Here is a 50,143-nt window from a genome sequence, read left to right as displayed (position 1 = left end):
TTACAAACTAATTCGTCGACTATGACACACTGTTGAGTTCTCAAGAATCAGACGCACACCGTGCTGGCCCTCTCGGACCCGCTGCGGGGCAACCTGCAGAAACTTACCGGTTTCGCTTCCCCCGGTCAACTTGGCGCTGATCCGGCTTCTTGCTCCGCCGTGACGCGACAAGTTGACCCCCATCCAGAGTGGCCTCTCGGCCGGGAGTGGGAGCCGCTTGCCGCGGCGAGAAGGAACATTACACGTGGTCGGCGGGCACGCCAAACCGGGGTCGATCTGAGCGTGATCTCAGCGCGATCCACGCCTGAGAGGCGCCGCCGGACGGTACGCCGACACCGTCGGATCATCGGTGATCCAGAAGCGCCACGGCCGATCCGGGGCAGCACGAAGACCGACCCGGGGGCCGGTGGAGACATCGGCCGGGGACTCCCCCGGCTCGAGGGTGACCGGCCCGGCGACCAGGTCGGTGCCGTCGTGCCCGAGCTCGATGCCGAGTGCTCGGCAGAGCCGGGCCGGGCCGCGCGCCAGGTCGCGGTCCTTCGCGCCCGGTCGACGTTCTCGGGCGATCTCGATGCCGTCGACCACCTCGCCGGCACGGACCAGGACCGCGCTGGCGGTCCCGACCGGGCCGCAGACGACGTTGCAGCAGACGTGCATCCCGTAGGTGAAGTAGCAGTAGAGGTGGCCCGGCGGTCCGAACATCACCGCGTTGCGGCGGGTCATGCCGCGGAAGGCGTGCGAGCCCGGGTCGTTCGCGCCGTCGTACGCCTCGACCTCCGTGAGGCGTACGGCGACGTCGCCGTGCCGCAGCACGGCGTTGAGCAGACCAGGTGCCGTCTCCAGCACCGGCCCGGAGAGATCAGGTGAGGCGACCACGGAACTCGCGGGCGAGCGCCGTCAGCTCACCGAGCTGCTCGCGCACCCGGACGGGGGCGGTGCCGCCGCGCCCGGTGCGCGAGGCGACCGAGCCCTCGATCGTCAGCACCTCGCGGACGCCGGGCGTCAAGGACGGCGAGATCTCGGCGAACTGCTCGTCGCTGAGGTCGGCGAGCTCGATGCCGAGCTCCTCGCAGCGGCGTACGCACGCACCGGCGACCTCGTGGGCGATGCGGAACGGCACTCCCTCGCGCACCAGCCACTCCGCGATGTCGGTCGCGAGGGAGAAGCCCTGCGGGGCGAGCTCGGTCATCCGCTCGCCGTTGTAGGTGAGCGTCGCGACCATCCCAGTGAACGCCGGGAGCAGCACCTCGAGGGTGTCGACGGAGTCGAAGACCGGCTCCTTGTCCTCCTGGAGGTCGCGGTTGTAGGCGAGCGGCAGCGCCTTGAGCGTGGCGAGCAGACCGGAGAGGTTGCCGAGGAGGCGGCCGGCCTTGCCACGCGCGAGCTCGGCGATGTCGGGGTTCTTCTTCTGCGGCATGATGCTCGACCCCGTCGACCAGGAGTCGTGCAGCGTCACGAAGTCGAACTCGCGGGTCGACCAGAGGATGACCTCCTCGGCGATCCGGCTGACGTCCACCCCGATCTGCGCGGCGACGTAGGCGAACTCGGCGACGAAGTCACGGGAGGCCGTGCCGTCGATGGAGTTCGGCGAGGAGCCGGCGAAGCCCAGCTCGGAGGCGACCAGCACCGGGTCCAGGCCGAGGCTCGAGCCGGCCAGCGCTCCCCCGCCGTACGGCGACTCGGCGGAGGTACGACGACGCCAGTCGGCGAGCCGATCCACGTCGCGGAGCAGGGCCCAGGCGTGGGCGAGCAGGTGGTGGGACAGCAGCACCGGCTGGGCGTGCTGCAGGTGGGTGCGGCCCGGCATGATCACGTCGAGGTGCGCGCCGGCCTGGGTCGAGAGCGCGTCGACGAGGTCGAGCACCTGGCGCGTGATCGTCTCGGCGTGGTCGAGCAGGAACGACCGGAACAGCGTCGCGATCTGGTCGTTGCGGCTGCGACCGGCGCGGAGCCGGCCGCCGATGTCGGCGCCGATCTCCTCGAGCAGCAGCCGCTCGAGCGCGCCGTGCACGTCCTCGTCGGACGGGTCCGGCTGCAGCGTGCCGTCGGACCAGGCCTGGGCCAGCACGTCGAGGCCGCGGTGGATCTCGGCCTCGTGCTCGGGCGTCAGGTAGCCGGCGGCACCCAGGGCCTTGGCGTGGGCGTGCGAGCCGGCGATGTCGTACAGCGCCAGGCGCCAGTCGAAGTGCGTCGAGCGCGAGAGCGCGTCGAGCTCCGGCGACGGGCCGCCCTCGAAGCGTCCGCCCCACAGCTTGCCGGTGTTCGTGCTGCTCATGCACGTACTCGCTTCGCTCCGAGCGCGCACGAGGCTCCGCATGCACTGCCTTGAATGATTCGCTCGCTCATGCTTCTCCCAGGATCCGCCGCACTGCGGCTCTCATCATCGTGGTCAGCTGCTCGTTCGCCGCGGACCCGTCCTCGTCCAGCGCGTCCGGTGTCCACCAGGCCGCCTGGTCGATCGTCCCGCGCTCCAGCGGCTCGAGCCCGTCGAAGTGCAGCCCGGCGGTGTCGTCGAGACGGACGGCGAAGTAGGTCTGGTCCTGCACCAGGTGCCAGAAGCCCCAGTCGAACTCGGCGAGCTCGTGGCCGACCGGCTCGCTCAGCTCGTCGACCGAGATCTCGAGCCCGGTCTCCTCGCGCATCTCCCGCGCCGCGGCGGCCGCGAGCGACTCGTCGTGGTCGGCGGCGCCGCCGATGCTGAACCAGTACGGCGCCTCCGGGCGGACCGGGTCCCAGCCGTGCAGGAGCAGCACCTCTCCCCTGCCGTTGACCGGGAGCACCCGGCCGGTGGTGCGGTGTCGTACGGGACGACTCATCAGTCGGTGCCGAGCTCCATCGCGGCCTGGTCGAGCGCGACCTCGTCGGGCTCCTCGGCGGCCTCCGGGTTGCGCGCGATCCGCTCGGCGCCGCCGGCCTCGAGCGAGCCGTACAGCGTGCCGTTCTCGACGAGGACCTGGCCCTGGTCGAGCGGCTGGGCGGCGTACTGCTCGAGCTTGGCGCGCGAGTCGGCGATGTCGAGGTTGCGCATCGTGAGCTGGCCGATGCGGTCGGTGGGACCGAACGCGGCGTTCTCGGTGCGCTCCATCGAGAGCTTGTCCGGGTGGTACGAGAACGCCGGGCCCTCGGTGCGCAGCACCGTGTAGTCCTCGCCGCGGCGCAGCCGCAGCGTCACCTCGCCGGTCACGAGCGAGGCGATCCAGCGCTGGATCGACTCCCGCAGCATCAGCGCCTGCGGGTCCAGCCAGCGGCCTTCGTAGAGCAGCCGGCCGAGGCGGCGTCCCTCGCCGTGGTAGGTCGCGATCGTGTCCTCGTTGTGGATCGCGTTGAGCAGCCGCTCGTAGGCGATCCAGAGCAGCGCCATGCCCGGCGCCTCGTAGATGCCGCGCGACTTGGCCTCAATGATCCGGTTCTCGATCTGGTCGGACATGCCGAGGCCGTGCCTGCCGCCGACCGCGTTGGCCTCCAGCACGAGTGCGACCGGGTCGTCGTACGACGTGCCGTTGATCGCGACCGGGCGGCCCTGGTCGAAGCGGATCGTGACGTCCTCGGTCTCGATCTGGACCGACGGGTCCCAGAACTTCACGCCCATGATCGGCTCGACGATCTCGAGCGACACGTCGAGGTGCTCGAGGGTCTTGGCCTCGTGGGTGGCACCCCAGATGTTGGCGTCGGTGGAGTACGCCTTCTCCTTGGAGTCGCGGTACGGCAGCTCGCGCTCGGTCAGCCACTGGCTCATCTCGGCGCGACCGCCCAGCTCGGTGACGAAGTCAGCGTCCAGCCAGGGCTTGTAGATCTGCAGCGACGGGTTCGCGAGCAGGCCGTAGCGGTAGAACCGCTCGATGTCGTTGCCCTTGAACGTCGAGCCGTCGCCCCAGATGTCGACGTCGTCCTCGTGCATCGCACGGACCAGCATGGTGCCGGTGACGGCGCGGCCGAGCGGCGTGGTGTTGAAGTACGCACGGCCGCCGGAGCGGATGTGGAACGCCCCGCACGCGAGCGCGGCCAGGCCCTCCTCGACGAGCTGGCGACGGCAGTCGACGGCGCGGGCGAGCTCGGCGCCGTACTGGTACGCGCGTCCGGGCACACCGCTGATGTCCGGCTCGTCGTACTGGCCGATGTCGGCGGTGTAGGTGCACGGGATCGCGCCCTTCGCGCGCATCCAGGCCACCGCGACCGACGTGTCCAAGCCTCCCGAGAACGCGATGCCGACACGCTTGCCGACGGGGAGGGACGTCAGGACCTTGCTCACTGTTGTCTTCCTTCTGCTACTGGTGGCTGGAGGCGAGGCTGAGGAACCGCTGCGCGAGGTCCGCACCGCCCGCGGGGTCGCGCGAGATGACGAGGACCGTGTCGTCGCCGGCGATCGAGCCCAGGATCTCGGGGATCTCGGCCTTGTCGATGGCGGAGCCCAGGAAGTTCGCGGCACCCGGCGGGGTCCGCAGCACGACCAGGTTGGCGCTGGCGTCGGCCCCGACGAGGAGCTCGCTGCACAGACGGGCCAGACGCGTCGCGGCGGCCGCGGTCTCCACGGGAGCGGTCGGACGCCGGTCGCCGCCCTCGCTGGGGACGGCGTACACGAGCGACCCGGACGGCGCGCGGACCTTGATCGCGTCGAGCTCGACGAGGTCGCGCGACAGCGTCGCCTGGGTGACGTGCACGCCGCGCTCCGCGAGCCGGCCGGCGAGCTCGGCCTGCGAGCGCACCTCACCGTGCGTGACCAGCTCGATGATCAGGTGGTGTCGCGAGCTCTTGGTCGTCGGACGCAGCGTGGAGTCGTTCACGAGGTGGCCTCCTCCATGAGGAACGTCAGGATCGCCTTCTGGGCGTGCCGGCGGTTCTCGGCCTCGTCCCAGACGACGCTCTGCGGTCCGTCGAGGACCTCGGCGTCGATCTCCTTGCCGCGGTACGCCGGCAGGCAGTGCATGGCGATGGCGTCGGGCTTCGCGCGGTCGAACAGCTCGGTCGTCAGGGAGTACGGCGCGAAGACAGCGGCGCGGGCCTCGGCCTCCTCCTCCTTGCCCATCGAGATCCAGGTGTCGGTGACGACGACGTCGGCCCCGGTCACGGCCGCGATCGCGTCGGTGCCGGTGGTGGCGGAGCCGCCGGTGGTCGCCGCGATCTTCGCGGCCCGCTCGACGATCTCGGCGTCGGGCAGGTACCCCTCGGGCGAGGCGATCCGCACGTGCATGCCCGCGGTGGCCCCGGCCAGCAGCCAGGAGTTGCCCATGTTCGAGGCGCCGTCGCCGACGAACGCCACCGTCAGCCCGGCGAGCTGCTGCTTGTGCTCGCGAACCGTCAGCAGGTCGGCGAGCAGCTGGCACGGGTGGAACTCGTCGGTCAGCGCGTTGACGACCGGGACACCGGCGTACCGGGCCATCTCCTCGAGACGCGTCTGCGCGAAGGTGCGCCACACGATCACCGAGGCCTGGCGGCCGAGCACCTGCGCGACGTCGGAGACCGACTCTCGCACGCCGATGCCGGCGAGCGCGCCGTCGACGAGCATCGGGTAGCCACCCAGCTCGGCGATGCCGGCCGCGAAGGAGGCCTGCGTGCGCAGCGTCTGCTTGTCGAAGATCATCGCGACGGTGCGCGGGCCAGCCAGCGGCTTCGCGTCGTACGGCGCCTGCTTGAGCTCGAACGCGAGGTCGAGGACGCGCGCCTGCTCCTCGGGCGTCAGGTCGTCGTCGGCGAGGAAGTGCCTGATGCCGGGGGCGCTCATGCCTTGGCCTCGTCGAGGATCGCGGGCCAGGCGGCCAGGAACGCGTTCGCGTCGTCCTCGCTGAGGATCAGCGGCGGGGCGAGCCGGATCCGGCGCGGGGTCGCGTTGTTGACGATGAAGCCGGCCCTGCGGGCCGCGAGCAGCACGTCGGCGGACGACTCGCTGACCAGGTCGAGCCCGATCAGGAGGCCCTCACCGCGCACCTCGGTGACCCGCGGGTCGGCGGCAAGGCCGTCGCGGATCTTCTGGCCGAGAACGGTGACGTGCTCCAGCAGGTTGTCGTCCTCGATCGTGCGGATGACGGCGAGGGCTGCGGCGCAGGCGACCGGGTTGCCGCCGAACGTCGTGCCGTGGTTGCCGGGCTGGAGCAGCTCACCCGCGGCACCGATGCCGATGCACGCACCGATCGGGAAGCCGCCACCGAGTCCCTTGGCGACGGTGACGATGTCGGGGCGCACGCCGGACGGCAGGTGCGCGAACCACTCGCCGGTGCGGCCCATGCCCGACTGGATCTCGTCCAGCCAGAGCAACGCGCCGTGCTCGTCGGCGATCGCGCGGGCGGCGGCGAGGTAGCCCTCGGGGGCGACGTTCACGCCGGCCTCGCCCTGGAGCGGCTCGAGCAGGATCGCGGCGGTCTCCCCCGTCACCGCGGCGGCCAGCGCGTCGACGTCGCCGAACGGGACGAACGTGACGTCACCGGGCAGCGGCTCGAAGGGCGCGCGGTACGCCTCCTTGGAGGTCAGCGCGAGCGCGCCCATCGTGCGGCCGTGGAACGAGTCCTGGGCGACGACCACCTGGGTGCGGCCGGTACGACGGGTCAGCTTGAACGCGGCCTCGTTGGCCTCGGTGCCGGAGTTGGTGAAGAACACCTTGCCGCCGCCGACTCCGACGCCGACGAGCTCGAGCAGTTTCTCGGCCAGCTCGACCTGCGGCTCGGACGTGAAGAAGTTCGAGACGTGGCCGAGCGTCTGCAGCTGGGTGGTGACGGCCTCGACGAGCGCCGGGTGGCCGTGGCCGAGCGCGTTGACGGCGATGCCGCCGAGCAGGTCGACGTACTCGTTGCCGTCGGCGTCCCAGACGTGCGCGCCCTCGCCGCGGGTGAGCACGAGCGCCGGCGGCCCGAACGTGTTCATGACCGAGGCGGCGTACCGGTCCTGGTAGCTGGTCACTGGGCGTCCCTCGCCTTCCGGGTCTTGGTCTCGACGCCGGGCAGCACCTGGGTGCCGACGCCCTCACTGGTGAACAGCTCGAGCAGCACCGCGTGCTGCTCGCGGCCGTCGACGACGGTCGCGCGGGGCACTCCGCCGCGGACCGCCTGGAGGCACGCGCCCATCTTCGGGATCATGCCGGACGCGAGCGTCGGGAGGATCTCCTCGAGCGCCTCGGGGCTGATCTCGCCGATGACGTCGTCGGACTGTCCCCAGTCGAGGTACAGGCCCTCGACGTCGGTCAGCACGAGCAGCTTCTCGGCCTCGAGCGCGACGGCCAGGGCGGCGGCCGCGGTGTCGGCGTTGACGTTGTGGACGACACCGGTGACATCGGGCGCGACGCTGGAGACGACCGGGATCCGGCCGGCCTCGATCAGGTCGAGCACCGACTCCGGGCGCACCTGGGTGACCTCGCCGACCAGGCCGAGGTCGATCTCCTCGCCGTCGATGACGGTGCCGGTCGTGGTCGCGGTGAACAGGCCGGCGTCCTCGCCCGAGCAGCCGACCGCGAGCGGGCCGTGCTCGTTGATCAGGCCGACCAGCTCGCGCTGCACCTGCCCGACCAGGACCATCCGGACGACGTCCATCGCCTCGGGCGTGGTGACCCGGAGGCCGCCGCGGAACTCCGACTGGATGCCGAGCCTGTCGAGCATCTGCGAGATCTGCGGGCCGCCGCCGTGGACGACGACCGGCTTGAAGCCGGCGAACCGCAGGAACGCGATGTCCTCGGCGAACGCGCGCTTCAGCGTCTCGTCGGTCATGGCGTTGCCGCCGTACTTCACCACCACGATCTTGCCGTGGTACTGCTTCAGCCACGGCAGCGCGGCGGCAAGCGTGCGGGCCTTGGCCGGGTCCGGCTTGCTGGGGTCGTGGTGCACGTGATCGATGCTCATGAGCTGTACGCGCTGTTCTCGTGGACGTAGGCGTGCGTCAGGTCGTTGGTCCAGATGGTGGCCCGCTCGGAGCCTGCCTTCAGGTCGATGGTCACGCTCACCTCGCGCGGCTTCAGGTCGATCTCCGACGGGTCGGCGTAGGGCGTCGACTGCTTGCAGACCCAGACGCCGTTCATCGCGACGTCGAGGTCGGCGGGGTCGAACTGCGCGCTGGTCGTGCCGACGCTCGCGAGCACCCGGCCCCAGTTGGGGTCGTTGCCGAAGACGGCCGCCTTGAACAGGTTCGAGCGGGCGACGCTGCGGCCGACCTCGACCGCCTCGTCCTCGGTCGCGGCGTTGAGCACGGTGATCGTGATCTCGTGGTCGGCGCCCTCGGCGTCCTTGAGCAGCTGCATCGCGAGGTCGGAGCAGACCTGCGTGAGCGCGGCGGTGAAGTCGTCGAGGCTCGGCGTGATGCCGCTCGCGCCGGACGCCATCAGCGTGACGGTGTCGTTGGTGGACATGCAGCCGTCGGAGTCGAGCCGGTCGAAGCTGACCCGGGTGGCGGCGCGCAGCGCGGTGTCCAGGTCGGCTGCGGGGACGACGGCGTCGGTGGTGATCACGACCAGCATCGTGGCGAGCGCGGGCGCGAGCATGCCGGCGCCCTTGGCCATCCCGCCGATCGTCCAGCCGGCGCCCTCGACGACGACCTGCTTGCTGACCGTGTCGGTGGTCATGATCGCGTGCGCGGCGTCGTCTCCCCCGTCGGTCGACAGGGCGTCGTACGCCGCCTGCGCTCCGGCGAGCACCTGGGAGCGGTCGTTGGTGAGACCGATCAGGCCGGTCGAGCAGACGACCACGTCGATGGCGCCGAACCCGAGCTTGTCCGCGACGGTCTCCGCGACCGCGTGCGTGGTCTGGAAGCCCTCCGGGCCGGTGTAGCAGTTGGCGCCACCGGAGTTCAGGAACACCGCGCGGACGGTGCCGTCCTTGACGGCCTCCTGGCTCCAGAGGACCGGGTTGGCCTTGCAGCGGTTGGCCGTGAAGACGCTGGCGGAGTCGAACGTCGGTCCGTCGTTGACGACGAGCGCGACGTCCTTGGCGCCGGTGGACTTGAGGCCGGCGGCGACGCCGGCGGCCCGGAAGCCCTTCGGGATGGTGATGCTCATGGGGCTACTCCTACGGTCGAGAGGCCCAGCCCTTCATCGAGGCCGAGCGCGAGGTTCATGCACTGGACGGCAGCGCCGGCGGTGCCCTTGGACAAGTTGTCCACGGCACCGACGGCGATCATTCGTCGTGCGGCCTCGTCGACCGTCACCTGCAGGTGAACGGCGTTGGATCCGGTGACCGACTTCGTCTGCGGCCACTGCCCCTGCGGGAGCAGGTGGACGAACGGCTCGTCGGCGTACGCCTTCGCGTAGACCGCGTAGACGTCCTCGGCTGTCGCGTCGGTGGTCAGCTTCGCCGAGCAGGTGGCGAGGATGCCGCGCGGCATCGGCACCAGCAGCGGCGTGAAGCTCACGCTGACGGTGCCCTGGGTGAGCTTCGAGAGGTTCTGGATGATCTCGGGGGTGTGCCGGTGCACGCCGCCGACGCCGTACGCGCTGGCGTTGCCCATGATCTCGCTGCCGAGCAGGTGCGGCTTCGCGGCCTTGCCGGCGCCGCTGGTGCCGGAGGCGGCGACCACGGTGACGTCGGGCTCGACGATGCCGGCGGCGATGGCCGGGGCCAGGCTCAGCGTCGACACCGTCGGGTAGCAGCCGGGTACGGCGATCCGGGTCGCCCCGGTGAGCTGGGCGCGCTGGCCGGGCAGCTCGGGCAGGCCGTAGGGCCAGGTACCGGCGTGGTTGCCGCCGTAGAACTTGTCCCAGGCGGCGGGGTCGGCGAGCCGGAAGTCCGCGCCGCAGTCGATGACGACCGTCGTCGGGTCGGCCGCGCCGAGCAGCTCGGCGATGTCGCCGGACTGGCCGTGCGGGAGCGCCAGGAAGACCACGTCGTGGCCGCGCAGGGTGTCGAGGCTGGTCTCGACGAGCACCCGGTCGGCGAGCGGCACGAGGTGCGGTTGCAGCGCCCCGAGCGGCTGGCCGGCGTTCGACGCGCCGGTGAGCGCGCCGATCTCGACCTCGGGGTGGGCGAGCAGCAGGCGCAGGAGCTCACCGCCGGCGTACCCGCTGGCTCCGGCGACCGCGATCCTGATCGACATGCGCATGACTATACACACCATCGTATGGTCATGAATTGCGAATGCGGCGTGTCGGTCGTCGCACCTAGGTTCGACGTCATGGCCAGACTCTCGTACGAAGACTACCTCCGGCACCTCCGCTCCGACTCCGCTCGACTCCGCGAGGTCCTGACCACCTGCGACCCGGAGGCGCGCGTACCCGGCTGCCCCGACTGGTCGGCCGCCGACCTGCTCGGCCACCACGCCGGCGTGCTGATGTTCTGGTCGACGATCGTCGAGCAGCGCCCCGAGAGGTCGGGCGAGGACTGGACCGAGCCCGAGCTGCCGACGGCGTACGACGAGCTGTTGGCGCTGCACGCGGAGCAGGACGCGCGGCTCGGCGCGGCGCTTGCCGCCGCCGACCCGGCCGAGGCGGCGTGGACCTGGTCGGCCGAGCAGACCGTCGGCTTCACGTTCCGCCGGCAGGCGCACGAGGCGCTGATCCACCGCCTCGACGCGGAACAGACCACGGGGCAGGTCACTCCCCTGGACCCGGAGCTCGCTGCGGACGGCGTCGACGAGGCGCTGGACATCATGTTCGGCGGCACGCCGGCATGGGGCAGCTTCGCCGGGAACGGCGGCACCGTGCGTGTCGACATCATCGACCGGGACGAGTCGGTGTGGGTGGAGACCGGGCGGTTCACGGGCACCGATCCCGACGGCGGCACGAGCTACGACGAGGACGACATCGCGAAGGTCGAGCCGCGCGAGGACGAGCCCGACGTCGTGGTCAGCGGCACCGCGGCCGACCTCGACGCCTGGCTGTGGCGGCGTGGGGACGAAGCCGCGGTCACGGTCGTCGGCGACGCCGGCGTACGCGACCACTTCCGGGGGTGCGTGAACCAGGCGATCAACTGACCCATGGTCGTCCGCCGACCGGCCTGACAGAGTGGGAGGCACCTTTCGGGAGGTGACGATGACTCGATCTCGTGTGTCGTTCTGGACGGCGGCAGCGGTTCTCGCTGTCGGCCTGGCCGTGCCGCCGGCGGGTCCCGCGACGTCGGGCGTGCCGACCACGGCGGCCGCGGCAGGACGCCCCAACATCGTGCTGATCACCACCGACGACCAATCGACCTCGGACCTGAGGTGGATGCCACAGACCCGCCACCTCCTGGGCGACAGCGGCGTTCGGTTCTCGAACTTCATCTCGCCGAACCCGCTCTGCTGCCCGGCGCGGGCGTCGATCCTGACCGGGCAGTACAGCCAGAACAACCACGTGCGGGACAACAGCGGGCCCTTCGGCGGCTACGGCGCACTCGACAACACCCGGACCGTGGCGACATGGCTCCACGACAGCGGCTACCACACGGGTTTCATCGGGAAGTACCTCAACCTGTACCGCGGCGACCCGCCGACGCAACCGGGCTGGGACGTCTTCAACGCCATCGTCGCCGGGATCTACCGCTACTTCGACTTCCAGATGACCGGGAGGGGCGCTCCGGTCACCGTCGAGGGCGTCCACAGCAACGACACCATCGCGGCGCTCACCAGGGAGCTGATCGAGGAGTTCAGCACCGACTCGTCGCCGTTCTTCATCTGGGCGTCGTACGTCGCGCCGCACGGCACGTGTCGCACGGCGACCGAGGGCGGCGGCTGCACGCACCGCCCCCGTCCGGCGGTCCGCCACGAGACGATCCTCGCGGACGAGATCGCTCCTCAGCTCTCGAAGCCGTCGTTCAACGAGGACGTGAGTGACAAGCCGGGGATGCTCAGCAGCCGCCCGGAGGTCGACCCGGCCGACGTCCAGGCGATCTTCACCGAGCGCATCCGTTCGCTGGCGTCGGTCGACGACGCGGTCGCGGACACGGTCGCCGCGCTCGAGGAGGCAGGCGAGATCGACGACACGGTGGTCGTGTTCACCAGCGACAACGGCTACCTGCTCGGCGAGCACCGCCACATCGGGAAGGTCGTGCCCTACCAGGAGTCGGTCTCGATCCCGCTGCTGATCCGGGGTCCAGGTATCCCTGCCGGACAGGTGCGCCGCCAGGCGACGTCCCTGATCGACCTCGCGCCGACGTTCGCAGCGCTCGCCGGCGCCGACCCGGACCTGGTGGTCGACGGGCGCGATCTCATGCCCTTCGCGACCGAGAACCGCGAGCTGCGCCGCGCCACCCAGCTGATCCAGACCGCGCGGCACGGGCACGCCGTGACGTATGTCGGCGTACGGACCGGTCGCTACACCTACGTGCGCTGGAGGTCCGGCTTCATCGAGCTCTACGACCGACGTCTGGACCCGGGCGAGCTGCACAATCGGGCCGGGACGGCGCGGTACCGCCCGGTCGAGGCCGCCCTCGCGGGGAGGCTGCGTGCGCTGCGGAACTGCAGCGGCCCGGAGTGCCGGACGCCCTTCCCCGTGCTGCCAGCGCCGAGGACGCCACCGGGTGCGTGAAACCGGGGTGAAGGCGGGCTGAAACCGGGGCGGGTCAACCTGCTCCCATGACACGACTCCCTGACACCGACCTGGCCGTCGCCGCCGCCGGCCTGGTCAAGACGTTCGGCGAGCACCGCGCGGTCGACCAGGTCGACCTCGAGGTCCGCCGCGGCGAGGTCTTCGGCGTGCTCGGCCCGAACGGCGCCGGCAAGACCACCACCCTCAAGATGCTCGCCACCCTGTTGCCGATGGATGGCGGCGAGGCCCGCATCTTCGGCGTCGACGTACGCCGCGAGCCGCACATGATCCGCCAGCTCGTCGGCGTGACCGGGCAGTACGCCTCCGTCGACGAGAACCTCACCGGCTTCGAGAACCTCTGGCTGTTCGGGCGCCTGCAGGGCCTGTCCTCCGCGAGGTCGAGGGCGACCGCCTCCGACCTGCTCGAGCGGTTCGGCCTGACCGAGGCGCGCGACAAGCAGATCAAGGCGTTCTCCGGCGGCATGCGGCGCCGGCTCGACCTCGCGGCCAGCCTGATCTCGCAGCCACCGCTGATCTTCCTCGACGAGCCGACGACGGGTCTCGACCCGCGCACCCGGGGCCAGATGTGGGACACGATCCGGGAGCTCATCCGGGGCGGGAGCACCGTGCTGCTCACGACCCAGTACCTCGACGAGGCCGACCAGCTGGCCGGCCGGATCGCGGTGATCGACCGCGGCCGCAAGGTCGCCGAGGGCACACCCGACGAGCTCAAGACCTCCGTGGGCAGCTCGACGCTGCAGCTGCGGATGTCCGAGGCCGCCGACACCGCCGACGCGGCCTCCGTCGTACGACGCGTCCTCGGCGAGGAGCCGGTGCTGACGCCGGAGGCCGGCGGCATGAACGCCGCGCTCGCCGACGCCAACCGGGCCGCCGACGTCCTGATCGCACTGCGCCAGTCCGGGCTGTCGATCGCGAGCGCGACGGTCCAGAAGCCCACCCTCGACGAGGTGTTCATGGCCATCACCGGCCACGCCGCCGAGGACGAGACCGACCCCCAGATGGAGGTGGCCCGATGAGCACCACCCTGCTCCCCGATCACGAGACGGCCGAGGTGCTCGACCGCACCATCGTCGCCCGCCCGTCGCTGCGCGACACGATCGACCAGAGCCTCGCGATGGCGTGGCGCGCGCTGAAGAAGATGCGCCGCAACCCCGAGCAGTGGTTCGACGTCACGCTGCAGCCGCTGCTGTTCACCGCGATGTTCGCCTACATCTTCGGCGGCGCGATCTCCGGCAGCGTCGAGGACTACCTGCCGATCGTGATCACCGGCATCCTCGCCCAGACCGCACTGACGGCCTGCATGGCGACCGGCATCCAACTGCGCGAGGACATGGACAAGGGCGTCTTCGATCGCTTCAAGTCGCTGCCGATCGCACGGATCGCTCCGCTGGTCGGACCGGCGTTGGCGGACCTCATCCGCTACGGCACCGCCGCGACGCTGACCATCCTCACCGGCGTGCTGATGGGCTACCGGCCCGGCGGCGGCGTACCCGGTGTACTCGCGGGGTGGGTGCTGACGGTCGTCGCCGGCTGGTCGCTGGCGTGGATCTTCACGTACTTCGGCACCCGAGCGCGCAGCGCGCAGGCCGTGCAGGGGATCTCGATGATGGTGATGTTCCCGCTGACGTTCCTGTCGAACGCGTTCGTCCCGGCGGAGACGCTGCCGAGCTGGCTCGAGGCGTTCGTGAACGTCAACCCCGTGTCGCTGGTGATCTCGGCCCTCCGCGACCTGATGAACGAGGGCGCGGTCACCGCGAACGTCGGCTGGGCGCTGCTCGGCTGCGGGATCGTGGTCGCGATCTTCCTGCCGCTCGCGGTGCGCAGCTACAAGAAGAAGGTCTGAGCCGGAGGGACGGTCCCTGACGATCGGGCCCGTGCCACCACCGAAACGGGACCCATCCGTCAGGGACTGTCCGTGATCCTCAACCGAGCTCCGCCAGCAGGTCGCCGACCTCCTGGCGGAGCTCGGGCGCGTTGCGTTCCCCGAGGGTTGCGCGGAACCGCGCCTCCTCGCCCGGCATCACCGCCTCGGCCAGGGCCAGCGCGGGCGCCCAGGCCAGGCTCGGGAGCTGCCGGTTGTAGCCGAACCGGTCGGCGTAGACGAGCAGGTGTACGGCGCGCTCGGCGCGTACAGGCGTCGGGTCGTCGGCGAGCTCCCACCGAGCGAGTGCGAACAGGATCGAGCCGAAGACCGGGTAGTCGAGGAAGCCGATGGCGCCGGCCAGGATGTTCGGCGCCTTCACCAGGAGGTCGCGGCGCAGGTCCTCGACCTCGGCCTGACGACCGTGGGCCAGGTGTGCCGCAACGGCGGCCGACTCCGCGTACAGCGTCCACGGCTCGAAGCCGCGCATCATGTCGAGAGCCGGGAAGCCCCGCTCGGACAGCGTGACCACCGCCTGCCGGTAGGCCCGCAGGCCCCGGTCGACCCGACCCGAGGCGAGGTCGAGCTCGGCGCGCCCGCAGAGCAGGATGATGGCGGCCCCGAAGACACCGGTGCCCGCGTCCTCGGCCTCGATCTCCTCGAAGATCCGCTCTGCCTCGTCGAGCCGGCCGTCCACCATCGCGCCGACCGCGAGGACCGCCTTGAGCTGCGCGACGTCCTCCCCGGCGCCGAGCGCCCCGAGGACCGGGATCGCGTCGTGGGCGTACCCCATCGCCTCTCCCATGTCGCCCACCTGCATGGTGAGACCGGCGAGCTGGGCGCGGATGAGCGCAGCGCCCCACGGTCCGTCCTCGGGGCGGGTGAGCGACAGGGCGTCGAGCCCGAGCTGCTGCGCGAGTCGCACCGCCCCGAGGTTCTCCTGGATCTGGCTCGACCACTGCAGGGCCAGCTGGGCGACCCGGCGGTCGGGGTCGGCGCAGAGATCCGCGAGAGCGTCGGCGCGATCGTCGCCGAACGCCACGAGGAGGACGCCGGCCGCGATGCCACCGCGGGTGCCGGGATCACCCGGTCCGACCAGCTTCAACTGCTCGTAGGCGCGGCTCGCGGTCGCGTCGGAGAAGATCATCGAGTTGAACGCGATCGCCGTCAGGGTGGTGCGGTACGCGTCCTCGTGCGTCGCGGCGATCGAGGCGCCGACGATGACCTCCTCGACCTCGGGCGAGACGTTGACGACCTTGAGGTGGTTGCCCTCGATCGTCCAGAAGTCCGACAGGCAGGCCATGAGGACCACCACCGCGTCGGGGTCGCGGTCGCGCAGGCAGCGACGGAGCAGGTCGACGAGGTTGCCCTCCTCAGTCCGGATGTCGGCCATCGCCTCGACCTGCTCCGGACCGAAGAGCCGGCCCATGCAGTCCTCTGCGTACCCGAGACCCCAGTTGCGCAGGCGGCCGCTGGTCTCGACGTCGTCGCCCGCGCCGACCAGCTGCATCTGGCCGAACTCACGCACCGTCTCCAGCAGCCGGTAGCGCACCTCGCCCGCACCTTCGACCACCGTCACCAGCGACTGGTCGACGAGATTCGCGAGCGAGCTCAGGGCGTCGCCGTCCACGACCGCCTCGGCACCGCCGAGCGAGAAGCCGTCGCGGAAGATCGAGAGCCGGCGCAGGGCGACGCGCTCCTCGTCGCGCAGCAGGTACCAGCTCCAGTCGATCACCGCCAGCAGCGTCTGGTGCCGCTCGGGGGCGTCGCGGGAGCCGCCACGCAGCAGCGTGAAGCGGTCCCCGATGCGGCGCTCGATCTCGGCGACCGACATGACCCGCACCTTCGCAGCAGCCAGCTCCACCGCCAGCGGCAGCCCGTCGAGCCGGGCGACCAGCGAGCGCACCTCCCCCGCGACGAGGCGTACGCCGGGACGCGCAGCGGTGGCTCGCTCCCCGAACAGCTCCACGGCGTCGTCGAGCCCGAGCTGCGGCAGCTGGTAGACGCGCTCGGCCGCGAGGCCGAGGGGCGCTCGGGTCGTCGTGAGGATCCGGAGCGACGGGGTCCGCTGCACCAGCACGGAGACGAGGTCGGCGACCGCCTCGACCAGGTGCTCGCAGTTGTCGAGGATCAGCAGCGCGGGCGCGCTACCGACCTGGTCGACGATCCGGCCGACCAGGTCGGTACGGCGGGCCGCGGCGGACGTGAGGCGGCCGGCGACCGACTCACGCACGCCGAGCACGTCGCCGACCTCGACCGCGACGCCCTCGGGCGAGGTGACGCCGGCGAGCTCGACGAAGTAGACTGTCGGCTGCTCGGCGAGCCGGCCCATCAGGTGCGCGAGCCGCGTCTTGCCGAGTCCACCCGGCCCGACGATCGACGTCACCCGGGCCGTGCGGATCATCTCCTCGAGCGCGATGACGTCACCTTCGCGGCCGATCAGCCGGGAAGCCTCGTAGAGCAGCCCCTCGCGGACCGGGTGGTCACGGGCCAGCAGCTCGGCGTGCAGCGCCTGGAGCTCGGGGCTCGGGTCGACGCCGAGGCGGTCGGCCAGCCGCTCGCGGTAGGACTCGTAGCGCTCCAGCGCCGCGGGCACGCCGTGCACGCCGGCGACCGAGCGCAGCAGCGCGGCCACCACGTCGTCGTCGGCGTCGGCGCGCTCGAGCAGCGGGAGCGCAGCGGCGTACTCCCCCGCGGCGGCGAGCCGCAGACCCTCGGGCCGCAGCGCCCACGCGTCGACCTCGGCGGTCGCGAGCGCGAGCCGGTAGCCGCGCGCGGTCCGCTCGATCGCGTCCGCGCTGGTGGCCGAGCGGGCGCGGGAGACGACGACCTGCAGCGCCTTCGTGGGGTTGGCCGGGACGTCGTCGCCCCAGACCTCGTCCACCAGCGCGGTCTCGGATAGTCCTCGGGAACCGGCCTCGGCGAGCGCGCGCAGCAAGGCGTGCGTCCGCTCACCCGGGACGGGCGAGCCGTCCCAGGTGACCTCGTCGAGGACCGTCAGCCGCGGTCCGTCAGCTGCGCTGGACGGCACCGGTCCGCTCGGCGGCGAGCGCGACGGCCGCGTCGCGCGCGCCCGCCGTCTCCTCCTCGGTGAGCGTCCGGTCCGGGGCGCGGAATCGCAGTGCGAACGCGAGCGACTTCTTGTCCGCGCCGAGCTGCTCGCTGGTGTAGACGTCGAACAGCCGGATCGACTCCAGCAGGTCGCCGGCACCCTCGCGCAGGGCCGCCTCGACGTCGGCCGCAGTCACGTCGGCGGCCACCACGAGGGCGACGTCCTCCTTGGCCTGCGGGTACGTCGAGAAGTCCGGCCCCGGGGTGACGTCGCGGGTGTGCCGCATCAGGAAGTCGAGGTCGATCTCGACCGCCGCGCTGCGGGCCGGGAGCCCGAACGCCGCGCAGACCTTCGGGTGCAGCTCGCCCGCGTGGCCGAACTCGACACCGGCCAGGCGCACCTGGGCGCAGCGGCCCGGGTGCCACGGGGCGCGGCTCGTGGAGACGACCTCGATCTCGACACCGAGCTCGGTGCCGAGGCGGCGGACCAGCCCGATCGCGTCCGCCCAGCCGGCCTCGCGACCCTCGCCCCACCACCCGGCGCGCTCACGCTCGCCGGCGAGGACGACCGCGAGGTGCAGCGGCTGCTCGGGCAGCGCCTCGAGCAGCTTGGCGAGCTCGTCCTCGCTCGGGCGCCAGTCGACGCCGTAGATCGGCGCGGGCCCCCGGTCGACCGGGAAGGCGACCGTGCCGGTCTCGAACAGCGACACTCCACTCGCGCCGCGACCGAGGTTGCGGGCCGCCGCCTTGAGCAGGCCGGGCAGCAACGTCGTGGTGTACGACGGCTCCTCGCTCGACAGCGGGTTCGCGAGCCGGACCGTCGTCCGCAGCGGGTCGTCGGCCGGCAGGCCGAGCGCGTCGAACGCCGCGTCGCCGACGAACGGGAAGCTGATCACCTCGACGCAGCCGGCGCCGGCCAGGGTCCGGCCGACGCGACGGCGCAGCCGCTGCTCGCGGGTGAGCCCGCGGCCGGCGGCCTCGCGCGGCAGCACCGACGGGACGTTGTCGTACCCGACGATCCGCGCGACCTCCTCGACCAGGTCGAACGGGTCGTTGAGGTCGGGGCGCCACGGCGGCGGGGTCGCGGTCAGCGTGGTGTCCTCCTTCACCAACGCGCAGCCGACGGCCTCGAGGTTCGTGACCGTGGTCGCCGCGTCGATGTCCATGCCGGACACCCGGGCGGGCAGGTCGTAGGAGATCGTGATCTCCGGCCGCTCCGGCGCGGTGCCGACCACCGTGACGCCCGGGTCGGCCGTGCCGCCGCCGTACGTCGTCAGCAGCTCGACGACCCGGTCGGCCGCGGCCGGCGTGATCACCGGGTCGACGCCACGCTCGTTGCGCTTGCCGGCCTCGGAGCTGATCCTGTGGCGCTTGCCGGTCCGGAACATCGAGGTCGCGTCCCAGTGGGCCGCCTCGACCAGCACGTTGGTCGTGGTCTCCGACATCTCGGTGGTCTCGCCGCCCATCACGCCGCCGAGGCCGATGATCCCGGAGTCGTCGGTGACGACCAGGTCCTCGGTCGAGAGCGTGCGCAGCGCGCCGTCCAGCGTCGTGAGGGTCTCGCCCTCCGTCGCCCGGCGGACCCGGATCGGGCCCTGGAGCTTGTCGGCGTCGTAGCCGTGGATCGGCCGGCCGGTCTCGAGCATCACGTAGTTGGTGACGTCGACGGCCAGCGAGATCGGGCGCATCCCGGCCTGCTGGAGGCGCGTGGCCATCCAGTCCGGCGTCGGCGCGGCCGGGTCGAAGCCGGTGACCTTGCGGGCCACGAACATCGGGCAGCCGACCGGGTCGTCGATGACGACGGGGTAGCCGGCGTCGTTCGGCGACGGGACGTCGCGGTCGGCGGGGTCGCGGTACGGCGCGTCGTAGGCCAGGGCCGCCTCACGGGCGATGCCGCGCAGCGACAGCGCGTAGGCACGGTCCGGGTTGATCTCGAACTCGATGACCTCCTCGCGCAGGCCGAGCACGTCGAACGCGTCGGTCCCGGGCGCGCCCGCGTCGGCGGGCAGCACGATGATGCCGTCGTGGTCCTCGCCGAGGCCGAGCTCGCGGGCCGAGCAGATCATCCCGGCCGACAGGTGGCCGTAGGTCTTGCGCGCGGAGATCTGGAAGTTCCCGGGCAGCACGCCGCCGGGCAGGATCACCACGACCAGGTCGCCGGGCGCGAAGTTGTGCGCGCCGCAGACGATGCCCTGGGGCTCGCCGGTGCCGTTGGCGTCGCCGACGTCGACGGTGCACCAGTTGATCGTCTTGCCGTTCTTCTGCGGCTCGGGCTCCATCGTGAGCACCTTGCCGACGACCAGCGGGCCGGTGATGCCGGCGCTGGCGCTCTCGATCGCCTCCAGCTTGAGGCCGAGCGCGGTGAGCCGCGCGGTGAGGTCCTCGGTGGTGACGTCGGCCGGGAGGTCGACGTACTCACGGATCCAGCTGGCAGGCGCCTTCACAGCTCACTCCCGAACGCAGTGGTGAAACGGATGTCGCCCTCGAAGAGCTCGCGCAGGTCCTCGATGCCCTGGCGGAACATCAGGGTGCGGTCGATGCCCATGCCGAACGCGAAGCCGGTGTAGCGCTCCGCGTCCACGCCGCAGGCAGCCAGGACGCGCGGGTTCACGACGCCGCAGCCGCCCCACTCGATCCACCCCTCGCCGCGGCAGGTGCGGCAGGAAGCGCCGTCGAGCGTCCCGGAGCCGCGGCACACGAAGCAGACCAGGTCGACCTCGGCGCTGGGCTCGGTGAACGGGAAGTACGACGGGCGGAACCGGGTGCTGATGCCCTCGCCGAACATCTGCGCGGCGAAGTGGTCGAGCGTGCCCTTGAGGTTCGCCATCGTGATGCCCTCGTCGATGGCCAGGCCCTCGACCTGGTGGAAGACCGGGCTGTGCGTGGCGTCGTACTCGTCGGTGCGGAAGACCCGCCCCGGGCAGACGACGTAGATCGGGGGCTGGCGCGTGAGCATGGTCCGCGCCTGGACCGGCGAGGTGTGCGTGCGAAGCACCAGGTGGTTCTCGGCCGGCTCGGTCCAGAACGTGTCCTGCATCGTGCGGGCCGGGTGGTCCGGGCCCAGGTTGAGCGCGTCGAAGTTGAGCCACTCGGCCTCGATGACCGGGCCCTCGGCGACCTCCCAGCCCATCGCGACGAAGATGTCGGCGATCAGCTCGGAGCCGGTGGTGATCGGGTGCCGGGCGCCGGCGGGCACCCGGTCGGTCGGGAGCGTCACGTCGACGGTCTCCTCGACCAGCATCCGCTCCTCGTGCTCGGCCTCGAGCACCTCCTGCCGCGCGGCCAGGGCCTGGTTGACGGCGCCGCGCGCCTGACCGATCCGCTGGCCGGCCTCCTTGCGGGCCTGGGGCGGCAGCGCGCCGATCTCCCGGTTGGCCAGCGCGAGCGGCGAGCGGTCGCCCGCGTGGTCGATCCGCACCTGCTTGAGGTCGGCGAGGTCTGCGGCTGCGGCGATCGCGGCGACTGCGGCGTCGCGGGCGGCCTCCACCTCTTCCGGCTTCAACGGGGTGACCTCCACGGGGTCGTAGTCGGTGTTGGGTCCTGACACGAGGACGAGTCTAGGAAGCCGGACCGGTGCTACGCGAACCGGTTCACGATCGCGGACCCACGGGCAGGTCGACGGTGATCCGTGCCCCGCCCCCGGGGGCGTCGTCGATCGTCGTGGTGCCGCCGTGCGCCTTCACGAGTCCGTGGACCAGGTAGAGCCCGAGACCGGACCCGCCGCCCGTGCCCGCGGTCCAGAACTTCGTGAACACCCGGCGGCGCAGCTCGGGTGCGATCCCGTCGCCCTCGTCCCGGACGACGAGGCGGACGTCGTCGCCGTGCTGGTCGACGTCCACCCGAACGGTGCCCTCGCCGTGGCGGACCGCGTTCTCCACGAGGTTGGTGACCACCTGGGTGAACTTGTCCGGGTCGACGGTCACCTGCGGCAGCCCGTCGGCCGTCGTCAGCTCGATGGTGCGGCTGGTGCCCGCGGCCACCGAGTCGACCACCCGACCGGTGAGCACCGTGACGTCCGAGGGCCGCGGGTAGAGCTGCAACCGGCCGGTGTCGAGCCGGGCCACGTCGAGGAGCTCGGCGATCAGCCGGCTCAGCCGGTCCGAGTCGACGCTGACGGTGGTCAGCATCAGCTTCTTCTGGTCGTCGCTGAGCTTGTCCCAGCGGTTCAGCAGCGCGTGCACGAACCCCTTCACGCCGGTGAGCGGCGATCGCAGCTCGTGGGCGACCGTCGCCACCAGGTCCGAGCGCTCGCGGTCGAGGCGGGCCCGGCCACGGCCGGAGCGGATGCTGACCGCGACCTGCTCGACCGGCGCGTCGAGGGACGGGCGCAGGATCCGCGCGACCGTCAGCACCTCGGTGCCGTCGGGGAGCAGCCACGCCTGCTCCGGGATCGCGGTCCGCGTCGGCAGGCCCTCGTACGGCGTGTTGGTGGCGACCCACGCACACCCCGCGTGGTCCTGGAGGGCGAGCACCTCGTCGAGCGGCTTCCCGAGGGCGTCATCGGGGGCGCCGAGCAGCCGGGCGGCGACGGTGTTGATCGCCGTGACGCGACCGTCCGGTCCGGCGAGCACGGCGCCGTCGGCCAGGGCGTCGAGGTCGGTGTGGGTCACGTCCGACAGGCTACTGACGCCGCTGCGCACCCGCCGACGCGTAGAGGCACACCGCCGCGGCGGTGGACAGGTTGAGGCTCTCGGCGCGGCCGTAGATCGGGATCCGCACGCGGTGGTCGGCGAGCTCGGCGAGCTCGGTGGGCAGGCCCCACGCCTCGTTGCCGAAGAGCCAGGCCGTGGGTGCGGCGAGCAGGTCGGAGGCGGGGTCGAGCTCGACCTCGCCGGTGCCGTCGGCGGCGAGCACCTGCAGGCCGGCGGCCTGGGCGGCGCGGACCGCGACGACCGGGTCCGGCTCGATCGCGAGCGGGAGGTGGAAGAGGCTGCCGACGCTGGCACGGGCCGTCTTCGGGTTGTACGCGTCGACCGAGTTGCCGGCCAGGATCACGCCGTCGGCGCCGGCAGCGTCGGCACAGCGGATCACGGTGCCGGCGTTCCCGGGATCGCGTACGTCGGCGCAGATGGCCAGCAGTCGCGTCGCGTCGGCGACGTGCTCGACCGGGCGGTCGAGGAAGCGGCAGACCGCGACCACCCCGGCGGGGGTGACGCTGTCGCTGAGCGACGCGAGGGCGCGGTCGTCGACGAGGGTCCAGCGCGGCGCGGCCGCGGCGAGGGCGGCGTACTGCTCGGTGGCGGCGGGGGTGGCGAAGACCTCGACCACGCAGCCCGGCACTGCGAGAGCGCCTTCGACGGCCTTCGGGCCGTCGGCGAGGAAGAGCCGCCGCTCGGAGCGTTCCGAGCGGCGGCTCAGCTTCCTGGTCTCCTTGACGCGGGTGTTGCCCGCCGTCAGCGGGAGGCTCAGGCGGAGACCTTGGGCGCGTTGACGTCCTCGGGCAGTGCGGCCTTGGCGGTCTCGACGAGCGCGTTGAACGCGGCGATGTCGTTGACGGCCAGGTCGGCGAGGATCTTGCGGTCGACCTCGACACCGGCGAGGTTCAGGCCCTGGATGAACCGGTTGTAGGTGATGCCCTGGGCGCGAGCCGCAGCGTTGATCCGCTGGATCCACAGCTTGCGGAAGTTGCCCTTGTTCTTGCGCCGGTCGTTGTAGCTGTAGACCAGCGAGTGGGTGACCTGCTCCTTCGCCTTGCGGTAGAGGCGCGAGCGCTGGCCGCGGTAACCGCTGGCCCGCTCGAGGACGACCCGGCGCTTCTTCTGGGCATTCACTGCCCGCTTGACGCGTGCCACTTTTTACTCCTTGGTGCTTGGTAAGTCTGGGTGCGAGCGCTGGTCAGAGACCGAGCATCTTCTTCGCACGGGGAACGTCGGCCTTGGCAACCTCGACGGTGCCCGTCATGCGACGGGTGACCTTGGAGGGCTTCTTCTCGAGGTTGTGTCGCTTGCCGGCCTTCTCGCGAAGGATCTTGCCGGAACCGGTCACCCGGAAGCGCTTGCTCGCACCGGAGTGCGTCTTGTTCTTCGGCATCTCTGCTCTCTCTTCTCGTCCTGCTGGGGGCTCCGGTGGGCGCGACCTGCTCGCGCCCTCCCGGATCCGTGGTTCGGTCTCAGGCCTCGATCTCGGGATCGAGGTTCTCGGAGCGACGGCGCTCCTTCTTCTGCGCCACCGGCCCGGCGGCGTGGGCGGCGTCGCGCTCAGCCTGCTCGGCGGCCTCGTTGGCGGCCCGCTCGGCGGCGCGCGTCTCCTTCTCCGCCTGGATGTCGACCTTGGCGTCGGCCTTCTTCTTGTGCGGGCCGAGCACCATGATCATGTTGCGGCCGTCCTGCTTCGGCGAGGACTCGACGAAGCCGAGCTCGCTGACGTCCTCGGCCAGCTTCTGCAGCAGCCGGAACCCGAGCTCGGGGCGGTGCTGCTCGCGACCGCGGAACATGATCGTGATCTTGACCTTGTCCCCGGCGCGCAGGAACCGCACGACGTGACCCTTCTTGGTCTCGTAGTCGTGCGCGTCGATCTTGGGACGAAGCTTCATCTCCTTGATGATCACGTTCGTCTGGTTCCGACGGGCCTCGCGAGCCTTCTGGGCGTTCTCGTACTTGAACTTGCCGTAGTCCATGAGCTTGCAGACAGGCGGCTTCCCCATCGGGGCGATCTCGACCAGGTCGAGGTCCGCCTCCTGGGCAAGCTTCAGGGCCTGATCGGTCGGCACGATGCCCACCGTCTCCCCGTTGGGTCCGACGAGTCGGACCTCGGGAACCCGGATCCGATCGTTGATACGCAGCTCGGTGCTGATGTGTCCTCCTGGTGGCAATTCGGCCGGAGGCCAGTCGCGGATCGGCACGCCCGAGAAGGTGGTCCGAAACAACAAAAGGCTTCCGCTAGCTGCAAGCGGAAGCCAGTCCGACGCCCCCCACGCGGGGTTTGCCACCAAGTGCCGGGCCACGGAACGTACGTCGTACGCGCCGAGGGCCGAGGCCTTCGGGACCGGACCCGACGACCTGTTGAGCAGGGCGGTCGATGCGGGTGGGAGGCGATCGTGCGAGCCTCCGCTTGCGGATCTGCCCGTCGTGGGTACGGCGGACAGATCGGTCAACACGGAATGCTAGCCGACGATTCCCTGCGGCGCCGAATCGTTGGTCCGGACCCAGGCGACGTCGCTCCCCACGCGGGCCAGCGTCCAGCCCCGGGCGAGGCCGCGGAGGTCGTCGCCCTCGACGACGAAGCGGACCGGGCCGGTGAGGTCCACGATCAGTGCCTCGGCACCGTCCTGGAGCGCGGCCTGGGCCGCGAGCGGGGTGGCCGTCGGCACCGGGCGCGCCTCGGGGTTCCATGCCTGCAGCGCCGGGCTGCCGGTGAACGCCAGCAGCGCCATCCGCCCGTCGGCGCCCTGGAGGAGCACGGTCGCCATGTCACTGGTCTTGTCGTGGGCCAGCCCGTTCTCGTCGTACTCGACCTCGCCGAGCACGGCGACGACCGGCACGAGCAGGCGGGACTGCTGGAGCGCCGCGATGACGTCCGCGCGGGTCGCGACGCCGGCCGCCCAGGCGGCGAGCGCCGCGCTCAGCGCCGGGTCGGCCGAGCCGTCGTCGCCCGAGAACCCGGGGTCCGGGATCTGTCGCATGTCGAAGGGCTCGGTCATGGCGCCCATTGTCCCCGACCCGGTCGTCCAGTCCAATCGGTCAAATCTAGTCCGAATTATGGTCGGAGCTCGTCCGATGTGGGAGTCTGGAGCAGTGGACGATGCCGCCTGGGCCGCGCTGACGCTGAGCCTCACCGTGGCCGGATCGATCTGGACGTGGACCGCCTTCCGGCGCCGCGGCCTGGCGTCCGGCCTGCGCGCGCTCGCGTTCACGCTGCTGCCGGTGGCGGCGTACCTCACCAAGACCCTGCAGCTGGTCACCGGCATCGCCTCGGAGATCGGCACCTGGGTGGGCAACCTCGTGTGGAACCCGCTCGTGTGGAGCGGCGTGCTGCTGGGCGGCGCGTCCCTGGTGCTGTTCGTGGTCTCGGGGATGCTGCGCTCCCGCCAGGCCGGGTCGGACCCGGCGCCGGCGAAGCCGCTGAAGCAGGGCAGGAAGACGACGTCGCAGCCGGTGCTCGCCGACGACGACGACATGGCAGAGATCGAGGCGCTTCTGCGCAAGAGGGGCATCTCATGAGCGAGCGGAGCGAGCGAATCATTCAATACAGCGTGCCCAGTGCCTCATGCGCGCACGGAGCGAAGCGAGTACGCGTATGAGTGGGCACGACTTCGTGGAGCGCAACCGGCTGTGGTCGCGGTTGGGTGACGCGGTCGCCAAGCACGGGGCGCCGCTGTCGACGCCGGTGTTCGTCGTCGACCTGGACGCGTTCGACGCGAACGCCGCCGACCTCGTCCGCCGGGCCGGCGGCAAGCCGATCCGAGTGGCGTCGAAGTCGCTGCGGGTCCCGGCACTGATCAGCCGGGCGCTCGCGCACCCGGGTATGCAGGGCGTCCTCGGCTTCACGCTGCGCGAGGCCCTGTGGCTGCACGAGCAGGGCATCAGCGACGACATCGTGGTCGCCTACCCGACCGTCGACCGCGGCGCGCTGGCCGAGCTGGTGGCGTCGCCGTCCGCGGCGGCCGCGATCACGCTGATGGTCGACAGCGTCACGCACCTCGACGTCATCGACTCGGTCCGCTTCTCCCCCACCGTGCCGGTGCGGATCGCGATCGACGTCGACGCCGGCCTGCAGATCGCCGGCCAGCACGTCGGCCCGAAGCGCTCCCCGCTGCAGGACACCCGCGCGATCGTCGAGCTCGCGCGCACCATCGTCGAGCGCGACGGCTTCACGCTGGTCGGCGCGATGACCTACGAGGGCCAGGTCGCCGGCCTGCAGGACCAGGTGCCGACGGCGCGGGCCAAGTCGCTGGTCCTGCGACAGGTCAAGTCGCTGTCGATGGCCCAGCTCGTCGTACGCCGCCGCGAGATCGCGGACGCGATCGCGGAGCTGGCCGACCTCGAGTTCTGGAACGCCGGTGGCTCCGGCTCGGTCGAGGACTCCGCCGCCGACCCCGTGGTGACCGAGGTCGCCGCCGGCTCCGGGCTGCTGGTGCCCCGGCTGTTCGACCACTACCGCTCCTTCCAGCCGCGGGCGGCGTCGTTCTACGGGCTGCCGGTCACCCGCAAGCCGTCGCCCGAGATGGCGACCGTGCACGGTGGCGGCCTGGTGGCGTCCGGACCGATCGGTCCGGACCGGCTGCCGACCCCGTGGGCACCGGCCGGCCTGCAGCTGACCGGGCTCGAGGGCGCCGGTGAGGTGCAGACCCCGCTGACCGGGAAGACCGCCGCGCTGCTGGAGATCGGCGACCTGGTGTGGTTCCGCCACGCGAAGTCCGGTGAGCTCTTCGAGCACGGGAACACCGTCCACCTGCTGTCCGGTGACGAGTTCGTCGACACCGTCCCGAGCTACCGCGGGTGTGGACAGGCCTTCTGACGCGGCGCGCGTCCTCGACCTGACGCGCTCGCGGCCCCCCACGCTCGGCGCCGGCCGGCTGATCTGCGTCGACGGCCCCGCCGGGTCCGGCAAGACGACGCTCGCGGCCGGGCTCGGCGCGCCCGTGATCCACATGGACGAGCTGATCGAGGGCTGGACCGGGCTGCGCACGGTCGACGCCCAGCTCGACGGGCTGCTGCGCCCGCACACGACCGGGCAGCCGGGGTCGTACCGGCGCTACGACTGGCACGCGGGTGCGTACGCCGAGACCGTGGCCGTGCCGCCCGTTCCCCTGCTGGTGCTCGAAGGCGTCGGCGCCGGATCGCTCGTCGTCGCCGACCTGGTGACGGTGCTGGTGTGGATCGAGGCGCCGCGCGACGTGCGGATGGCGCGCGGGATCGAGCGTGACGGCGACGCGTTCGCGCCGTACTGGGAGACCTGGGCGGCCGAGGAGGCCGAGGAGTTCGTCCGAAACCGGACCCGGGAGCGAGCGGACCTCCGCTTCCGGACCTAGGGTCGTCCCATGCTGTCCGGAGAGCAGTTCGAGATCGAGTGCGGCGGCTACCGCGCGGTCGTCACCGAGAGCGGTGGCGCGCTGCGCCTGCTCGAGCACGACGGTCGCCCCCTCCTCGACGGGTTCGGCGAGGACGAGATCGCGCCGGCCGGCCGCGGGCAGCTGCTGATGCCGTGGCCGAACCGGATCCGCGACGGGGCCTACTCGTTCGGCGGCCGCGACCTCCAGCTCCCGATCTCGGAGCCGAAGCTGAACAACGCCTCGCACGGGCTGGTGCGGTGGGTGGCCTGGTCGCTCGAGGAGCACACCGACAACTCGCTGTCGCTGACCTACCGGCTGATGGCGCAGAGCGGCTACCCGTGGACGCTCGACCTGCGCGTGGTCTACGACCTGTCCGCCGACGGCCTGACCGTCACCCAGTCCGCGACCAACATCGGCGGTACGCCGGCGCCGTACGCGAGCGGCGCGCACCCGTACCTCGCGGTCGGCGACGGGCCGGTCGACGGGTGGGAGCTCACCCTGCCGGCGTCCACGCGCTCGCTGGTCGACGATCGGCTGCTGCCGGTGGGGCGCGAGGACGTGGAGGGGACGGAGTACGACTTCCGGATCGCGCGGCCGATCAAGGACCTGGCGTTCAACGACGCGTTCACCGACCTCGACCGCGACGCCGAGGGCGTGGCGACGGTGGTGCTCACCGACCCGGCGTCCGGCCGGGGCGTGGCGCTGTGGGTCGACGGCGCGCACCCGTGGCTGCAGGTGTTCAGCGCCGACGGCGCCGGCGACAAGGCCCGGCGGTCTCTGGCCGTGGAGCCGATGACGGCGCAGGCCGACGCGTTCCGCAGCGGCGAGGACCTCGTGACCCTGGCGCCCGGCGAGGACGTCACCACCGCCTGGGGCATCCGCGCCGTCTAGGTGTGCCGCCCGAAGCGGGCGAGGCAGTGCCACACCTGCTTGATCCGCTGGGGGTCGTGACCACCCGAGCGGGCGGCGTCCCCGATGACGCTCGGCGTCAGGACGTCGCCGAGCGAGCGCGCCAGCTCGACGACCTCGGGGCCGCGGTACGCCGGGTCGAACGTCTCGGGCGACGCGCGGAACCCGGGGTGGAACTCGACCGCGCAGCCGAGGGACGCCGCGGCCCGTTCGACGTCGGTGCCCGCGAAGCACGGGTCGAGGACGACGGCGTCCACGTCGGCGTCGAAGCGCACCGGCCCGTGGACGTGCGCCTCGACGCACTCGTCGAGGTCGTCGAAGCCCGACTCGTCGGCCATCCGGCACAGGTGCGGCAGCAGCGCCTGGTCCCCCACGTCGACCGGGTCGAACACCGAGTCCGGGAAGCAGAACGTCGAGCGCTCGACGGCGTCCGCGCGCAGCAGGACGTACGACGACCCGAAGCGGATCGCGCCGCCGTACGGGTCGGCCCGCCGGTTCCAGGCCCCGTAGACCGGCCGGGTCACGTGCTCGCCCTCGTCGTACCGGCCGTCGAAGAGCCGGCTCTCCCACCGCCACCTGTCCCCTCCCGGGAACGCCGTGAGCCCGCCGTTCGAGATGCCGGTGGCGAACTGCGACAGATAGGCACCGTCCGCGGCCATCGAGTCGATGACCTTGCCGTCGCGATGGGGCCAGTCGGGGTGGAACTGGAGGGTGATCGCCGGCTTCACGACTTCGCGTTCACGACCCCGCGCAGCTCGCGGACCGCCTGCTTCGCGCGATCACCGTCCGAGCCCTGGATGCCCATGGCCGAGACCGTCGAGCCGTCGGCCAGGTCGAGGGTCACCCACGGCGCACCGGGAGGGAGGTGCACGCCGACGACCTCGGCGTACTCGAACTCCCGGCGCTTGTAGCCGTTGACGACCACCAGGCGCTCGGCCTCGGCGACCACCCGCGAGCGGACCAGGGCGAACCAGACCGCGAAGCCGAGCAGGCCGATCGCGACCACGGTCCCCCGCTGGAACGTCGTGAACTTCGCGCGGGTCTCGGCGTCGAAGCCGATCCAGAGGAACGCGACCACCACGAGCAGGCCGACACCGAGGACGGTGCCGGCCATCCGCACGCCGAACGGCCGCCACGTGTGCGGCAGCGCGAGCTCAGAGTCGGCAGGCATGGATGTCGGTGAGGAGGATGCCGCGGGCACCGATGTCATAGAGCTCGTCCATCAGTCGTTGGGCGCCGGCGCGCGGGACCATCGCTCGCACCGCAGACCACCCGTCGCGATGGAGCGGCGCCACGGTCGGGCTCTCGATGCCCGGCGTCAGCCGGACGGCGTCCTCGACCCGCGCGGTCGGGATGTCGTAGTCCATCATCACGTAGCTGCGGGCGACCAGGACGCCCTCGACCCGGCGCCGGAAGACCTCGAAGCCGTCGGGGACCGCGCCGCTGCGGGTGACCAGCACGGCCTCGGAGTCGAGGATGGTCTCGCCGAACGTCTCCAGCCCGGCCTGGCGCAGCGTGCTGCCGGTCTCGACGACGTCGGCGATCACGTCGGCGACCCCGAGCTGGATGCTGGTCTCGACGGCGCCGTCGAGGCGGGTCACGGTCGCGTCGATGCCGTGCTCCTCCAGGAACGTGCGGACCACGCCGACGTACGACGTGGCGATGCGCAGCCCGGCGAGCTGGGACAGGTCGGAGTAGACGCCCTGGGGGCCGGCGAAACGGAACCGGCTGCGGCCGAAGCCGAGACCCATCACCTCGTCGGCCTTGGCGCCGGAGTCGGTGAGCAGGTCGCGGCCGGTGATCCCGACGTCGAGCGTGCCCTCGCCGACGTACAGCGCGATGTCGCGCGGGCGCAGGTAGAAGAACTCGACGCCGTTCTCGGTGTCGGTCAGCGTGAGCTGCTTGGAGTCGTCGCGCTGCCGGTAGCCGGCCTCGCGCAGGATCTCGGATGCCGACAGGGACAGCGATCCCTTGTTCGGGACCGCGATGCGGAGCAGTGCCATGGGGTGCGTCCTCAGAGGTGTGCGTAGACGTCGTCGAGCTCGATGCCGGCGGCCAGCATCAGGACCTGGGCGTGGTAGAGCAGCTGGCTGATCTCCTCGGCCGCACGCTCCTTGCCCTCGTGCTCCGCGGCCATCCAGGACTCGGCGGCCTCCTCGACCAGCTTCTTCCCCGTGGCATGGACGCCGGCGTCGAGCTGTCGCACGGTGCCGGATCCCTCGGGTCGGGTCCGGGCCTTCTCACTCAGCTCGGCCCAGAGCTCGTCGAACGTCTTCACGCCGACAACCCTACGGCGTACGGCGCGCCTCCCCTCGCAGGGTCCGGGCGGTGAGCAGCGCGGCCGACGCCGCCTCGAAGCCCTTGTCCTCGCGCGAGTGCTCGAGACCGGCCCGGTCGAGCGCCTGCTGGTCGTTGTCGCACGTGAGCACGCCGAAGCCGACCGCGATGCTGTGGTCGAGCCCGACGCGGACCAGCCCGTCGGTCGCCGCGTTGCAGACGTAGTCGAAGTGCGGGGTGCCACCACGCACGACGACGCCGAGGGCGACGACCGCGTCCCAGCCCTGCTGGGCGAGCACCGAGGCGACCACCGGGAGCTCGAATGTGCCGGGGACGCGCACCAGGTGCGAGCTCGTGACGCCGTACTCCGCGAGGGCGCGCTGGGCGCCGCCGATGAGACCGTCCATGACCTGGGTGTGCCAGCTCGCGGCGACGATCGCGACGCTCAGGCCGCTCGCGTCGAAGATCTCGGGTCCGGGGGCTCCGTCTCCAGCCATGTCAGGCACCGTCCTTGAGGTCGAGGTTGGGAAGGTCGTGACCCATCCGGTCCCGCTTCGTCAGCAGGTAGGCCAGGTTGTGGTCGTTGGGGTGCGGCGTGAGCGGGACCCGAGCCGCCACCGGGATCCCGAAGTCCTCGAGGTTGCTGACCTTGTCGGGGTTGTTGGTCATCAGTCGCACGCTGCCGATGCCGAGGTCGCGCAGCACCTGGGTGGCGGTGCCGTAGTGGCGGGCGTCGGCGGGCAGGCCGAGGTCGAGGTTGGCGTCGACGGTGTCGCGGCCGCCGTCCTGCAGCTGGTAGGCCTGCAGCTTCGCGACCAGCCCGATGCCGCGACCCTCGTGGCCGCGCAGGTAGATCACCACGCCGCGGCCCTCCTCGACGATGCGCTCCAGCGCCTCGTCGAGCTGCGGACCGCAGTCGCAGCGGGCCGAGCCGAACACGTCGCCGGTCAGGCACTCGGAGTGGACGCGCGTGAGGACCGGCTCGTCCCCGGAGATGTCGCCGTGCACGAGGGCGATGTGCTCGGAGCCGTCGACGGTGATCTTGTAGCCGTACGCGGTGAAGTCGCCGTGCCGGGTGGGCAGCCGCGTCTCGGCGACCCGCTCGACGAGGTTCTCGTGGCGCCGGCGGTAGCGCACCAGGTCGTCGATCGAGATCATCGCCAGGCCGTGCTCGTCGGCGAACTCGCGCAGCTCGGGCGCGCGCTTCATCGTGCCGTCGTCGTTCACGACCTCCACGAGCACGCCGGCGGGCGTGAGGCCCGCGAGCTTCGCGAGGTCGACGGCGGCCTCGGTGTGGCCGCGGCGTACCAGCACGCCACCCTCGCGGTAGCGCAGCGGGAACACGTGCCCGGGCCGGGTGATCTCCCACGGCTCGGTCGCCGAGTCGGCCAGCACCCGCGCGGTGTGCGCGCGGTCGGCGGCGGAGATGCCGGTGCTGACGCCGTCGCGGGCGTCGACCGAGATCGTGTACGCCGTCCGCAGCTTGTCCTTGTTGTGCGGGGTCATCAGCGGGATCTCGAGCCGGTCGAGCATGTCGGCCGGCATCGGGACGCAGATGACGCCGCTGCTGTGCCGGATCGTGAACGCCATCAGCTCCGGGGTCGCCTTGCTGGCGGCGAAGATGATGTCGCCCTCGTTCTCGCGGGTCTCGTCGTCGACGACCACCACGGCCTTGCCGGCCGCGATGTCGGCGATCGCGCGCTCGATCGGGTCGAGCCGGACCTTGTCGTGCTCACTCATGCTGACACCTTCTCGCGCTCGGTGTTTCCTGGTGCGGCCGCGGTCGCCCGCAGCCACGTGATGAAGCCGGCGATGCAGAGCCCGCCGTAGAAGACGTAGAGGATCGCGGACGGGTAGTAGCCCGAGTGCCAGAGCAGCGGCACGCCGACCAGGTCGACGGCGATCCAGGCGAGCCAGAAGTCGTTCCAGCCGCGGGCCATCGCGTACGTCGCGATCATCGAGCCGACGAAGATCCAGGCGTCGCACCAGTAGTACCAGCGCGGCGCGGGCCAGCCGGCGCCGACGACCGAGAACACCCACTGGCAGACGAGGACGCCGGCGGCGGCGACCAGGAGGTACGCCATCCGCTCGCGGGCGGTGGCCCAGCGCGGGTCGACGGCCGGGGCGTCACCGCCACCGTGGGCCTGGCGGGTCTGGTTCCAGCGGTGCCAGCCGTAGATGCTGGTGATGATGAAGAAGACCTGACGGGCGGCCTGGCCGAAGAGCGGCTGCTGGGCGTGCGCGTCGAACGTCGCCGCGATGAACACCGAGAACAGCAGGACGTTGCCGACGATGCCGACCGGCCAGGCCCAGACCCGGCGGCGCAGCCCGCCGATGGCGGAGGCGAAGCCGAAGGCGTTGCCGAGGATCTCGCGCCAGGTGATCGGGTGGCCGGCGATGTCCAGGTGGGCGTCGTACAGCGACGCGAGCAAACTCATGCGCGTACTCGCTTCGCTCCGTGCGCGCACGAGGCACCGCGCACGCTGCGTTGATTGATTCGCTCGCTTCGCTCGCTCATGCGCGCTCCTGGTAGGGCAGGAGGCGCTCGACGTACTTGGCGATGACGTCGACCTCGAGGTTGACCCGGTCGCCGGGCTGGCGGGCGCCGAGCGTGGTGCGGGCGAGCGTCTCGGGGATCAGGCTGACCGTGAACCGGTCGGTGCCGGCCTCGACGACGGTGAGGCTGACGCCGTCGACGGTGATCGAACCCTTGTCGACGAGGTAGCGGCTCAGCGCCTCGGGCATCGCGATCTCGACGACCTCCCAGTGCTCGCTGGGGGTCCGGCTGACGACCTCGCCGACACCGTCGACGTGGCCCTGCACGATGTGCCCGCCGAGGCGCTTGTCCGCGGTGACGGCGCGCTCGAGGTTGACCGCGTCGCCCGGGCGTACGCCGTACAGGCTGGTCTTGTCGAGGGTCTCCTGCATGACGTCGGCGGTCCAGGTGCCGCCCTCGATGCTGGTGACGGTCAGGCAGCAGCCGTTGACGGAGATCGAGTCGCCCAGGCCGGTGCCCTCGAGCACGGTGGTGGCGCTGATGCCGAGGCGGATCGCGTCGCCCTGGTCCTCGACCGCGGCGACGGTGCCGAGCTCCTCGACGATTCCGGTGAACATGTCAGGCTCCTTCTGGCGCGAGGGTCAGGCGAACGTTCGGTTCGTCCCCCTCCAGCACGGTGATGTCGGTGACGCGGGGACGGAACGCGTCGGAGATGGTGGAGATTCCGAGGTCAGCGACCGCGCTGCGGCCGGCGCCGAGCAGCATCGGGGCGACGTACACGACGATCTCGTCGACGAGGCCGGCCTTCAGGAACGCGGCGGCCAGGGTCGGGCCGCCCTCGAGGAAGACGTGCTGGCGGTCGCGGGCGAAGAGCTGCTCCAGCGCCTGCTCGGGGTCGCGGGTGCGCAGGTGCACGGACTCGGCGTCGTCGTTGAAGATCCGGCGACCCGGGTCGAGGTCGCGCTCCCCCATCACGGCGCGCAGCGGCTGGCGCGCGAGGGGGCGTTCGTGCTCGTCGCGCACGGTGAGCAGCGGGTCGTCGACCTCGACCGTGTTCGTACCGACCAGCATCACGTCGCAGAGGGCGCGGAGCCGATGCGTGTCGAGGCGGGCGGCGGGCGAGCTCACCCAGCGGCTGGTGCCGTCGGCCGCGGCGCTGCGGCCGTCGAGGGTGGTCGCGAACTTCCAGGTGACGAACGGGCGGCCGTGCTCGACCGCGAACGTCCAGACCTTGTTCAGAAGTCCGGACTCGGCCGCCAGAAGTCCTGACTCGACGTGGATGCCGGCGGCCCGCAGGGTCTCGGCTCCACCGGCGGCGGCCGGGTTCGGGTCCGATTGGGCGAAGACGACCCGGCGTACGCCGGCGTCGACGAGCGCCTGCGCGCAGGGGCCGGTGCGGCCCTGGTGGTTGCAGGGCTCGAGGGTGACGACGGCGGTGGTGCCGTGCGCCTTCTCCCCCGCACGGGCCAGCGCGTCGGCCTCGGCGTGCGGGGTGCCGGCGCCGCGGTGGTAGCCCTCGGCGACCGTGGCGCCCTCGGCGTCGAGGAGCACGCAACCGACGCGCGGGTTGGGCCCCAGCGGGACGCCTGGCGTCGCGGCGAGCTCGAGGGCGCGCTGCATCGCGGCCCGCTCGGCTGCCGTGGTGGTCATTGCTGGCCCCTCATGTCCGCTCACGGACTCCGGGGCTGACGGGTCGCGCACGTACGACGTACGTGTCGACGACACCTGCGTGCGCTTCCCATCCGGACTTTAACCGTCGGTCCAGGAGTTTCACCTGATCAACCGGTCACTGGCTGTGACCGGGTCGCGGACTTTCACCGCCGGCTCGGAATTTCACCGACCCCAGAGCACGCGAGAATGAATTCTCGTCGGGGCGAAGTCTGCCACAGCGACACGGAACGAGCGCCGTGACGCCGACCACAGGTCGAGATCGACCGGTCCGTCAGTGGTTCGGGTGCGGTGTCGGCACCGCGACGTGCGTGCCTTCGAGCTCGTCCGGCTCGTGCAGGTCGTCCAGCTCGCGGAGGCTCCGTTGGAGGAGGGCGAGGGCGGCGACCGCCAGCACCGCCGACGCGAAGATGAGCGCCGCGGTCGACACTCCCCAGCCGTCGATGGCCGGCCCGGCGAGCAGCAGGCCGATGGGGCCGGCGGCGTACGTCGCCGAGGTGATCACGCCGATCACGCGACCGCGCAGGGGCTCGGGCGTGCGGACCTGCATCGCGAGGTCGAGGATCGGGGTCACCGGCCCCCAGAACAGCCCGGTCAGGAGGGCGAAGGCGATCATCGGGCCCAGGCCCGGGAGGAAGCCCAGACCGAGCAGGGCGAGGCAGGCCAGCAGGACGCTGGCCACGAACACCCGGTAGCGACTGAAGCGTCGTACGACGGCCGCGGTCGCCAGCGAGCCGACGACCCCGCCGACACTCATCGCCGTGACCACCAGGCCGAGCTGCCCCGGCTGCTCGAGGTCGGTGTAGTGGACGGGGAGGATGACGGACTCGAAGGGCAGGTAGGCCGCGATCACCAGGCAGCAGAGGCCGGTCGTGGCCCGGAGGAGCGGCTGGCGCCAGACGAAGACCAGACCCTCGAGCGTGCCGTGCACGAGGCTGCCCGGCCGCTCGTGGACGGCGGGACGACCCGCGCCCGGGACGTGCAGGAACGAGGTCGCGACGACGGCGAGACCGAACGCGACGGCGGTCGCCCAGAGGGCCGACTCGGGACCGACCAGGCCGATGAGGAGTCCACCGACTCCCGGGCCGAGGATGTAGGCGGCGCCGAAGACCGCCTCGTACACGCCGTTGGCCCGCTCCCACGACAGCCCGGCCCGGGTCGCGGCCCCGGGCAGCATCGCCTTGCGTGCGGTGTACCCGGCGGGGTCGAGCACGGCGCCGACGATCGCCAGCAGGACCAGGGACACCACGTCGAGGTGGCCGAGCAGCGCCAGCAACGGGATGCCCGCGACGCTGAGCCCGGACAGCGCGTCGGCGAGCAGGGCGACCCGTCGACGGCCGACCATGTCCACCACCGTCCCGACCACGAGGCTGGACACCAGCACCGGCAGGAGGGTCGCGGTCGCGACCAGACCGGCTGCCGAGGCGCTGCCGGTGAGATCGAGGACCAGCCACGGCAGCACCACCATCGCCACGCCGTTGCCGGCGCCCGAGAGCACGTTGCCCGCCAGCAGCAGGACGAACGGCGTACGACTCACAGGACATCCTCCCGCACGGCCAGGCGATCCCGCCCGGCCGGACAGCTAGCGGGTGGCCTCGGCGGCTGCGCGCAGCGCGGTGACCATCCGGTCGGGGTCGTCGGCCGAGTAGACGGCCGAGCCCGCGACGAACACGTCGGCGCCGGCCTCGGCGCAGCGCTCGATGGTCTCCAGCGAGACGCCGCCGTCGACCTGGAGCCAGGTCTCGACGCCGTGCTTGTCCATCAGCTCCCGGGCGCGGCGGATCTTGGGCAGGCAGAGGTCGAGGAACTTCTGGCCGCCGAAACCGGGCTCGACGGTCATGATCAGCACCATGTCGAGCTCGGCGAGCAGGTCCTCGTAGGGGTCGATCGGCGTCGCGGGGCGCAGCGCCATGCTGGCGCGAGCACCGTGCGCGCGGATCTCGCGGGCGAGCCGGACCGGTGCCTTCGCGGCCTCGACGTGGAACGTGACCGAGCCGGCGCCGGCCTCGACGTACGCCATCGCGTTGCGGTCGGCGTCCTCGATCATCAGGTGTGCGTCGAGGGGTACGTCGGTGCTGCGCGCGAGGGCCTCCAGCATCGTCGGGCCGAACGTGAGGTTCGGGACGAAGTGGTTGTCCATCACGTCCACGTGCACCCAGTCGGCGCTGGGGATCCGCGCCACCTCGGCGCCGAGGGTGGCGAAGTCGGCGTTCAGGATGCTCGGAGTGATCTGGATGTGACCCACGGGGGCAGAGTCTAATGAGCCGGTGACCTCCTTCGACGCGTACCTCGCCCACGTCCGCGACATCGTCCTGGGCGTGGAGCCCGAGGCCGAGGAGGGGGTCAGCTACGGGATGCCCGCCTGGCGGCTGTCCGGCAAGCCGTTGCTCGGCCTGAGCGAGGCCAAGGCGCACGTCGGGGTCTACCCGTTCAGCCCCGAGGTCGTGTCCGCGGTCGGTGACCGGCTCGACGGGTTCACGCTCACCAAGGGCGGGGTGCAGTGCACGCCCGATGCGCCGGTGCCCGACGACGTGCTGACCGAGATGGTGCGGCTGCGGGCGGCTGAGATCCGGGGCTGATCTGTCGTCGAGACACCAGGAACGGCCCTTCCGGAGCGCTCCCCAGGACCCTTTCTGGCGTCTCGACGGGAGAGGGTCAGCCCAGGAGCGAGTCGTCGTAGGCGGCCGTCAGCTCACCGCCGGCATCGCCGGTGTTGACCACGCCGGTGGGCTCGATCAGCATCGCGGCGACCTCGCCGTCGGCGATCGGGCAGTGCTCGACGCCGCGCGGGACGACGTACAGCTGCCCGGGTGTCAGCGTCACGTCGCCGTCGCGCAGCTGGATGGTGAGGGTCCCGTCGACCACGAGGAACAGCTCGTCGGTGTCCTCGTGGGTGTGCCAGACGAACTCGCCCTTGACCTTCACGAGCTTGATCTCGTAGTCGTTGAGGCGGGCCACGACCTTCGGCGACCAGTGGTCCGAGAACGCGGACAGCTTGTCGGCGATGTCGACGGGTCGGTTCATGTCCCGAGTCTAGGGACCGCCAGCCTGGTGCTGATCTCTCGACGGGAGAGGGTCAGTCCTCGGGCTCGTCCGGGACCTCGGCGCCGGACCGCTGGTCGCGGTCGGCCCACTCGAGAAGCGGGGCGATGTCGAAGACGTGGTCGTCGATGTCGGCGTGCAGGTCGCCGAGCTGGGCGAACCGGTCCGGGACCGTGAAGATCGTGAAGTCGCGCGGGTCGGCGGCGTCGATCTCGTCCCAGCGGACCGGGGTGGAGACGCGGGCGTCGGGGAGGCCGCGGACGGAGTACGCCGCCGCGATCGTGTGGTCGCGGGCGTTCTGGTTGTAGTCCACGAACAGGTGGTGGGGGTCGCGGTCCTTCTTCCACCAGGTGGTGGTGACGTCGTCGGGGGCGCGGCGCTCGACCTCGCGGGCGAACGCGAGGGCGGCGCGGCGTACCTCCTTGAAGCCGTGGTCGGGGCGGATCCGCACGTAGATGTGCAGCCCCTTGCTGCCGCTGGTCTTCGGGAAGCCGACCGCGCCGAGCTCGTCGAGGACCTCGTGCGCGACGTGGGCGACGCGGCGCACCTGGTCGTAGTCGCTGAGCGGACCCGGGTCGAGGTCGATGCGCCACTCGTCGGGCTTCTCGGTGTCGTCGCGGCGGCTGTTCCAGGGGTGGAACTCGACGGTCGACATCTGCACCGCCCAGATCACCGACCCGAGCTCGGTCACGCAGAGCTCGTCGGCGGTGCGGTTCCAGCGCGGGAAGTGCAGCCGGACGGTCTCGAGCCACGGGGGCGCGCCGTTCGGCACCCGCTTCTGGTGGACCTTGTCGCCGGCCAGCCCCTTCGGGAAGCGGTGCAGCATGCAGGGCCGCTCGAACAGCGCGTTGACGATGCCCGGCCCGACGGCGAGGTAGTACTCGACCAGGTCGAGCTTGGTGGCCCCCGACTCCGGGAAGTAGACCCGGTCCGGTTTGCTGACCCGCACCACCCGGTTGTCGACCTCGATCTCGACCGCAGGGGGCTTGGACGGCATGCGGCCACCCTAGGGGGCGGCACCACCTACGGTTCGGACATGGACTTCGACCAGCCGCCCGTCGTCCGGGTCTCCGCTGACGACGACCTGCCGGAGGACGCGTGGCCGATGACGATCCCGGCCGTGGCCCAGCTCATGCGCGAGGGGCTCGAGCTGTCGCCGTTCGTGACGTTCCTCGTCGGCGAGAATGGGTCGGGCAAGTCGACGATCGTCGAGGCGGTCGCCGCGGCGTACGGCCTGTCGCCGGAGGGTGGTTCGGCCCAGGGCCACTTCTCCACCCGGGCCACCGAGTCGCCGCTCGGCAACGCACTGACGCTGCGCCGCGGCATCGGCGCTCCGAAGTGGGGCTTCTTCCTGCGCGCCGAGACCATGCACAGCTGGTACACCTACAGCGAGTCCACCGCCGTGGGCCTTCCGGGTGACCGACCGCCGCCACCGAGCTACCACGAGATGAGCCACGGGGAGTCGTTCCTCGAGGTGCTGCGGACCCGCTTCGACTCCCCCGGCTTCTACTGCCTCGACGAGCCCGAGGCGGCGCTGTCGTTCTCGTCCACGCTCGCGCTGATCGGGGCGCTGGGCAGGATCGTCGACGCCGGCGGCCAGGTGCTGTGCGCGACACACTCGCCGGTCCTGGCGGCGATGACCGGCGCCACGATCCTCGAGGTCGGCGACTGGGGCCTGCGCCGTACGACGTGGGAGGAGCTCGAGCTGGTGCAGCACTGGAAGTCGTACCTCGACGCCCCGGGCCGCTACCTGCGGCACGTCCTCGACTGATCCCGATCGGCTGCAACGCGAGCACGGGGTCGAGGAGTCAGAGAAGTGTGAGCAGCCACGAGGACGCGCAGTTCGCCGAGTTCGTGCGAGCGACCGGGACCCAGCTGTACCGCGCTGCGCTCCTGCTCACGGCCGACCACCACCTCGCCGAGGACCTCACCCAGACGGCGTACGCGCGGATGTTCGCCTCCTGGCGCCGGGTCTCCAGGACCGAGAACCCGGTCGCCTACGCACGGACCACCCTGCTCAACGCGTTCCTCTCGCACCGTCGGCTGCGACGCAGCAGCGAGGTGCCGGCGGACGCGGTCCTCGCGGGCGAGCACGCCGCGCCCGAGGACGACCCCACGACCCGGCTGGACCTCCTCGCCGCGCTCGCCGCGCTGCCGCCGCACGACCGGGCGGTGCTGGTGCTGCGCTACTGGGAGGACCGCAGCGTCGCCGAGACGGCCCGTGACCTCGGGATGACCGAGACGACCGTCCGCACCCGATCCCGACGCGCCCTGCAGCGACTCCGGCCGCTCGTCGGCGCCGACCTGACCGAGAGGACCCCCTGATGACCGACCACGACAGCACCCTCGGCGCCGCCCTGCGCGAGCGCGTCAGCGACGAGCAGCCCGACCTCGACGAGCTGGTCCGGCTCTCGTCCCGGAGCGGCGCGCGGATCCGGCGGCGTCGCCGGGTCGGCGCCGTGCTCGCCGGGACGGCGGGCGTCGCGGCCGTCGTCGTCGGGGTCGCCGCGCTCCAGGGCTCCGACCCGGTCGCCGGCGACCAGGCCCCGATCGCCAGCGACCCGACCCCCACGCCTCCCCCGCCCACGGAGAGCCCCGTGCTGCCGAAGGGGGCCGCCCCGGTCTCGGTCGACGCGCCCGGGTGGACGTGCAACAGGCCGATGGACGAGAAGTTCATGTGCGGCAAGGACGACGCCTGGGTGGTCGTGAACTGGCGCGAGGCCGCCGACCACGACGCGTACCTGGACCCCGGCAAGGCGGACTCCCTCGACGGCGTGCACACGTTCGTCAGCGGCGTGCACGGCGAGTGGTTCGCGACCGTGGCGCCGGCCAAGGGCACCACCCAGGCCGAGGTCGACGAGGTCGGCAACGGCCTCGTCTGGGTGCCCGAGGTCTCCTAGTCGGTACGCCGCAGCAGCGCCATGAACATGGCGTCCGTGCCGTGCCGGTGCGGCCACAGCTGGACGGTCCCGGGAACCGGCCCGGCGCAGTCGGGCACCCCGGGCAGCAGGCCCGAGGCGTCCTCGAGCCGGACGTCGCTGCGGGTGCTGAGCACCGACGACACCACGCCCTCGGTCTCGGAGAGCACCGGCGAGCAGGTCGCGTAGAGCACGACTCCCCCGGGCCGGGCCAGGTCGAGCGCAGCGGACACCAGCCGGCGCTGGAGCAGCACCAGGGCGAGCAGGTCGTCGGCGCGCCGGCGCCACCGGGCCTCCGGCCGGCGGCGCAGCGCGCCGAGCCCGGTGCACGGCGCATCGACCAGGACCCGGTCGAAGCTGCCGGGCGCGAACGGCGGGGCGGTGCCGTCGGACGTGACCACGCCGCGCACCCCGGGCGATCCGGTCAGGGCACGCTGAACGAGGCGGGCGCGGTGCTCCTGCCGCTCGGCGGCGACCATGCTCGCCCCGCGCTCGCCGGCCAGCGCGGCGAGCAGCGCGGCCTTGCCTCCCGGGCCGGCGCACAGGTCGAGCCAGGTCGCGTCGGCGCCGTCCAGCGGGGCGTTGGCCAGCGCCATCGCGACCAGCTGCGAGCCCTCGTCCTGCACGCCCGCGCGCCCGTCGGCGACGGCGGGGATCTCCCCCGGGTCGCCACCGGACAGCGTCACGCCGTACGGCGAGTACGGCGTCGGCTCGCCGGGCAGCTCGTCGCGGGAGACACGCCCGGGCCTGGCCACGAGCGTCACCCGGGGCGGCTCGTTGTCGGCCGCGAGCAGCGCGAACAGCTCGTCCGGGCCCACCGCCGCCTGGAGCTCGTCGACGATCCAGCCGGGGTGGCTGTACGCGATGGCGCCGTGCCGGCTCGGTGACCTCGTCGGGTCCGGAGCGACCCGCGCGACCCAGGCGTCGAGGTCCCGGGCGTCGACCTTGCGGAGCACGGCATTGGCGAAGCCCCCCGCGCCCGAGCTGACCTTGGCGCGCACCAGGTCGACGGTCGTGCTGATCGCGGCGTGTGCGGGCACCCGCATCGACAGCAGCTGGTGGGTGCCGAGCCGCAGCGCGTCGAGCACCTTCGCCTCGACCTTGCCGAGCGGCCGGTCGATGCAGGCAGCCAGGATCGCGTCGTACGTGCCGCGCCGCCGGATCGTGCCGGAGACGAGCTCGGTCACGAAGGCCGCGTCGCGCCCGGTGAGCCCGTGCTGGCGGAGCACCGACGGCAGCACCAGGTTGGTGTACGCGTCGTCGACGCGCACCGCCTTGAGCACCTCCAGGGCGGCCAGGCGGGCCGGGTCGAGTGTGGGACGACGGCTAGCCATCCAGCGCGGCACCGCTCTCGAGGCGGACACCGCGCGCCCAGTCGGCGGCGGGCATCTGCTTCTTGCCGAACGCCTTGACGTCCCCGAGCAGCACGGCGTGCGTGCCGGTGCCGACGACGACGCGGTTCTTGCCCGCCGCGACCTCGCCGGCCGGGAGGGCCAGGTCGGTGACGGTGACCGGGCCGAGCTTGAGGCGCTCGCCGTCGTACGTCGTCCACGCGCCCGGCGCCGGCGTGCACGCGCGGATCTGCCGGTCGATGGCGATGGCGGGCTGGGACCAGTCGATGCGGGCGTCGTCGGTCTCGATCTTGGGTGCGTACGACAGCCCGTCGAGCTGCTGCTCGCGCGCCTCGAGGGTGCCGTCGGCGATGCCGTCCATGGTCTTGACCAGCAGCCCGGAGCCGCCCTCGGCGAGCCGGGCGAGCAGGTCGCCCGACGTGTCGCCGGGGCGGATCCGCTCGGTCATGATGCCGAACACCGGACCGGCGTCGAGCTCCTTGACGATGCGGAACGTGGAGGCGCCGGTGACCTCGTCGCCGGCCCATACCGAGTGCTGCACCGGCGCGGCGCCGCGCCAGGCGGGCAGCACCGAGAAGTGCAGGTTCACCCAGCCGTGGACCGGGATGTCGAGCGCGGACTGCGGGAGCAGGGCGCCGTACGCGACGACCGCGCAGCAGTCGGGCTCCAGCGCGCGCAGCGCGTCCTGGAACTCCGGGTCGCGCGGGTGGTCGGGCTTCAGGACCGGTACGCCGAGCTCCTCGGCACGCTGCCCGACCGGGCTGGCGACGAGCTTGCGACCGCGGCCGGCCGGCGCATCGGGACGGGTGACGACGCCGACCAGCTCGTGGCCGGACGCGGCGATCGCGTCGAGGGACGGGACGGCGACCTCGGGGGTGCCGGCGAAGACGATCCGCACTAGATGCTCAGTCCGCGGGTGGCGTGCGGCGAGATCTTCACCAACGGCTGCTCGAGTCCGAACCACTCGGCCTCGCGGATCTCCTTCATCGCGGCCTTGCGAGCGTCGGTGTCGAGGCGGTCGATGAACAGCACGCCGTCGAGGTGGTCGGTCTCGTGCTGGATGGCGCGGGCCAGCAGGTCGGAGCCCTCGATGGTCACCGGGTCGCCGTGCATGTTGAAACCGCGGGCGACGACCGAGAGGGCGCGCTTGCAGTCGTAGGTCAGCTCCGGGATCGACAGGCAGCCCTCGGGGCCGTCCTGGATCTCGGCCGAGAGGTCGAGCTGCGGGTTCACGAGGTGGCCGGGCTCGCCGTCGACGTACCAGGTGAGGACCCGAAGTCCCACCCCGATCTGGGGCGCCGCGAGGCCGGCCCCGGGAGCGTCGAGCATCGTGTCGGTGAGGTCCTCCACGAGCCTGCGCAGCTCCTTGTCGAAGTCGACGACCTCGAGTGCGGGCTTGCGGAGGATCGGGTCGCCGAACAGGCGAATCGGCTGAATGGCCACGGATGCAGTCTAGGGATGGGGTCAGAGCGTCGACGGATCGACCTGGATGCGCACGGCGTCCAGCTTGCGGCTCGACCGCACCCGCTGGAGCTCCCCCAGGGCGTGGGAGAGCTCCATGCCGCGGGCCCGCGGCACGCGCACGACGACCCGGCTCTCGCCCTCGCCGAGGTCGACCGGGCCGAGCACCTCGGCGCTCTCGGGGGCGGCGAGCAGCGTGAGCGCGTCGTCGACCGCGCCCGGCTCACCGGTGATCGTCGCCAGCCGGCTCACCGGAGGCAGGTGCGCCTCGGAGCGCTCGGTGGTCTCGCGAGCCGCGAACCCGGCCGCGTCCCAGCGCACCAGCGCCTGGAGAGCCGGGTGCGCGGGGTCGCCGACCGCGACCACGCGACCGCCGGGGCGGGCCAGCGCCGCAGCGTTGGCCCAGCGGCGCAGCGCCTCCTCGTCGGCACGCAGGTCGATCCGGGACAGCAGCAGCCAGGTGTCGAGCAGCACGACTGCGGCGTAGCCGCCCTCGGCCACGGGCTCGGCTCCCGGGGTCGCGACCACGATCTGCGGCTTGGCACCGACGGTCGCGAGCACCTGCTCGCCGGAGCTGGTGCGCACGGTGACGCCAGGGAACGCGCGCCCGAGCTCCTCGGCGGTGCGCGCGTCACCGAGCACCGGGGCACGCAGCCCACGGTGGCCGCACTCCTTGCACGCCCACGCCTCCGCCTCGGAGCCGCACCAGCGGCACGCGGGCGGGGTCGTCGGGCCGGTCAGCGCCAGCGGGCCCTGGCAGGCCTCGCAGCGCGCGGGCGTCCGGCAGCGCTCGCAGGCGAGGGCGCTGGCGTACCCGAGCCGCGGCGTCTGCACGAGCACCGGCCCGTGCTCGATCGCCTCGCGGATCGCGAGGTGGACCTCGCGCGGCACCCGGGCGCCGCGTGCCTGCACGTCGCGGAACGCCGGCTCCCCGGCGATCGCCACCGTGACCCGGCGACGGGCCTCGCGGGTCGGGGTGAGCTCGCGGGCCCAGCCCGTGCGGAGGAGGTACTCGCCCTCGACGGTGCGCACGAAGCCGCCGAGCAGCGCCGCCGCGCCCTCGCGCTCCGCGCGCAGCAGCAGCGTGTCGCGGGTGTGAGGGTACGGCGCACGCGGCTCGGCGTGCAGGTCGTCGCCGTCGTCCCAGATCGCGACCAGGCCGAGGTCGTGGACGGGCGCGAAGCCGGCCGCACGGGTGCCGACGACGACCTTCCGCGCGCCGCGGCTGACCGCGAGGAAGTCGCGGTAGCGGCGGGCGGGACCGGAGTCGGCGGTCAGCGTGACGTGCCGGTCGGGACCGAGCACGTCGGTGAGCGCCCGGTCGACCCGCGCGACGTCCTTGCCGTCGGGCACGCACACCAGCGCCCCGCGCCCGGCGGCCACGACGGCGGCCACGGCGTGTGCGAGGAGCAGCGCCCAGTCGGTCGCGGGGGCGGCGGTCCAGACGGCGCGTGGCGTGGCGCCCTCGGTGAGGTGACGGAGGAAGGCCGCCCCGGGGAGGTGGTCGGCCCAGGCCGCCTCGCCCGCCTTCGCGTCGCGGACGGACGGCTCGGCGGGTGGCGACGGCTCCTTCTCCGTGGTCGCGTGCCGGGCGGGTACGGCGAGGCGCAGCACGTCGGCGCGCGAGCCGGCGTACCGCTCGGCGAGGTCGGCCGAGAGCGCCGCGACCTGCGGCGCGAGGACAGGCTCGGGGCTGACCACGCGACGCAACGGCGCGAGCTTGCCGGTGTGGTCGGACGTCGCGACGCGGGCGACGACGTACCCGTCGACGTCCTGGCCGGCGAACCGCACCTTCACCCGCGCACCCGGGACCGCGGTCTCGGCCATCGAGGCGGGGACGGCGTAGTCGAAGGGCCGGTCGAGGTGTGCCAGCGGCAGGTCGACCAGCACCTGCGCGACGGGGTCCACCGCGGCCGGCTCCGCCTCGGCGGCCTTGCGGGCGCGGGTGGCCCGCGCCTTGGCCTGCGACTCCTTGACCGTGGCCCGGACCATCCCCGGCAGCAGCTCGGGTTGCGGGTCGGTCATGGGCGCAGTTCTACCAGCGAGCGCCGACCACCGCGGTCCAGACCACTCCCTCGACATGAGCCGGCGGATGGGCCGCACGGCCGTCTCGGCGCCACCAACGCTTCGTACCCACGACTCGGAGGAGATCCCATGCGCACGACTCTCGTCATCCTGGCCGCCACCGGCCTCGCCCTGAGCGGCACCCCGGCCGTCGCGAAGCCCGCCAAGCCGCCGGTGGTGAGTGTCTTCGACACCACCGCGGGCGAGACCACCCTGGCCCCGAACGCGAAGCTCGAGATCCGCCTGGACCGCAGGCCGACCAGGCCGGTCACCGTCACCTGGACGACCGCCGAGGGCACCGCGAAGGCCGGCAGCGACTACCACGCCGCCTCGGGGAAGGTCGTGTTCGCCGCGGGCGAGCGTGTGAAGAAGGTCGAGGTGAAGATCCTCGACGACCTCGAGAGCGAGCAGACCGAGCACTTCTACGTGGACTACGTCGCCAGAGGGGCGAAGGCCGCCCGGAAGCGCGCGACCGTCGCGCTGATCGACGACGACCTCTACGCCTACGGCGGCCAGCTGGAGATCACCGAGCGGTGGGAGCAGGAGGCGAACGGCTTCCACACCATCGAGACCTGGACCCTCGTCTTCCGGCCGCAGGTCACCTCGTTCAACCAGGGCACGGCCTGGTACGACAACGGGTACGGCGAGTGGGAGCTCACGGGATCCCGCCTGCTGGAGGACCGGCGCCCCGACGCGGAGTGCCGCACCGTCGAGAAGGAGACCTACAGCGGCAAGGGCACGTTCTTCACCGAGCCGCACCCCGACACCGACGTCGCCGGCAGCGAGGGCAACCTCGTGCTGCAGAGCTTCTTCCCACAGCACCCCGGCAACCTCGGCCAGAAGCCGTACCTGCACACCGTGGTCTCCGGGCACACCGACGGGACGTCGTACGCGTTCGACGGCCAGGTCTGCGTGCCCTCGGAGTACGAGAACGAGGAGCGGTTCGCGCTGCAGGAGGCGCCCGGCAAGGTCCGGGCGTCCGGGGTCGTCTTCGACCACCACGTGCTCGAGGACAACTCCACCGACGAGCACGGGCTGGACACCTACCAGCTCGACGTCATCGGGGAGCTGCGTGCTCTCCAGGCACCCGCCTGACCCTCACCGGGGCCGTCGTCGGGTCAGAGCCCGGCGGCGGCCTTCAGCGCGTCGGCGCGGTCGGTGCGCTCCCAGGTGAACTCGGGGAGCTCCCGGCCGAAGTGGCCGTACGCCGCGGTCTTCGCGTAGATCGGGCGCAGCAGGTCGAGGTCGCGGATGATCGCGGCCGGGCGCAGGTCGAAGACCTCGAGCACGGCCTGCTGGATCTTCTCGTCCTCGACGACACCGGTGCCGAACGTCTCGATGAAGACACCGACCGGCTGGGCCTTGCCGATCGCATACGCGACCTGCGCCTCGCAGCGGGTGGCGAGGCCGGCGGCCACGACGTTCTTGGCGACCCAGCGCATGGCGTAGGCGGCCGAGCGGTCGACCTTCGACGGGTCCTTGCCGGAGAACGCGCCGCCACCGTGGCGGGCCATGCCGCCGTACGTGTCGACGATGATCTTGCGGCCGGTGAGGCCGGCGTCGCCCATCGGGCCGCCGACGACGAAGCGTCCGGTCGGGTTCACGAGCAGCCGGTAGCCGTCGGAGGGGATGTCGAACGTCGACAGCACCGGGTCGATGACGTGCTTCTTCACGTCGGCCTCGAGGGTGTCGAGCTGGGTGTCCTCGTCGTGCTGCGAGGAGAGCACGACCGTGTCGACCCGCACCGGGCGGTTGTCGGCGTCGTACTCGATCGTGACCTGGGTCTTCCCGTCGGGACGGAGGTACGGCAGCGTGCCGTCCTTGCGGACCGCCGTGAGCTGCTCGGCGAGGCGCTGGGCGATCACGATCGGCAGCGGCATCAGCACGTCGGTGTCGTCGCACGCGTAGCCGAACATCAGGCCCTGGTCGCCGGCGCCCTGCTTGTCCATCGCGTCCACGGAGCCGGTGCGGCTCTCGTGGCCGGTGTCGACGCCCTGGGCGATGTCGCCCGACTGGCCGCCGATGGCGACCATGACGCCGCAGGACGCGCCGTCGAAGCCCTTGAGGGACGAGTCGTAGCCGATCTCGAGGATCCGGTCGCGGACCTTCTGCTTGATGTCCACGTAGCCGGACGTCGTCACCTCGCCGGCCACCACCACCAGACCGGTGGTCAGGAGGGTCTCGACCGCGACCCGGCTGTGCGGGTCCTGCTCGAGCATCGCGTCGAGCACGGAGTCGCTGATCTGGTCGGCGATCTTGTCGGGGTGGCCCTCGGTCACGGACTCCGAGGTGAACAAACGTCCAGTCATGCGCACACCTTAATGGGAGGCACCGAAGGCCCGTCGGGCGTCCCGCACTCCGTGCACGCAGCTTGCGGCGTTGCCGTCGCTCGCTGGACGACCAGTACGGCTTCGCGCCGGCGCCTTGCGAGGCACGGACCCGGAGCACGGGCCGCGACGACGCCCCTCCGGCGACGCCCTAAGCAGAAGGAAGTCGTCGAGCTACTTCGTCCCAGATGACATGCGCCAGCGCGCCCTTCGAGCCACGCGGAACCTCGACCGCGGCGCCGTCGGCGCCGAGGATCACGGCCTCGTTCTCAGGGCTGCCGAACACCGCTCCCCCGCTCACGTCGTTGACGACGAGCAGGTCGCAGCCCTTGCGGGCGAGCTTGGCGCGGGCCAGGTCGAGGACCGAGCCGGTGTCGTCCCCGGTCTCGGCGGCGAAGCCGACGATCACCTGCCCGGCGCGAGCGCGCTGGGTGCTGATCTCGTGGAGGATGTCCGGGTTCTGGGCCAGGGTGATCGCCGGGGCGGAGCCGTCGGCGGCCTTCTTGATCTTCGTGCCGCTCGGGTCGGTCGGCCGGAAGTCGGCCGGCGCGGCGGCCATCACGACGGCGTCGGCCGCAGCGGCCGCGCTGACGACCTCGTCGCGCAGCTGGCTCGTGGTCTCGACGCGGACGACCTTCACGCCCGCCGGGTCGGGCAGCGCGACGTTTGCGGCCACCAGGGTGACCTCGGCGCCGCGGGCGGCCGCCGCGCGGGCCAGCGCGTAGCCCTGGAGGCCCGAGGAGCGGTTGCCGAGGAAGCGGACCGGGTCGAGGTACTCACGGGTGCCGCCGGCGAACACGACGACCCGGCGGCCGGCGAGGTCGAGCGCGCCCGTCGTACCCCGGGTGAGGACCTCGCGGCACACGTCGAAGATCTCCACCGGCTCGGGCAGCCGGCCCTTGCCGGTGTCCTTGCCGGTGAGGCGGCCCTCGGCCGGCTCGATGACGAGGGCGCCGCGCTCGCGGAGCGTGGCGACGTTCGCCTGCGTGGCCGGGTGCTCCCACATCTCGGTGTGCATCGCCGGGGCGAACACGACCGGGCAGCGGGCGGTGAGCAGCGTGTTGGTGAGCAGGTCGTCGGCGAGGCCGTGGGCGGCCTTCGCCAGTACGTCGGCGGTGGCCGGGGCGACGACGACCAGGTCGGCGGACTGGCCGATCCGCACGTGCGGCACCTCGTGGACGTTGCTCCACACGTCGGAGGAGACCGGCTTGCCGGACAACGCCGACCAGGTCGGGGCGCCGACGAACTCCAGGGCGGCCGCGGTCGGCACGACGGTCACGTCGTGGCCGGACTCGGTGAACTGGCGGAGCAGCTCACAGGCCTTGTACGCCGCGATCCCGCCGGAGACGCCGAGAACGACACGCGGCCGCTCCCCCCCAGGGGAAGCGGCCTCGTGCGTGGTGCTGGTGGTCAGCGGATCACTCGCTGATGGAGTTGCCCGCGTCGGCGGCGGCGGCCTTCGCGGCGGCCTCCTCGGCGGCGAGCTCGGCCGGGTCGATGTCCTCACAGGTCAGGAGGTCCTCGTTGATCTCGCGGAGCGCGATCGAGAGGGGCTTCTCCTGGACGTGGGTGTCGACGAGCGGGCCGACGTACTCCAGCAGGCCCTCGCCGAGCTGGGAGTAGTAGGCGTTGATCTGGCGGGCACGCTTGGCGCTGTAGAGCACCAGCTTGTACTTGCTGTCGGTCTTGGTGAGCAGGTCGTCGATCGAGGGGTTGGTGACACCCTCGGCGGCGATGGTGGGAGCAGACACGCTTGGACGCCTCACAGATCAGTTGGGGTTTGCTCCATCAAGGCTACCAACTGCTCCGCAGCATCGTGAACTTCGTGGTTGACGATCGTCACATCGAACTCCGTCTCGGCGGCCATCTCGACCTCCGCGGTCGCCAACCGGCGGGCCCGCTCCTCCTCGGTCTCGGTGCCCCGGCCGACCAGGCGGCGCTCCAGCTCCTCCCACGACGGGGGTGCCAGGAAGACGAACAGTGCGTCCGGCATGGTCTCGCGGACCTGGCGGGCGCCCTGGAGGTCGATCTCGAGCATCGCGGGGTGGCCGGAGGCCAGCGCGAGGTCCACGGGCTGCCGCGGCGTGCCGTACCGCGCCGCCTTGTGCACGACCGCCCACTCGAGCAGGTCGTCCTCGGCGACCATCCGGTCGAACTCCTCGTCGGAGACGAACCAGTAGTGGACGCCGTTCTCCTCCCCCGGACGCGGAGCGCGGGTGGTCGCGGACACCGAGATCCAGACCTCGGGGTGGGTACGCCGCACCTCGGCGGCCACCGTGCCCTTGCCGACCGCGG

At 72.0% G+C, this 50,143-nt stretch carries 53 protein-coding genes and 1 riboswitch (1 of these 54 running past the window's edge); of the genes, 13 read left to right on the top strand and 40 right to left on the bottom strand.

The window, feature by feature from the left end; genetic code table 11:
- Positions 1-288 precede the first annotated feature (288 nt).
- The 10 genes from MJ604_RS18150 to argC form a co-directional block, all read right to left on the bottom strand.
- Positions 289-876, bottom strand: coding sequence for a DNA-3-methyladenine glycosylase (locus tag MJ604_RS18150; protein WP_243059988.1), 588 nt, complete (start codon positions 874-876; stop codon positions 289-291).
- On the bottom strand, positions 860-2,275 hold the full coding sequence (gene argH, locus MJ604_RS18145) for an argininosuccinate lyase (protein WP_243059987.1): 1,416 nt from the start codon (positions 2,273-2,275) through the stop codon (positions 860-862). The genes MJ604_RS18150 and argH overlap by 17 nt, the downstream gene beginning before the upstream one ends.
- Before the next feature lie 67 nt (positions 2,276-2,342).
- Positions 2,343-2,816 carry an NUDIX hydrolase gene (locus MJ604_RS18140; protein ID WP_243059986.1) on the bottom strand — a complete coding sequence of 158 codons (474 nt, stop codon included), beginning with the start codon at positions 2,814-2,816 and terminating at the stop codon, positions 2,343-2,345.
- Positions 2,816-4,249 (bottom strand): argininosuccinate synthase, encoded by a 1,434-nt coding sequence (argG, locus tag MJ604_RS18135; protein WP_243059985.1) that lies wholly within the window; start codon positions 4,247-4,249, stop codon positions 2,816-2,818. Before argG ends, MJ604_RS18140 begins: the two co-directional genes overlap by 1 nt.
- Before the next feature lie 16 nt (positions 4,250-4,265).
- On the bottom strand, positions 4,266-4,781 hold the full coding sequence (locus tag MJ604_RS18130; RefSeq protein ID WP_243059984.1) for an arginine repressor: 516 nt from the start codon (positions 4,779-4,781) through the stop codon (positions 4,266-4,268).
- A complete protein-coding gene (argF, locus tag MJ604_RS18125) occupies positions 4,778-5,719 on the bottom strand; it encodes an ornithine carbamoyltransferase (protein WP_243059983.1) in 942 nt (313 codons plus the stop codon). Before argF ends, MJ604_RS18130 begins: the two co-directional genes overlap by 4 nt.
- On the bottom strand, positions 5,716-6,888 hold the full coding sequence (locus MJ604_RS18120; RefSeq protein ID WP_243059982.1) for an acetylornithine transaminase: 1,173 nt from the start codon (positions 6,886-6,888) through the stop codon (positions 5,716-5,718). The genes argF and MJ604_RS18120 overlap by 4 nt, the downstream gene beginning before the upstream one ends.
- Positions 6,885-7,820, bottom strand: coding sequence for an acetylglutamate kinase (gene argB, locus MJ604_RS18115; protein WP_243059981.1), 936 nt, complete (start codon positions 7,818-7,820; stop codon positions 6,885-6,887). The genes MJ604_RS18120 and argB overlap by 4 nt, the downstream gene beginning before the upstream one ends.
- Positions 7,817-8,968, bottom strand: coding sequence for a bifunctional glutamate N-acetyltransferase/amino-acid acetyltransferase ArgJ (argJ, locus tag MJ604_RS18110; protein WP_243059980.1), 1,152 nt, complete (start codon positions 8,966-8,968; stop codon positions 7,817-7,819). Before argJ ends, argB begins: the two co-directional genes overlap by 4 nt.
- On the bottom strand, positions 8,965-10,002 hold the full coding sequence (argC, locus tag MJ604_RS18105; protein ID WP_308194155.1) for an N-acetyl-gamma-glutamyl-phosphate reductase: 1,038 nt from the start codon (positions 10,000-10,002) through the stop codon (positions 8,965-8,967). Before argC ends, argJ begins: the two co-directional genes overlap by 4 nt.
- 78 nt (positions 10,003-10,080) lie before the next feature.
- Between argC and MJ604_RS18100 the strand changes: the two genes are divergently transcribed.
- Genes MJ604_RS18100 through MJ604_RS18085 form a run of 4 tightly spaced genes read left to right on the top strand, consistent with a single transcriptional unit; the run spans position 10,081 to position 14,273 of the window.
- A complete protein-coding gene (locus MJ604_RS18100) occupies positions 10,081-10,878 on the top strand; it encodes a maleylpyruvate isomerase family mycothiol-dependent enzyme (RefSeq protein ID WP_243059978.1) in 798 nt (265 codons plus the stop codon).
- A gap of 58 nt (positions 10,879-10,936) precedes the next feature.
- Positions 10,937-12,409 carry a sulfatase gene (locus MJ604_RS18095; RefSeq protein ID WP_243059977.1) on the top strand — a complete coding sequence of 491 codons (1,473 nt, stop codon included), beginning with the start codon at positions 10,937-10,939 and terminating at the stop codon, positions 12,407-12,409.
- A 47-nt stretch (positions 12,410-12,456) separates the two neighbouring features.
- A complete protein-coding gene (locus tag MJ604_RS18090) occupies positions 12,457-13,446 on the top strand; it encodes an ATP-binding cassette domain-containing protein (protein WP_243059976.1) in 990 nt (329 codons plus the stop codon).
- Complete coding sequence (locus MJ604_RS18085) at positions 13,443-14,273, top strand: ABC transporter permease (RefSeq protein ID WP_243059975.1); 831 nt, start codon at positions 13,443-13,445, stop codon at positions 14,271-14,273. Before MJ604_RS18090 ends, MJ604_RS18085 begins: the two co-directional genes overlap by 4 nt.
- 79 nt (positions 14,274-14,352) lie before the next feature.
- On the opposite strand, the gene MJ604_RS18080 is transcribed toward MJ604_RS18085, so the two are convergent.
- The 9 genes from MJ604_RS18080 to MJ604_RS18040 form a co-directional block, all read right to left on the bottom strand.
- Positions 14,353-17,322: an AAA family ATPase gene (locus MJ604_RS18080; protein ID WP_243059974.1), complete on the bottom strand. Its 2,970-nt coding sequence runs from the start codon at positions 17,320-17,322 to the stop codon at positions 14,353-14,355.
- Positions 17,303-19,786 (bottom strand): phenylalanine--tRNA ligase subunit beta, encoded by a 2,484-nt coding sequence (gene pheT / locus MJ604_RS18075; protein WP_243059973.1) that lies wholly within the window; start codon positions 19,784-19,786, stop codon positions 17,303-17,305. The genes MJ604_RS18080 and pheT overlap by 20 nt, the downstream gene beginning before the upstream one ends.
- Complete coding sequence (pheS, locus tag MJ604_RS18070) at positions 19,783-20,889, bottom strand: phenylalanine--tRNA ligase subunit alpha (protein WP_243059972.1); 1,107 nt, start codon at positions 20,887-20,889, stop codon at positions 19,783-19,785. The genes pheT and pheS overlap by 4 nt, the downstream gene beginning before the upstream one ends.
- A 43-nt stretch (positions 20,890-20,932) precedes the next feature.
- Entirely contained in the window at positions 20,933-21,952 is a 1,020-nt protein-coding gene (locus MJ604_RS18065; RefSeq protein WP_243059971.1) for an ATP-binding protein, read from the bottom strand.
- 10 nt (positions 21,953-21,962) lie between these two features.
- Positions 21,963-22,751 carry an RNA methyltransferase gene (locus MJ604_RS18060; RefSeq protein WP_243059998.1) on the bottom strand — a complete coding sequence of 263 codons (789 nt, stop codon included), beginning with the start codon at positions 22,749-22,751 and terminating at the stop codon, positions 21,963-21,965.
- Positions 22,748-23,134: a 50S ribosomal protein L20 gene (gene rplT / locus MJ604_RS18055; RefSeq protein WP_243059970.1), complete on the bottom strand. Its 387-nt coding sequence runs from the start codon at positions 23,132-23,134 to the stop codon at positions 22,748-22,750. The genes MJ604_RS18060 and rplT overlap by 4 nt, the downstream gene beginning before the upstream one ends.
- A 43-nt stretch (positions 23,135-23,177) precedes the next feature.
- A complete protein-coding gene (gene rpmI / locus MJ604_RS18050) occupies positions 23,178-23,372 on the bottom strand; it encodes a 50S ribosomal protein L35 (protein WP_028636711.1) in 195 nt (64 codons plus the stop codon).
- 79 nt (positions 23,373-23,451) lie between these two features.
- The gene (infC, locus tag MJ604_RS18045; RefSeq protein ID WP_243059997.1) at positions 23,452-24,177 is read right to left on the bottom strand and encodes a translation initiation factor IF-3; all 726 of its coding nucleotides are present in this window, start codon (positions 24,175-24,177) and stop codon (positions 23,452-23,454) included.
- Between the two features lie 267 nt (positions 24,178-24,444).
- Positions 24,445-24,981: an SseB family protein gene (locus MJ604_RS18040; protein WP_243059969.1), complete on the bottom strand. Its 537-nt coding sequence runs from the start codon at positions 24,979-24,981 to the stop codon at positions 24,445-24,447.
- Between the two features lie 94 nt (positions 24,982-25,075).
- Between MJ604_RS18040 and MJ604_RS18035 the strand changes: the two genes are divergently transcribed.
- From MJ604_RS18035 to MJ604_RS18020, 4 genes are all read left to right on the top strand, one after another.
- Positions 25,076-25,501, top strand: coding sequence for a hypothetical protein (locus tag MJ604_RS18035; RefSeq protein WP_243059968.1), 426 nt, complete (start codon positions 25,076-25,078; stop codon positions 25,499-25,501).
- Positions 25,502-25,577: 76 nt separating this feature from the next.
- The gene (locus tag MJ604_RS18030) at positions 25,578-26,798 is read left to right on the top strand and encodes an amino acid deaminase/aldolase (protein WP_243059967.1); all 1,221 of its coding nucleotides are present in this window, start codon (positions 25,578-25,580) and stop codon (positions 26,796-26,798) included.
- A complete protein-coding gene (locus tag MJ604_RS18025) occupies positions 26,782-27,312 on the top strand; it encodes a uridine kinase (protein ID WP_243059966.1) in 531 nt (176 codons plus the stop codon). Before MJ604_RS18030 ends, MJ604_RS18025 begins: the two co-directional genes overlap by 17 nt.
- Positions 27,313-27,321: 9 nt before the next feature.
- Positions 27,322-28,224: an aldose 1-epimerase family protein gene (locus MJ604_RS18020; protein ID WP_243059965.1), complete on the top strand. Its 903-nt coding sequence runs from the start codon at positions 27,322-27,324 to the stop codon at positions 28,222-28,224.
- Here the strand turns inward: MJ604_RS18020 and MJ604_RS18015 are convergent.
- The 11 genes from MJ604_RS18015 to rpe form a co-directional block, all read right to left on the bottom strand.
- On the bottom strand, positions 28,221-28,970 hold the full coding sequence (locus tag MJ604_RS18015) for a DUF3626 domain-containing protein (protein ID WP_243059964.1): 750 nt from the start codon (positions 28,968-28,970) through the stop codon (positions 28,221-28,223). The genes MJ604_RS18020 and MJ604_RS18015 overlap by 4 nt on opposite strands.
- The gene (locus MJ604_RS18010; protein WP_243059963.1) at positions 28,967-29,413 is read right to left on the bottom strand and encodes a PH domain-containing protein; all 447 of its coding nucleotides are present in this window, start codon (positions 29,411-29,413) and stop codon (positions 28,967-28,969) included. The genes MJ604_RS18015 and MJ604_RS18010 overlap by 4 nt, the downstream gene beginning before the upstream one ends.
- Positions 29,397-30,245, bottom strand: a complete 849-nt coding sequence (gene hisG, locus MJ604_RS18005; protein ID WP_243059962.1) for an ATP phosphoribosyltransferase — start codon at positions 30,243-30,245, stop codon at positions 29,397-29,399. The genes MJ604_RS18010 and hisG overlap by 17 nt, the downstream gene beginning before the upstream one ends.
- Positions 30,246-30,256: 11 nt before the next feature.
- Positions 30,257-30,520 (bottom strand): phosphoribosyl-ATP diphosphatase, encoded by a 264-nt coding sequence (locus tag MJ604_RS18000; RefSeq protein WP_243059961.1) that lies wholly within the window; start codon positions 30,518-30,520, stop codon positions 30,257-30,259.
- Between the two features lie 10 nt (positions 30,521-30,530).
- Positions 30,531-31,016 carry a 6,7-dimethyl-8-ribityllumazine synthase gene (ribH, locus tag MJ604_RS17995; protein WP_243059960.1) on the bottom strand — a complete coding sequence of 162 codons (486 nt, stop codon included), beginning with the start codon at positions 31,014-31,016 and terminating at the stop codon, positions 30,531-30,533.
- Position 31,017: 1 nt separating this feature from the next.
- Positions 31,018-32,259: a bifunctional 3,4-dihydroxy-2-butanone-4-phosphate synthase/GTP cyclohydrolase II gene (locus MJ604_RS17990; RefSeq protein ID WP_243059959.1), complete on the bottom strand. Its 1,242-nt coding sequence runs from the start codon at positions 32,257-32,259 to the stop codon at positions 31,018-31,020.
- Entirely contained in the window at positions 32,256-32,957 is a 702-nt protein-coding gene (gene pnuC, locus MJ604_RS17985; protein WP_243059958.1) for a nicotinamide riboside transporter PnuC, read from the bottom strand. Before pnuC ends, MJ604_RS17990 begins: the two co-directional genes overlap by 4 nt.
- 76 nt (positions 32,958-33,033) lie before the next feature.
- On the bottom strand, positions 33,034-33,633 hold the full coding sequence (locus tag MJ604_RS17980; RefSeq protein ID WP_243059957.1) for a riboflavin synthase: 600 nt from the start codon (positions 33,631-33,633) through the stop codon (positions 33,034-33,036).
- A gap of 1 nt (position 33,634) precedes the next feature.
- Positions 33,635-34,666, bottom strand: coding sequence for a bifunctional diaminohydroxyphosphoribosylaminopyrimidine deaminase/5-amino-6-(5-phosphoribosylamino)uracil reductase RibD (gene ribD / locus MJ604_RS17975; RefSeq protein WP_243059956.1), 1,032 nt, complete (start codon positions 34,664-34,666; stop codon positions 33,635-33,637).
- A gap of 75 nt (positions 34,667-34,741) precedes the next feature.
- Positions 34,742-34,871, bottom strand: a riboswitch (FMN riboswitch).
- Positions 34,872-34,958: 87 nt separating this feature from the next.
- Positions 34,959-36,221: an MFS transporter gene (locus MJ604_RS17970; protein WP_243059955.1), complete on the bottom strand. Its 1,263-nt coding sequence runs from the start codon at positions 36,219-36,221 to the stop codon at positions 34,959-34,961.
- A gap of 45 nt (positions 36,222-36,266) precedes the next feature.
- Positions 36,267-36,929 (bottom strand): ribulose-phosphate 3-epimerase, encoded by a 663-nt coding sequence (gene rpe / locus MJ604_RS17965; protein ID WP_243059953.1) that lies wholly within the window; start codon positions 36,927-36,929, stop codon positions 36,267-36,269.
- Positions 36,930-36,951: 22 nt separating this feature from the next.
- Here rpe and MJ604_RS17960 point away from each other — a divergent pair, with 22 nt between their 5' ends.
- Positions 36,952-37,263, top strand: coding sequence for a DUF1801 domain-containing protein (locus tag MJ604_RS17960; protein WP_243059952.1), 312 nt, complete (start codon positions 36,952-36,954; stop codon positions 37,261-37,263).
- A gap of 76 nt (positions 37,264-37,339) precedes the next feature.
- On the opposite strand, the gene MJ604_RS17955 is transcribed toward MJ604_RS17960, so the two are convergent.
- Entirely contained in the window at positions 37,340-37,708 is a 369-nt protein-coding gene (locus MJ604_RS17955) for a cupin domain-containing protein (RefSeq protein ID WP_243059951.1), read from the bottom strand.
- Between the two features lie 52 nt (positions 37,709-37,760).
- Positions 37,761-38,723: a non-homologous end-joining DNA ligase gene (gene ligD, locus MJ604_RS17950; protein WP_243059949.1), complete on the bottom strand. Its 963-nt coding sequence runs from the start codon at positions 38,721-38,723 to the stop codon at positions 37,761-37,763.
- Positions 38,724-38,762: 39 nt separating this feature from the next.
- Between ligD and MJ604_RS17945 the strand changes: the two genes are divergently transcribed.
- Genes MJ604_RS17945 through MJ604_RS17935 form a run of 3 tightly spaced genes read left to right on the top strand, consistent with a single transcriptional unit; the run spans position 38,763 to position 40,626 of the window.
- Positions 38,763-39,497, top strand: a complete 735-nt coding sequence (locus tag MJ604_RS17945; RefSeq protein WP_243059948.1) for an AAA family ATPase — start codon at positions 38,763-38,765, stop codon at positions 39,495-39,497.
- Positions 39,498-39,544: 47 nt separating this feature from the next.
- Positions 39,545-40,051 (top strand): SigE family RNA polymerase sigma factor, encoded by a 507-nt coding sequence (locus MJ604_RS17940; protein ID WP_243059947.1) that lies wholly within the window; start codon positions 39,545-39,547, stop codon positions 40,049-40,051.
- Complete coding sequence (locus MJ604_RS17935; protein WP_243059945.1) at positions 40,051-40,626, top strand: hypothetical protein; 576 nt, start codon at positions 40,051-40,053, stop codon at positions 40,624-40,626. The genes MJ604_RS17940 and MJ604_RS17935 overlap by 1 nt, the downstream gene beginning before the upstream one ends.
- Here MJ604_RS17935 and MJ604_RS17930 read toward each other — a convergent pair.
- The 4 genes from MJ604_RS17930 to MJ604_RS17915 are packed head-to-tail and all read right to left on the bottom strand — an operon-like array spanning position 40,623 to position 45,482.
- Positions 40,623-41,978, bottom strand: a complete 1,356-nt coding sequence (locus MJ604_RS17930; RefSeq protein WP_243059943.1) for an RsmB/NOP family class I SAM-dependent RNA methyltransferase — start codon at positions 41,976-41,978, stop codon at positions 40,623-40,625. The two genes, MJ604_RS17935 and MJ604_RS17930, sit on opposite strands and share 4 nt — an antisense overlap.
- Entirely contained in the window at positions 41,971-42,894 is a 924-nt protein-coding gene (gene fmt / locus MJ604_RS17925) for a methionyl-tRNA formyltransferase (protein WP_243059942.1), read from the bottom strand. The genes MJ604_RS17930 and fmt overlap by 8 nt, the downstream gene beginning before the upstream one ends.
- Positions 42,894-43,439 (bottom strand): peptide deformylase, encoded by a 546-nt coding sequence (gene def, locus MJ604_RS17920; RefSeq protein WP_243059940.1) that lies wholly within the window; start codon positions 43,437-43,439, stop codon positions 42,894-42,896. The genes fmt and def overlap by 1 nt, the downstream gene beginning before the upstream one ends.
- A gap of 21 nt (positions 43,440-43,460) precedes the next feature.
- Positions 43,461-45,482, bottom strand: coding sequence for a primosomal protein N' (locus tag MJ604_RS17915; protein ID WP_243059939.1), 2,022 nt, complete (start codon positions 45,480-45,482; stop codon positions 43,461-43,463).
- A gap of 129 nt (positions 45,483-45,611) precedes the next feature.
- Between MJ604_RS17915 and MJ604_RS17910 the strand changes: the two genes are divergently transcribed.
- Positions 45,612-46,616: a Calx-beta domain-containing protein gene (locus MJ604_RS17910; RefSeq protein ID WP_243059937.1), complete on the top strand. Its 1,005-nt coding sequence runs from the start codon at positions 45,612-45,614 to the stop codon at positions 46,614-46,616.
- A 23-nt stretch (positions 46,617-46,639) separates the two neighbouring features.
- Here the strand turns inward: MJ604_RS17910 and metK are convergent, their stop codons facing one another.
- From metK to gmk, 4 genes are all read right to left on the bottom strand, one after another.
- The gene (metK, locus tag MJ604_RS17905) at positions 46,640-47,830 is read right to left on the bottom strand and encodes a methionine adenosyltransferase (RefSeq protein ID WP_243059936.1); all 1,191 of its coding nucleotides are present in this window, start codon (positions 47,828-47,830) and stop codon (positions 46,640-46,642) included.
- Positions 47,831-47,999: 169 nt separating this feature from the next.
- On the bottom strand, positions 48,000-49,262 hold the full coding sequence (gene coaBC / locus MJ604_RS17900) for a bifunctional phosphopantothenoylcysteine decarboxylase/phosphopantothenate--cysteine ligase CoaBC (protein WP_243059996.1): 1,263 nt from the start codon (positions 49,260-49,262) through the stop codon (positions 48,000-48,002).
- A gap of 4 nt (positions 49,263-49,266) precedes the next feature.
- The gene (rpoZ, locus tag MJ604_RS17895; RefSeq protein ID WP_308194154.1) at positions 49,267-49,599 is read right to left on the bottom strand and encodes a DNA-directed RNA polymerase subunit omega; all 333 of its coding nucleotides are present in this window, start codon (positions 49,597-49,599) and stop codon (positions 49,267-49,269) included.
- Between the two features lie 11 nt (positions 49,600-49,610).
- Positions 49,611-50,143 carry the 3' portion of a guanylate kinase gene (gene gmk, locus MJ604_RS17890; protein ID WP_308194156.1) on the bottom strand. The gene runs 37 nt beyond the window's last position, so only the last 533 of its 570 coding nucleotides appear in the window; its start codon lies beyond the right edge, outside the window; it ends in the stop codon at positions 49,611-49,613.

This window comes from Nocardioides sp. SR21, assembly GCF_022761125.1.
Classification (GTDB): Bacteria; Actinomycetota; Actinomycetes; order Propionibacteriales; family Nocardioidaceae; genus Nocardioides.
Note: the sequence above shows the minus strand (reverse complement) of the source record. Positions and strands in the feature narration are given on the sequence as shown.

Coding starts and splice junctions, on each gene's coding strand:
- MJ604_RS18010 (WP_243059963.1), bottom strand. CDS start 29,413: ATGCCTGCCGACTCTGAGCTCGCGCTGCCGCACACGTGGCGGCCGTTC.
- MJ604_RS17910 (WP_243059937.1), top strand. CDS start 45,612: ATGCGCACGACTCTCGTCATCCTGGCCGCCACCGGCCTCGCCCTGAGC.
- MJ604_RS17930 (WP_243059943.1), bottom strand. CDS start 41,978: ATGGCTAGCCGTCGTCCCACACTCGACCCGGCCCGCCTGGCCGCCCTG.
- MJ604_RS18100 (WP_243059978.1), top strand. CDS start 10,081: ATGGCCAGACTCTCGTACGAAGACTACCTCCGGCACCTCCGCTCCGAC.
- ribH (WP_243059960.1), bottom strand. CDS start 31,016: ATGGCTGGAGACGGAGCCCCCGGACCCGAGATCTTCGACGCGAGCGGC.
- MJ604_RS18030 (WP_243059967.1), top strand. CDS start 25,578: ATGAGTGGGCACGACTTCGTGGAGCGCAACCGGCTGTGGTCGCGGTTG.
- rpmI (WP_028636711.1), bottom strand. CDS start 23,372: ATGCCGAAGAACAAGACGCACTCCGGTGCGAGCAAGCGCTTCCGGGTG.
- MJ604_RS18140 (WP_243059986.1), bottom strand. CDS start 2,816: ATGAGTCGTCCCGTACGACACCGCACCACCGGCCGGGTGCTCCCGGTC.
- hisG (WP_243059962.1), bottom strand. CDS start 30,245: ATGGCACTGCTCCGCATCGCGGTCCCGAACAAGGGATCGCTGTCCCTG.
- argJ (WP_243059980.1), bottom strand. CDS start 8,968: ATGAGCATCACCATCCCGAAGGGCTTCCGGGCCGCCGGCGTCGCCGCC.
- MJ604_RS17935 (WP_243059945.1), top strand. CDS start 40,051: ATGACCGACCACGACAGCACCCTCGGCGCCGCCCTGCGCGAGCGCGTC.
- MJ604_RS18090 (WP_243059976.1), top strand. CDS start 12,457: ATGACACGACTCCCTGACACCGACCTGGCCGTCGCCGCCGCCGGCCTG.
- MJ604_RS17980 (WP_243059957.1), bottom strand. CDS start 33,633: ATGTTCACCGGAATCGTCGAGGAGCTCGGCACCGTCGCCGCGGTCGAG.
- argF (WP_243059983.1), bottom strand. CDS start 5,719: ATGAGCGCCCCCGGCATCAGGCACTTCCTCGCCGACGACGACCTGACG.
- metK (WP_243059936.1), bottom strand. CDS start 47,830: ATGACTGGACGTTTGTTCACCTCGGAGTCCGTGACCGAGGGCCACCCC.
- MJ604_RS18095 (WP_243059977.1), top strand. CDS start 10,937: ATGACTCGATCTCGTGTGTCGTTCTGGACGGCGGCAGCGGTTCTCGCT.
- MJ604_RS17955 (WP_243059951.1), bottom strand. CDS start 37,708: ATGAACCGACCCGTCGACATCGCCGACAAGCTGTCCGCGTTCTCGGAC.
- pnuC (WP_243059958.1), bottom strand. CDS start 32,957: ATGAGTTTGCTCGCGTCGCTGTACGACGCCCACCTGGACATCGCCGGC.
- ligD (WP_243059949.1), bottom strand. CDS start 38,723: ATGCCGTCCAAGCCCCCTGCGGTCGAGATCGAGGTCGACAACCGGGTG.
- MJ604_RS18085 (WP_243059975.1), top strand. CDS start 13,443: ATGAGCACCACCCTGCTCCCCGATCACGAGACGGCCGAGGTGCTCGAC.
- MJ604_RS17915 (WP_243059939.1), bottom strand. CDS start 45,482: ATGACCGACCCGCAACCCGAGCTGCTGCCGGGGATGGTCCGGGCCACG.
- argB (WP_243059981.1), bottom strand. CDS start 7,820: ATGAGCATCGATCACGTGCACCACGACCCCAGCAAGCCGGACCCGGCC.
- argC (WP_308194155.1), bottom strand. CDS start 10,002: ATGTCGATCAGGATCGCGGTCGCCGGAGCCAGCGGGTACGCCGGCGGT.
- MJ604_RS17945 (WP_243059948.1), top strand. CDS start 38,763: ATGGACTTCGACCAGCCGCCCGTCGTCCGGGTCTCCGCTGACGACGAC.
- MJ604_RS18020 (WP_243059965.1), top strand. CDS start 27,322: ATGCTGTCCGGAGAGCAGTTCGAGATCGAGTGCGGCGGCTACCGCGCG.
- ribD (WP_243059956.1), bottom strand. CDS start 34,666: ATGACCACCACGGCAGCCGAGCGGGCCGCGATGCAGCGCGCCCTCGAG.
- argH (WP_243059987.1), bottom strand. CDS start 2,275: ATGAGCAGCACGAACACCGGCAAGCTGTGGGGCGGACGCTTCGAGGGC.
- MJ604_RS17990 (WP_243059959.1), bottom strand. CDS start 32,259: ATGAGTGAGCACGACAAGGTCCGGCTCGACCCGATCGAGCGCGCGATC.
- MJ604_RS18040 (WP_243059969.1), bottom strand. CDS start 24,981: ATGACCGAGCCCTTCGACATGCGACAGATCCCGGACCCCGGGTTCTCG.